We start from the raw sequence: 54,240 nt of genomic DNA, 5'->3' as shown, positions 1-54,240 counted from the left end.
CGCCGCGCCGTTGAAGGCGATCGTCGCCGCCGTCAGCAGCCACGCCGTCTGGCGGAGCAGGGGGAACGGGATCCGGATCCAGGTGAGGAGCAGGTCCAGGGCGAGCAGGACACAGATGCCCGCGTCGATGCCGATCGGGAAGACGTAACTGAAGTTCCCGAAGCCCTTCTTGAGGGCAAGTTCACGGACCGCCGCGTACGAACCGGCGAAGCCGATACCCGCGATGACCACCGCACCGGCGACGACCACGCCGATGAGAATCCGGTGCGTCCGTGTGAGCTGAATGGGCGCGGCCACCCGTACTCCCCTCCCCATCGTGCGTGTTGTTGCGCGCAACAGAGTGGCACATGTGTGCGGCGTACGGGCGGCCGGTAGGTTTCGGCAGCCCTGGTTGTGACCTTCGTCAGCTCTTCTGCGCGGCCGACTTGGACGCAGAGGCCGACGGTGACGCGGACTTGGACGCGGACTTGGACGGGGAGGGGCTCGCGCCCGTATCCGTACCGGATCCCGTATCCGTCCCCGTGCCGGATCCCTCGCCGTTCGCCGAGGACACCGACGCCACCGCCTCCTTGGCCGCCTTCTGCGCGAGCTTCGTCAGCGTCGCCGCGCTCGGGGTCTTCTCGCCGGCGAGGCCCGCGCCGTTGTAGTCGACTGTGATGACGACGTTCTCGACGCGCGTGACGACCGTCTGCTGCTTGAAGGAGCCCTCCTTCTTCTTCAGGTCGTACGTCACCGTCGTCGCCGCGTCGCCCGTCCCGGACACCGGCTGCGACTTCGCGTTCTTCGCGCCGTCCACCGCCTGGGCGTCCTGGACCTGACTGTCGTAGTACGACTGCGCCTGCTTGTCCCCCGCACCGAGCGAGGCGTCCGAGTCGAAACGGAGCAGGGACACGCTCAGCCAGCGGAACTGGGAGCCCTTCACGCCGTTGTTGTCGAGGCTGCTCCACGAGCAACTGGCACGCGCGGACGCATCGTCCGAGGTGACCTCCTTGCCCGACTTCGGCGCCTTCGGCACCAGTTCGCCCAAGGTCTTCTTCGAGAACACCGCACACGGCTTCGGGAGCGACTTGTACGCCGCCGCCTGCACCGTCGGTGAGGGGCTCGCGGAGGCCGACGCGGCGGTGTCCGCGCTCTTGCCGCCGGTGTCGTCGGAGCCGGAGTCCGAGGAGCAGCCGGCGGCGATCAGCATCACGGGGACGGCGGCCGCGCAGACAAGGACGCGGCCGAGGCGCTTGGCCCGCCCATCGCGCTGGTCCCGCTCGTCACGCTGGTCTACCTGTGCTGGTCGCTGCATGGTTCCTTCACTCATGACGCTTGTGGTTCCTGCCGTCGGATCTGGTCCGAGGGGCCACGGTACGCGGTGAGGGAGTTGCGCGGCCTCGCTTCCGTCGCTTTGTGCGCGGGCGTGAGAGGGCTGTGAAGGGCCGCTAGCCGGCCAGTGTCTCCGCCAGCTGAGCGGCCAGTTTCCGGGCCTTGTCCTGCATTTCCTTGCTGTCCGGGGTCACACCGATCGTCGTCGGCTGCTCCTCGTACGCGATCGTCACGATCACGTTCGACGTGCGGAACGCCACAGTCACCGTGCGCTGCTGGACCGTCGAACCGGAACTGCTCAACACGTCGTCCAGGAACGCCTCGTCGCCGAGATCGTCGAGGAGACGGGGCTGGAGGTCAGTCGGGGCGACGGAGATCGTGGAGGTGGGGGAGGAGGAGCCCGAGGGGGAGGGGACGGCGGACGCGGAGGCGGCGTCGGTGGGGGTGGCGGCGGGGCTCCCGGTGCTCGTGCCGCCGGTGGCGCCGGTTTCGACGTCGGACGCGGCGCTGGAGCTCGCCGCGGGGAGGTCGGCCTCCTCCTCCTTCGTCGCGAACAGCTGCTGCGCCTGGGTGTCGTCGCTGACGGAGGTGTCGTACGAGACGACCCGCTCGAAGTCGACGAGCAGGTGGTCGGTGGCGTCCGTGGACTCGACCTTCCAACGGCAGCCGACCTTGCGGTCCGTGTCGAAGGTGAGCGTGGCCTCGCCCGCGTACGCGCTCTGCCGCTGCTCCTCGTCCGTGAGCTGCTTGATGCCGGGCAGGAGCGAGTCGAGGGTGCCCTGGCTGACCGCGCCGCAGGGTTCCGGGAGGACGCGGTACTTGCCGGGCTGGGCCGCGGCGGATGCCGTGCCGGCGTCGCCCGGGTTCGCGTCGTCCGTCGTACCGCCGTCTCCCGAGCTGCCGGTGCAGCCGGCCAGCAGGGCCGCGAGGAGTGCGGCGACGCCGGATACGTACGCCTTCCGCTGCACGGTCAGGCTCCTCTCAACGGTGGCTCGGTGCCGGGTTCTTCAGTGTCCCCGCTGGTTAATCGCTTGCCGCACGGGGGCCTGCCCTGGAGACAATGTGTATCGCACGCATGGCCGTGGACGCCGGTCCGTTGTCCCTTACGTAGACCTTGGCGCCGGTTTTGCGATTCAAGACTTCTGTTGTGGTTCCGGGGGAATGAGGACGATATGTCGTACGTGGAAATGCCGGGCGCGAAGGTTCCGATCCGCATGTGGACCGACCCGGCGACGGTCGACGAGGGCGCGCTCCAGCAGCTGCGGAACGTGGCGACCCTGCCGTGGATCAAGGGGCTGGCCGTGATGCCCGACGTGCACTACGGGAAGGGTGCGACGGTCGGGTCGGTCATCGCGATGCGGGGGGCGGTGTGTCCTGCGGCGGTGGGGGTGGACATCGGGTGCGGGATGTCTGCCGTGAAGACCTCGCTGACCGCCAATGACCTTCCCGGGGATCTGTCGCGGCTCCGGTCGAAGATCGAGCAGGCCATTCCGGTGGGGCGGGGGATGCATGACAGCCCCGTCGATCCGGGGCGGCTGCACGGCTTCGCGACCGGTGGGTGGGACGACTTCTGGGGTCGGTTCGACGGGGTGGCCGAAGCGGTCAAGTTCCGTCACGAGCGGGCGGAAAAGCAGATGGGTTCACTTGGAAGCGGCAACCACATGATCGAACTTTGTCTTGATCAGTCAAATTCGGTCTGGCTCATGCTGCACTCCGGGTCCCGGAACATCGGCAAGGAGCTGGCCGAGTACCACATCGGCGTCGCTCAGAAGCTCCCGCACAATCAGGGCCTAGTCGACCGAGACCTCGCCGTCTTCGTCGCTGACACCCCGCAGATGGCGGCGTACAGGCACGACCTGTACTGGGCGCAGGAGTACGCCAAGTACAACCGCGCGATCATGATGGGGCTCCTGAAGGATGTGATCCAGAGGGAGTTCAAGAAGGCGAAGCCGACCTTCGAGACGGAGGTCAGCTGTCACCACAACTACGTGGCCGAGGAACGGTACGAGGGTGTGGACCTGCTGGTCACCCGCAAGGGAGCGATCCGGGCGGGTTCCGGCGAGTACGGGATCATCCCGGGCTCGATGGGCACCAGCTCGTACATCGTGAAAGGGCTCGGCAACGAGAAGGCCTTCAACTCGGCCTCACATGGGGCGGGTCGGCGCATGAGCCGGAATGCGGCGAAGCGTCACTTCACGGTGCGGGACCTGGAGGAGCAGACACGTGGAGTGGAGTGCCGTAAGGACTCTGGCGTGCTCGATGAAATTCCGGGCGCTTACAAGAACATCGACCAGGTGATGGAGCAGCAGCGGGACCTGGTCGAGGTCGTGGCGAAGCTGAAGCAGTTCATCTGCGTGAAGGGCTAGATACGGCGTGGGGCGCGGCGAATGTCCGCCGTGCCCCACGCGAACCGGTCAGTCGGGCAGCGGTACTACGCCGTGCTGCAGTTTCCAACGGCGGACTTGGCAAGCGCTCTGGGAGTAGCCCAGCTCGGCGGCGGCGTGCGAGAGCTTCGGTGCTGCGAGCAGGATTCTGTCCTGCTCTGGCGTCCATTGAATGCGCGGAGGCTTTACTTTCAGCTCCGCTGGCCGGACCCATGTCACGAGTGATTCCGCGGCGTTCAGTTTCCGGTCAAGTGACAGGCAACCGGGGTAGTACAGGCGGGCGCCGAGTGCCTGCGCTGCTTCCTTCGTGTAGAGGATGTTGTGGATGCCGTCTCGGCTGTTGCGCTTGAGGGTGCGTTCGGCTCCTGTGATCTCCCTTGCGTAGAAGCACAGGTAGGCGCCGATGGCCGTGCTGGCCGTGGTCAGGGAGATGAAGGGGAAGCCCTGACTTGTGTGTCCCACCGAGCCGTCGGCGTCGATGACGCCTCGGAGATAGTCGCGGCGGGAGAACTCGACGCGTGGTGGAGTGATCGTCTTCGACTTGCGGCCGTACGGCAGACCGACTTCGTTGAGTTTGGTCCTTGCTTCGAGCGAGCACAGGCTCCAGACCGCTGATCGATGGGTCTCGGCGAAGTTCGTGGACCGGGTGCGCTCGGTGATGCTGCCGTAGTACGGCGTCAGTTTCTGGAACTTGTAGAGAAGACCGATGTCTCGCGCGTTGATCTCCACGGACAACTTGCCCTTCTGCCCTACGCCTCGCTGTAGGTGCCCATCCGCCTGCAAGAAGCCGAACATGTACGCGTACTCCGGGACCGTGAGGTCCATGAACTGGTGGGCGATAGGCTCGCATTCAGCCATGAGGAAGCGCATTCCTTCCTTGCTGGTCAGGCCCTCGACCGGGCGGTATCCCGGTCGAGGGCCGTCGTGTTGACGTGGTGGCGCGAGCCTAGGTGCGGAGTTCGAGCGACGTGCGGGTGATCGACTTGGTTCACTCCTGTGAGTTACCGCAGCCGTTTCTCCAGCAATACGACCGCGTACGGGCTGCCCAACCCGCCCTCCTTTGCCCGCTGTTCGCCTACGACCGTGTAGCCCGCCGACTCGTAGTACGCGCGCAGGCGGGGGTTGGAGGCGAGGCAGTCGAGGCGGGCGTACGGGCGGCCTGTTGCTGTGATGCGGGATTCCGCCTCTGCCAGCATGCGGCGGCCCGTTCCCGGCGGAGCCGTGTGCGGGGTGGCCATCAGGCGGTGGATGTAGCCCGCGTCGGGTGGGCCGGGGCCCCAGGCCGCCGGGTCGGTCCACCAGAGTTCCCAGGCGCCGGCCGGGCTCTGGTCCGCGTACGCGAGCCAGACCTCGCCCTCTTCCATGCGGGTGCGGAAGTGGGTCTCGTCCTTTTCGCCGGGCTGCCATTGGCGGATGCCGCGGGCCAGTTGCCACAGGGCCGCCGTGTCGCGGAGGCGGACCAGGAGCTTCGCGTCGGCCGGGGTGGCCTTGCGATAGGTCAAGGTCGGGTGGGTGGTGGGGGGCGGTTCGAGGAGGGTCTTGCGGAGGGTGTCCGAGAGGGCCTGCGCGTCCATGCCCAGGGCCTGGGTGACGTACGCCTCGAACGAGCCGTGGCGGGACTTCATCGAGGCGAGGAACAGGCGCATCACCGACGCAGGGGCCCGGCCGAAGCCCGGCCAGGCCGGGCTTCGGCCGTCGTTGCGTGCCTTCCAGTCGGCCAGCAGAGCCGGTGTCGCCAGTTCCGTGAGGCTGAAGTCCTCCGTGATCACTGTCTCCGGGACGCCCAGGAGAGCCAGGACCAGGGCCGCCAGCTGGCCCGTGCGGTCTTTGCCCGAGGCGCAGTGGAAGACCAAGGGGGCGTCCGCTTCCGCTATCAGTTCCAGCGCCCTGCGGATCTCCTTCGTGCCGTCCTCCGCGACCTCCATGTAGCGCTCCACCAGGTAGGGGCCGGGGTCCACGTCGGGGGTCTGCACCGCCTGGTTGTAGGAGCGGTGCTCGATGCTGAGGTTGTGGTACGTGAAGGAGGGGTGCGACGGGATACGGCCTTGGGCCTCGATCTCCCAGGGGTGGCGGAGGTCGATGACCGTGCGGATGCCCAGGGACAGGAAGCGGTCCCAGTCCGGTGTGCCGGGGCTCAGCTTGCCGAGGGAGTCGGCGCGGTAGAGACGGCCGGGGCGGATGCGGAGTCCGTGCGGGATCCGGTAGCCGCCCAGATCACGGAAGTTGTGCAGCCGGGAGAACGGTATGTGTCTGTTCACGCACTGGGACTCTATGTCTCGGTCGCGCCGGGTACTTCTCATTTGGGTGTAGCTCTTCCTGAGTGAGATCGCTGGTCAGCCCAGGAGGGGCGCGGACGACTTCGGCACGTCCGGTGATGAGTCCCGCAGACCGCTGAGCGCCAGGACCGTCATCACCACCGCAGCCCCCGCCGCCACGCCGAAACCGGCGTGCGCACCGCCCGTGTCCACCACCCGCCCCGCGACCGCCGCGGCGCCTGCTATTCCTGCCGCGCTTGCGGAGTTGCCCCAGGTGAACGCCTGGGTGAGGACGGCGCGCGGGACCGACGACTCGGTGAGGACGGAGGCGAGGATCAGGAGGACCGGCACGGCGAGTCCGGTCAGGGCGAGGGTGGCGCCGACCGCGAGGGGCGCGTCGAGGAAGGTCAGCGGGAGGCTCGCGAGGGTGAGGCAGGCGGCGGCTGCGGCCTGGCGGCGCCGGGGTGAGCCACCGTGGCGCCATGCTCCGTAGGCCCAACCTCCCACCAGATTGGTGCAGTTGGAGACGAAATAGAGCAGAGCTGCCGCGTCCGGCGTGCCGCGTCCGACGGCATACGCGGCGACGGACACCTGCATCGCGCCGAAGAACACCCCGAGCATCGCTGTCGCGGATGCCGTCGCCGGGCCCCAACCACTGGACGGCTTCAGGCGCAGCCACGGGTCGGCACATTGGGTGCGGCGCTTTTGAAGTGAGCGCGCCGGTCAGGCCAGGAGTTCGTAGTCGTGCTGGCCGGGTCGGGGGTAGAGGCGTTCGCGTTCTCTGCGGGTGTGGAAGGTCCAGTACTGCGGGAAGTCGCCGTTGCTGATGAGGGCCCGGAGGGTCAGAACGGCTTCGGCTCCGGGGACGCTCCACCGACTGCCGGTGATATCAAGACGGTCGGCCACCAGATGACGTGCTGCTCCTTCGACGATGCCGCTGGCGATCGGCCATCCGGCATCGAGGGCCTTGTCGTACCGCCGGTGCTGGGTGGTACTGGTCGACGGCGCCGCCCACCAGCTCGAGCTGATTCACCCAGTACCACCCAGCACCGGCGGTGCTGCGGATCACGGGCTTCTGCCTGGTCGAACGCGGCGGCAATGACGTGGTCGGCGTCGTGTTGAACCGAAACGGTGAGCCATTGCGCGCGGGCCTTGGGCCCTTTGCGTGGCGTGCGGCGGGTGGTGCGGCCTTGGTGCGGGGCGATGATGTCGTGCGGCCGCCGCGGAGCCGGATCCGCGTCGTGGACGACGGCCAGCGTGGCCATTCCACTGCGGCACCAGCCGCACTCCGACCGGCGATCCCTCCGGGGACCGGTACTCCTCACCCCCCGCCCCGCCGGCATCCGCATCCGCCCCGGCAACCGTGACCGTCCCGTCACCGGACAGGACCTCGGTCATCGTCTCCCGTGTGACCTCCAGCCGGGACAGCACCTCCTCCCGCTCAGCAAGACGCTTGGTCAACTCCTCGATGCGGTCCCGCAGTTCGGCGATCTCCTCCCGCGCGGCAGCCTCCCGCCGATCAGGCTCCTCCAACCACGACACCATCGCCGCCTCCAAGACCACGTCCCTGGACACGAGGATCCGCCGTCCGGCCACGAACGGCAACGGCGCACGGCATCACCAGCTCACTGCAGAAGAGCCGCACCCTTCTCATTTCGGCGCGTGCGTCACCGCGTAGATCATGACGAAGGCGACGATGTGGATGCCGAAGAGGAAGTAGGCGAGCCACCACCACATCTTGCGTTCGTTCTTCTTCTCCTCGTCCAGGCGCCGACGTTCGTCGTCGGTGGGGGGCATCAGAGGTCCCTGTGGACCTTCGTGTTCGACGCCTGGGCGCGGGGGCGGACGATCAGGAGGTCGATGTTGACGTGGCTGGGGCGGGTGACCGTCCAGGCGATGGTGTCGGCCACGTCGTCGGCCGTCAGGGGTTCCGCGACGCCCTCGTAGACCTTCTCGGCCTTCTCCTTGTCGCCGGCGAAGCGGGTGAGGGCGAACTCGTCCGTCCTGACCATGCCGGGGGCGATCTCGATGACGCGGATCGGGCGGCCGACGATCTCCAGGCGGAGCGTCTCGGCGAGGACGTGGGCGCCGTGCTTGGCGGCGACATAGCCCGCACCGCCCTCGTACGTGCCGTGGCCGGCGGTCGAGGAGACGACGACGATCGTGCCGTCGCCGCTCGCGTCCAGCTTGGGGAGCAGGGCCTGGGTCAGGTTGAGGGTGCCGATGACGTTCGTCTCGTACATCGTGCGCCAGTCGGCCGGGTCGCCGGTGGCGACCGGGTCGGCGCCGAGGGCACCGCCGGCGTTGTTGACCAGCACGCCGATCGACGCGAAGGCCGTCGCGAACTCGTCCACGGCGGGGCGGTCGGTGACGTCGAGGGCGTACGCCGTCGCCTGGTGGCCGGCCGCGTTGAGCTCCTGGGCCAGCGCCTCGATGCGGTCCTTGCGGCGGGCGGTCAGGACGACGCGGTAGCCGGCCTCGGCGAGCCGGCGTGCCGTGGCGGCGCCGATTCCGCTGCTCGCACCGGTGACGACGGCGATGCGGGACGCGGCGGACGGGGCTGCGGTGGCCATGGGCTGCTCCTCGGACGGTGCGGGACGGACCTTTCCGGCCAGCTTAGGTGTGTGGGGCAACCGGGTGGTTCGGCGTCTCGTTCTCCGGTCTGCCCGTGCGCGGCCCCGGTGGGACAATGAGGTGGGTGATCCGCGGTTCAGGAGGTGGATCGATGGGACAGGCACGTGAGGTCATGGACCGGCTCACGGACGCGCTCACCGCGCACCCGGATCTGAAGGTCATCGGCGAGCTGTACGCCGACGACGCGGTCGCCTTCACCCCCGACGAGGGGGAGATCCGCGGGCGCGACAACATCGTCGAGTACTGGCGGCAGATGACGGAGGCGGTCCCCGAGGCCACGTTCGAGACGCTGCACGCGTACGAGGTCGGTGACACGGCCATCGACGAGGGGTTCTTCAGCGGGCGCAACACCGGGCCGCTGCAGCTGCCCAACGGGGAGACGCTCCCGCCGACCCAGAAGCAGATCAGGATCCGCGGCGTGGACATCGCCACCGTGGCGGACGGACGGATCGTCGACTACCGGCTCTACTTCGACGAGATGGACTTCCTGGGGCAGCTGGGGCTGCTGCCCGAGGAGCCGTCCTGAGCCGACCCCACCCGCGTCCGCTCAGTCGCCCCGCGGCACGTACATGATCACCGCCATGCCCGCGAGGCAGATCAGGGCGCCCGTGACGTCCCAGCGGTCCGGGCGGTACCCGTCCGCGGCCATCCCCCAGGCCAGGGAGCCGGCGACGAAGACACCGCCGTAGGCGGCGAGGATGCGGCCGAAGTTCGCGTCGGGCTGGAGGGTGGCGACGAAGCCGTACGCGCCGAGGGCCAGGACGCCCGCGCCGATCCACAGCAGGCCGCGGTGCTCGCGCACGCCCTGCCAGACCAGCCAGGCGCCGCCGATCTCGAAGAGCGCGGCGACGACGAAGAGGGCGGCGGAGCGCAGGACGAGCATGCGCGCCAGCTTGCCATGCGTGCGCGGGGCGTCATGTGTCACCTGATGGGCCGCACCTGCGGGGCGCCCCGCGTGGGATACATCCCGTATGACCACGGCTGACTGCTGACTGAGGAGTGGTGGTATGCGGGAGCGGGTTCTGCGGTGTCTTGCGGTGTGCGGGGCTGCGGCTGCGGTGGCGGTGGGTGGGGTGGCTCCGGCTGCCTCGGCCGGCGATGGTCCTGAGGCCGACCTGGCCTTTCACGGGTCGGCGGCCATGGCCTCGGGGGTCGTCGATGTGAGGTTCACGCCGCGCAATCACGGGCCGTCCGCCGTGTCGGACGCGACGGTGCGGCTGCGCTGGTCGGAGCCGTTGGCGTTGCGGCAGGTGCTGCCGGGCGGCTGTGCGCGGTCCGGGCTGCGGGTGGTGCTGTGCCGGGTGGGGGCGCTGGCCGCGGACGGGCTGGGGGAGCGGGTGGAGCTGAGGGTACGGCTGCGGGGGGCGCCGTCGGAGGTGCTGCTGGAGATCGACACGGTGTGGAACGGCGGGGTGGTGGACCTGAACCGGGCCAACGACCGGCAGCGGGTGCTGGTCCTGGACACCGGGGACGAGTACTACTTCTGAGCGGGCGACGGCGCCGCACTCGCTCCGGCGGCTGCGTCGTTCGATCTCTGCGCGGCGCGGAGGAGAGGCGGACCGGGTGGCCGGCGAGGCGATGGCTGGTAGGTCGAGGGACGGCGAGGCGATGGCCGGTGAGGCGCGTGAGCGGTTGTTGGCGGAGCTGTCCACCGTCTCCCGCCGGTACCTGGCGTCGTACGCCCTGTTCAATCACGCGGTCGCCGACCATCTCGGGCTGCACGCCACCGACCTGCAGTGTCTGAACCTGCTCACGCTGGAGGGCGGGCCGGTGACGACCGGCCGCGTCGCCGATCTGACCGGGCTGACGACCGGGTCGGCGACGCGGCTGGTGGACCGACTGGAGCGGGCGGGGTACGTCGTACGGGAGCGGGACGCGGCCGACCGGCGGCGGGTGCTGGTGGCGACCGTGCCGGAACGGATCGCCGAGTTCGGGCGGGTGTGGGAACGGCTGGGGGGCGGCTGGTACGCCCTTTTCGACGATCTCGACGACGCCCAACTCGGGCTGGTGGTCGACCACATGCGGCGTACGACGGAGTTCAGCGCGGCTCAGGTGGCGCGGCTGCGGGCGGGCGAGGTGTGAACGCCTGCGCGGGGGCGGGACCAGCGGCGGACGATCGGCTTCTCCACCCACTCGTACAGGGCCCAGGCGAGCAGGACCGCCACCGCGCATTCGGCGGCGAGCACGGCGATCGCGGCCGGTACGGAGTCCAGGTCAGGGCCGAGTAGCTTGCGGCCCTCGGCCAGTACGACGAAGAGCAGCAGGTAGAAGGCGAAGGAGACCTCGCCGAGCCAGGTCATCGCGCGGTTGCGGAAGAGGGTGAACCGGCCCTCGGCGTCCGCGACGGCGCCGGCCGCGATCAGCAGGACGCAGGGCACCACGCACACCGCGCGCTGGGCCAACAGGTAGGGCACCTCCGGGAGTTCGGCGACCGCGTAGCTCGCCACGAGGAGCAGGCCCGACCACACCATGCCGATGTCCCGCCAGCGGCCCAGCAGCACCGCGCGGGCGACGAGGATGCCGAGCAGGAAGTCGAGCAGGCGGGCGGGCGGGAAGACGTACGCGAACCAGAGGTGCAGTCCGGAGACGGAGGGCTCGTTGGACATGCGGACGTCGCCCGCGGGGATGACGGCGGTGGTCACGAAGGGCGTGGCGGCGATGGCGGCGACGACGGCCGCTGTCCAGTACTTGAGGCGGACTGGTCTGGGAGGAGTACGGGTTCGACCTCGCGCCCGAGGCCCTTCGCCCCGGGCCGGCGCTGCCCGAACTGCGGGTGACCTGCAGCGACATCGCGCGCAGGCGCAGCCGGGTGGCCGCCATGACCATGGACGTCGACCTGGTGCGCGACGGCGCCGTTCGCGCCCGGGCCCGCTCGCGCTTCACCGTCCAGGCGCCGGCCGTGTACGACCGGCTCCGCGGCGAGCGGATGGACCCCGCCCGCGCGATGGCCGCGGCGGTACCGCCACCGGCGCCCGCCCCGGCCAAGACGGTCGGACGGGACCGCACCGAGGACGTCGTCCTGTCCCCGACGGACTGCGCGGACCGCTGGCAGCTGCGGGTCGACACCCGCCATCCCAAGTGCTTCGACCACGCCGTCGACCACGTCCCCGGGCATGCTGCTCATCGAGGCCGCCCGCCAGGCCGCCCAGGCGGTACGGCATCCCGCGCCCGTCCTGCCCGTCACCATGGAGACGGCCTTCCGCCGTTACGTCGAGTTCGACACCCCGTGCTGGACAGAGGCCCGGCCCCTGAACGCGGACGGGGACACGGACACCGACACGGTCCGAGTAGTAGCCCGCCAGGACGACGAGGTCCGGTTCACGGCCGATGTTCGGACGCGGGCCCGCTGCGACGGACAGGCCTAGGAAGCCGCCGCGTCCCCGGCGTCGTACTGCTCCCGTGCCTCCCAGACCTCCTCGATGTGCGTCTCCGCCCAGTCCTTCACCGCCAGCAGCAGCAGGCTCAGGCTGCGGCCCAGTTCGGTGAGTTCGTAGTCGACGCGGACCGGGACGGACGGGGTGACCGTACGGGTGAGGATGCCGTCGCGTTCCAGTGAACGCAGGGTCTGCGTGAGCATCTTGGGGCTGACGCCGGCGAGCTTGCGGGCGAGGTCGCTGTAGCGGTGGGGGCCGGCTGCGAGGGCGGAGACGACGAGGCTGACCCACTTGTCGCTGAGCCGGTCCAGGAGCTGGTTGGTGGGGCAGCTCTTGAGGAACGCGTCGTACTCGGCGCGGGCCTCTTCGCGCCGCTGGGCCGCCGTCGTGGTCGCCATGGCTCACCTCCGGGGTATGTACGCACTTCTGGGTAACTACTTCCCGATGGATAGTAACTCTTCCTAGGGTTGCTGACAGCTGAGGAGATACCGAAGCAATCAGTGATTTATGGGGAGTCAACGGTCATGCGAGCAGTGGTGGTGACGACGTTCGGCGGGCCCGAGGTCGTGCGGGTCGTGCAGACGGAGATGCCCGAGCCGGCGGCGAGGCAGGTAAGGATCAAGGTCGCGGGGGCCGCGCTGAACCCGGTGGACGCCGGGGTGCGGGCGGGGGTCTTCGGCGGCGCGGGTGAGCGGATCGGACTCGGCTGGGACGTGGCCGGGACGGTGGACGCGACGGGCGCGGCCACCTCGTGGAGCGTCGGCGACGAGGTGGTCGCGCTCCACTACGGCCCGGTCAAGCCGTTGGGCACGCACGCCGAGTACGTCGTCGTCGACACGGACGCGGTGGCGCGGGCGCCGAGGTCGGTCGACGCGGTGGCGGCGGCGACCCTGCCGCTGAACGCGCTGACCGCGGTACAGGCCCTGGATCTACTGGAGTTGACGCCGGGGCAGTCGCTGCTGGTGACCGGGGCCGCGGGCGCGGTCGGCGGGTTCGCCGTCCAACTCGCCGCGTACCGCGGGGTGTCCGTCACCGCGCTGGCCCGCGAGGAGGACGCGGAGCTCGTACGGTCCCTGGGGGCCTCGTCCTTCACGACCGGTGCGGTCGAGCCGGGCAGCGTCGACGCCGTGCTGGACGCGGCGCTGCTCGGGGAGCGGGCCCTGGAGTGGGTGCGGGACGGGGGCGCCTTCGTGGGCCTCATCCCGCACACGGCCCCGGCTCCCGTGCGGGGGGTGCGGGTCGGCGAGGTGCAGGTGAGCCCCGACGGGGCCCGGCTGGCTGAGCTGGCCGAACTGGTGGACCAGGGGGTGCTGACCCTCCGGGTGGCCGAGACGTACTCCCTCGATGAGGCTCCGAAGGCGCACGCCCGGCTCGCGGAGGGCGGGGTGCGGGGGCGTCTGGTGCTCGTTCCCTGAGCGCCGGGCGGCGGGGTCAGGACAGCGCGCCCAGCGTCATGGCCGCGACCACCGGGGCGGCGTACACCAGAGGGAACGGGATGTGCGAGTACCACCGCGCCCGTACGACGGTGACGATCGCCCCGGTGAAGTACAGCACCAGGCCGATCCCGGCCGCCATCCCGATGACCGGCACGAACAGCCCGACCAGCAGGCCGACGGCCCCGGCGACCTTCGCCGCCCCGAGCCAGGGCCACCAGGCCTGCGGCACCCGGTAGTCGGTCAGGGCCTTGGTGATCCACTCGGTGCGGGTGAGCACGACGACTCCGGAGTAGGCCACCATGGCGGCGGCCAGCAGGGTGACGACGGTGTGGGCGACGGACATGGCGTGCTCCTCGTTGGTGGGCTTCGTCCCGGTGGGTTCGCGCTGCGCTTCGGCGCGTTCACCGGGATGACGGGGAGCGGGGCGGGAGTGTGACAGGACGGCGGGGTTTTCTTCGCCCGCGCGCTGGAGGGGTTCGGAGGTGGGGGTACGGGGGGCCGGTCAGTGCGCGCCCCGCGCGTACGCCGTCGGGGGGACTCCCACCGTCGCCGTGAAGTCCCGGACCAGGTGAGCCTGGTCCGCGTACCCGAGGTCGGCGGCCAGGGCTGCCCAGTCAACCGCCTCTTCCGTCTCCGCCCGCTCCAGGGCCTCGTGGATGCGGTAGCGGAGGATGACCCACTTCGGGCCGACGCCGACGTACGCGGCGAACAGGCGCTGCAGCAGTCGTACGGACATGCCCTCGGAGCGCGCGAAGTCGGCGACGCGACGGATCGTGCGGTCGGCGCCGATGCGGTCGACCAGGGTTGTCGCGAGGTCGGCCTGGGGGTCGGGCCGGGGGTCCAGGCCGAGGAGGAAGGTGTCGAGGGCGGCGATGCGGGCCTTCTCGTCGTCCGGGGAGAGGACTGCCATCGGCTCCGTGCCCGTGCCCGTGGCCGTGCCCGGGAAGGCCTCGGGGAAGGGGATCCGGTGGCCCGTCCACTCCGTCACCGGGCGGTCCGGTGCGAAGGGGCGGAAGCCGCCGGGTCTGAACTTGACGCCGCACACCCGGCCCCGGCCCTCCAGCTTCTGCGCGAAGAGGCCGAGCTGGATGCCCGCCACTTCGACGAAGGGATCCTGGCCCTCGAACCGCTGGAAGACGATGTGGACCGCAGGATGCGGGACCACATGGGAGACGTACGGCTCGGAGAGGTGCCAGTCGATCAGCCAGTACTGCTCGACATACCGGCGCAGCGGCTCGGCGGGCTCGACGCGGCGGAAGTCCACGCGCGTGAAGAGCTCGCCGGCGTCCACGATGCCTCGGGTGTCACGGCGTACGGGGGCCATGAACCGATCGTAGGACGGGGCACTGACAGTCGCCGGGTACCCGGAAGCGCGGCACCGGGTTGCCCGGAATACGGGACCGGGGGCGACCGTTCAAGGCTATAGTTGAACGGTCAACAACAATGGAGGTTGAGCGACCATGCAGTTCGGGATCTTCAGCGTCGGCGACGTCACGCCGGACCCGACCACGGGCCGTACGCCGACCGAGCACGAGCGCATCAAGGCCATGGTCGCCATCGCGCTGAAGGCCGAAGAGGTCGGCCTCGACGTCTTCGCGACCGGCGAGCACCACAACCCGCCCTTCGTGCCGTCGTCCCCGACGACCATGCTCGGCCACATCGCGGCGCAGACGGAGAAGCTGATCCTCTCCACCTCCACCACCCTCATCACCACCAACGACCCGGTGAAGATCGCCGAGGACTTCGCGATGCTCCAGCACCTGGCGGACGGCCGGGTGGACCTGATGATGGGGCGCGGGAACACCGGACCCGTCTATCCCTGGTTCGGGCAGGACATCCGCGAGGGCATCAACCTCGCCATCGAGAACTACGCGCTCCTGCACCGGCTGTGGCGCGAGGACGTCGTGAACTGGGAGGGGAAGTTCCGTACCCCTCTTCAGGGGTTCACCTCCACGCCCCGGCCGCTGGACGGCGTACCGCCCTTCGTCTGGCACGGCTCGATCCGCTCGCCCGAGATCGCCGAGCAGGCCGCCTACTACGGCGACGGGTTCTTCCACAACAACATCTTCTGGCCGGCCGACCACACCAAGCGGATGGTCGAGCTCTACCGCAGCCGGTACGCCCACTACGGCCACGGCACCCCCGAGCAGGCGATCGTCGGCCTGGGCGGCCATGTCTTCATGCGGCGCAACTCCCAGGACGCGGTGCGGGAATTCCGGCCGTACTTCGACGTCGCCCCGGTCTACGGGCACGGGCCGTCGCTGGAGGACTTCACGGACCAGACCCCGCTGACCGTCGGCTCCCCGCAGCAGGTCATCGAGAAGACGCTGAGCTTCCGCGAGTACGCCGGCGACTACCAGCGTCAGCTGTTCCTGGTCGACCACGCCGGGCTGCCGCTGAAGACCGTCCTCGAGCAGCTCGACCTGCTCGGCGAGGAGGTCGTGCCGGTGCTGCGCAAGGAGTTCGCCGCGAGGCGTCCGGCCGGGGTGCCTGAGGCGCCCACCCACCAGTCGCTGCTCGCGACCGCATCGAAGGGAGTGAACGTCGCATGAAGCTCGTCGTCGTCTCGGCCGGGCTGAGCGTCCCGTCCTCCACCCGGCTGCTGGGGGACCGGCTGGCCGCCGCTGCCGGCCGGCAGACCCCGGCCGACGTGCAGGTCGTCGAGCTGCGCGACCTCGCCGTGGAGATCGCGCACAACTTCACCAACGGTTTCCCGGGGAAGGAGCTGTCCGCCGCGATCGACGCGGTGACGGGGGCGGACGGGCTGATCGTCGTCACTCCGGTGTTCTCCGCCTCGTACAGCGGGCTGTTCAAGTCGTTCTTCGACGTGCTGAGCGTGAGCGACAAGGACGCGCTGGCGAGGAAGCCGGTGCTGATCGCCGCGACCGGCGGCACCGCCCGGCACTCCCTCGTCCTGGAGCACGCGCTGCGCCCGCTCTTCGCCTACCTGCGGGCCGTCGTCGTCCCGACCGGGGTGTACGCCGCCTCGGAGGACTGGGGTGCCGCGGGGCTGGACGGGCGGATCGAGCGGGCCGCGGGGGAGCTGGTGGCCCTGATGACGGGGCTGTCGGCGGCGCGGCGGCCCGAGAAGAAGGCCGCCGACTTCGTGGTCGTGCCGTTCGCCGAGCAGCTGGCCGCGATCTCCAGCCCGCCCGGCGTGTGACGAAGCCGTTCGACCAGGCCCCGGCAGGGGCCGTGTGACGGTGAGATCCCAGTAAGAAGGGTGACTGTACGACCGCTCACTCGGCCCAACCGCCGGAGGCCTTGGCACACTGAGGGCGTGCCCCGAACTGTGCTGCTCGCCGAAGACGACCGCGCCATCCGTCATGCGCTGGAGCGCGCCCTGACCCTGGAGGGGTACCGGGTCACCGCGGTCGCCGACGGCGTCGAGGCGTTGGCGCAGGCCCACAAGAGCCCGCCGGATGTGCTGCTGCTCGATGTGATGATGCCCGGGATCGACGGGCTGCAGGTCTGCCGGGTGCTGCGTGCCGAGGGGGACCGGACGCCGATCCTGATGCTGACGGCGCTCGTGGAGCCCCAGGACCGGATCGCCGGGCTGGACGCGGGCGCCGACGACTACGTGGTGAAGCCCTTCGACGTCGAGGAGGTCTTCGCCCGGCTGCGGGCGCTGCTGCGCCGGACCAGCCCGGTCGGCGCGCTGAGCGGCGTGCCGAAGCCGCAGCCGCAGGTGCCCGCGGTGTCCGAGGGACGGATCGAGGCGGCCGGGCTGCGGATGGACGTACAGGCGCGGCGGGCCTGGCGCGGGGAGCGGGAGCTGGAGCTGACCCGCACCGAGTTCGAGCTGCTGGAGCTGCTGGTCCGCAACGCGGGGATCGTTCTTGACCACTCCAGAATCTACGACCGGATCTGGGGCTACGACTTCGGGCCGGGCTCGAAGAACCTCGCCGTGTACGTCGGCTACCTGCGCCGCAAGCTCGACGAGCCGGGGGCGCCGCTGCTGATCCACACGGTCCGCGGTGTGGGTTACGTGCTGCGGGAGGACTGAGCGGTGGGCCGCCTCGGGCGGCTGCTGGTGAGACGGCGGCCCCGGCTCCTGTCCCTGCGGACCACCTTCGCGGTGTCCTTCGCCGCCGTGACCGCCGCCGTCACCGTCCTGGTCGGCGTGCTGTCCTACAACGCCGCCGCCCGGCTGGTCCGGGTGGACCAGGAGTCCGTGTTCGACCAGGTCGTGCAGGACCTGCGGGACGAGGTGCGCACGCACCGGATGACACCCGACGACTTCTCCTCCTCCGCGCCGGGCCACGACCTCGTACGGCCCGCACGCACCGACGTGCAGGTGCTCGGCCCGGACGGCGGCGTCGTCGACCCCGGTCGGCCGGGGCTGCCGGTCGTCGCCCGGGACCGGCGGATCGCGGTCGACTCGCTGGCCGGGACGATGGTCGAGCACAAGGACGTCGACGTCGGCCACGACGTCTACCGGATCGCGACCGTCTCGCTCGGCGGCGGGCGCGGAGCGGTGCAGGTCGCGCAGGAGTTCAGCGACACCGAGGACCTGCTGCGAGCCCTGCAGCAGCGGACGCTGATCCTGATGGTCGCGGTCGTGATCGCGGCCGGACTGTTCGGCTGGTGGCTGGCCCGGCGCATCACCCGGCGGCTGGTGATCCTCACCTCCGCCGCCGAGGACGTCGCCCGCACCCGCCGGCTCGGCATCCAGGTGCCCGTCGCCGGCTACGACGAGGTCGGCCGCCTCGGCCGCGCCTTCGACGGCATGCTCGGACGGCTCGCCCAGTCCGAGGAGGACCAGCGGCGGCTGGTCCAGGACGCGGGGCACGAGCTGCGTACGCCGCTGACCTCTCTGCGTACGAACATCTCGTTGCTGCGCCGGATCGACGAGCTGCCCCCCGAGACCCGGGACGAGCTGGTGGCGGACCTGAGCCAGGAGGCCCGTGAGCTGACCGACCTCGTCAACGAGCTGGTCGACCTCGCGGCCGGGCAGTCCGACACCGAGCCGCCGCAGCGCGTCGACCTCGCCGACATCGCCGAGGACGTCGCCGGGGTCGCGGGTCGCCGTACCGGGCGGGAGATCGTCGTCCGCGCGAGCGGGGACACGACGACCGACGGCCGCCCGGGGATGCTGCAGCGTGCGCTCTCCAACCTCGTCGAGAACGCCGCCAAGTTCGACCGTGACGGCACCGCGCCCATCGAGATCACGGTCAGCGGTCCGGCCCTCCCGCACCGGCTTCGCCCGAACGGGGCCGCCCCCACCGGCACGGTCCGCGTCGAGGTCCTCGACCGGGGTCCCGGCATCGCCGACGCCGACCTGATCCGCGTCTTCGACCGCTTCTACCGCGCCGCCGACGCCCGCTCCCTGCCTGGCTCGGGCCTCGGCCTGTCCATCGTGCGCGAGGTGGCCCTCGCACACGGGGGAGCGCCGTTCGCCGTACGGCGGGAGGGCGGCGGGACGGTGATCGGGTTCACGGTGGGCGGTGGCTGAGGCGGGTAGGGTGCGCGGTGGTGAGACGGCGCCGCGTGCCGCGAAGGACTCGGGACCGGTCGCTCAGGCGCGTTGGCCGCGGCCCTTGAACAGGGCCGTTCCGGCTCCCAGGGAGACGACCGCCATGCCGATGCTGGTCGCGATGCCTTTCGCGCTGTCGTCGATGAGCGGGGCGGCCAGGGCGACGGTGAGGTTGAAGAGGAACAGGAACCACAGGACGGGGCGGGAGGAGAGCATCGCCTTCATGGGAGGTGCCTTTCGGGGAGGGGTGGATCTCCCCGACGGGGAGCCGTTGACCTTGTGAGATCAACGATCCCGTCCGCGGGCTGCCGTCACGAGAGAGTGCTCTCCCCAATCGGTGGTGTAGCCCGCTCCACCTACGCCCTTCCTCCGGGGTCCGGTGGAATGCCGCTCATGCCTTCCGCGCACGCCTTCCGCGCACGCATGCCGCTCACGCCTTCCGCTGGGCGTCGATCTCGGCGATCAGGGCCTCGACGCGGGTCTTGATCTCGTCGCGGATGGGGCGTACGGCCTCCACGCCCTTGCCGGCCGGATCCTCCAGGGCCCAGTCGAGGTACTTCTTGCCGGGGAAGATGGGGCAGGCGTCGCCGCAGCCCATGGTGATGACGTAGTCGGACGCCTGGACGGCCTCGGTGGTGAGGATCTTCGGCTTGGCGTCGGCGATGTCGATGCCGACTTCCTTCATGGCCTCGACGGCGGACGGGTTGACCTGGTCGCCCGGGACGGAACCGGCGGAGCGGACCTCGATCCGGTCGCCCGCGAGGCCGGACAGGAACCCGGCGGCCATCTGCGAGCGCCCGGCGTTGTGGACGCAGACGAACAGCACGGAGGCGAGCGGGCTGGAGGAGGGCATCGGTTCTTCCTTGGCGATGTGGATCAAGGGGGCGGGGATGTGGGTCCCGGTTCAGCCCTGGCTGGTATCAGTTCGAAGTGATGTGACAGTATCAGCCCATGATGACGTCAGTCGACACTGATCTGATGCGGGTACTGGCGGACCCGCTCCGGCTCCGGATCGTCACCCTGCTCGCCACGGAGACGCTCTGCAGCACCCACCTGATCGAGGAGACGGGGGCCAGGCAGACCAACCTCTCCAACCATCTCAAGGTGCTGCGCGAGTCCGGCGTCGTGGAGACGGAGCCGTGCGGCCGGTTCACCTACTACCGGCTCAAGCCCGATGTCATCGCCTCGCTCGCCGGTCAGTTCGCCGACCTCGCGGAGACCGCGCGCGCCACCGCCGAGAACAACACCAAGCGGTCCTGTCCCTGAATCCCGCGCCTACGGCATCCCCGCCGCTACGGCGTCCCCGCCCTACGGCGACTGCACCGAGGAGACCTGTTGACCGCCACCGAGCCCACCGAGCGCGCCGGAGCAGTGGACTCGGAGTCCGCCACGGCCCCCGTCGGCGCAGGCCTCGCACGCACAGCCCTCGCGGGCCCCGAGCCGCAGCCCGCCGCCCCCGGTGCCACCCCGCCCCACACCCCTCCGCTGATCTCCAGGGCCGCCGCCGAACTGGTCGGCACGGCGGGGCTCGTCGCGGTGGTGGTCGGCTCGGGCATCCAGGCCACCGAGCTGACCCAGGATGTCGGCCTGCAACTGCTGGCCAACTCCCTTGCCACCGTCTTCGGTCTCGGCGTCCTGATCACTCTGCTCGGCCCGGTCTCCGGTGCCCACTTCAACCCCGTGGTCACCCTGGCCGAGTGGTGGACGGCCCGTCGCGGTGGCCCTGGCGTCACCCTGCGCGAGGTCGCCGTCTACGTCCCGGCACAGGCCGTGGGTGCGATCGCGGGGGCCGTCCTGGCCGACGCGATGTTCGGCGAGCCGCTGGTGAAGTGGTCCACCCACGACCGGTCGGCGGGGCACCTGCTGCTCGGTGAGGTCGTCGCGACGGCCGGTCTCATCCTGCTGATCTTCGGCCTGGCTCGCACCGACCGCCTCCGCTTCGCCCCCGTCGCGGTCGCGTCGTACATCGGCGCCGCGTACTGGTTCACCTCGTCCACGTCCTTCGCCAACCCGGCGGTGACGGTCGGCCGCGCCTTCAGCGACACCTTCGCGGGCATCGCACCGGGCTCCGTCCCGGCGTTCATCGGCATGCAGCTCGTCGGCGCGGTGGTCGGGCTGGCCCTGGTCGCGGTCGTCTTCATGCGCGGACGGCACATGACAAAGGCGGGGTCCGAAAACCCCGCCCGAAACCAGTGAGACCCGAACTCAGGGCCACACAAGGCAGTACGGCTGATGCCCGGCCTCGTGCAGGCGATGGCTGAAATCCTGCCACTCGTGCAGCAGTTGGTACACGTTGAACGCGTCCCGGGGACCGCCCCGGTCCGGCACCGTCGACCAGATGAACGCCGCCGCGCCCACGGCCTCCTCGCCTATGCCGCGAAGCGGGTCGACGACCGTCATCGGGAGCTTCACGACCGCGTAGTCGGGGTGCAGGACGACGAGTTCCAGCGGTGGGACCTTGTGGAGGGGGACGCCCTCGATGCCGGTGAGGACCATCGCCGCCATGGTCTCCGGCTTGATCTTCGTGAACATGCCGTTCATGCCGAGCTCGTCGCCGCCGAGTTCCTCGGGGCGCATCGAGATCGGGACGCGGGCTGCGGTCGCGCCGTCAGGCGCGCCGAAGTACTTGTACGTCACCCCCACCCGACCACCATTCCTGCTCCCCGCCCTCAGCCGGTCGACCCTTCGGTCGGCCCGCTCCGCCTCATCACCAGGTACACCCGGTACAACGTGTCCCGGCCGGGCTTCGTTCGATTCCTCCGCGTCGCGTCGGTGCTTTCCCCGCCGGGCACGTCGAGGACCGAGGTCGTCAGTCCCCTCGCCCAGTCCTCCACCGCGATGCATATCTCCACCCGACTGCTTTTCTAGGACGCGTGGCCCCCGCCGCGCAACCCGATCATCGTGTCAGTGACCTCCCCCACGGCCGCCCGCCGAAACGTGCGTTGAAACACCTGTCCGCAGGATCTTTGCAGCCCCTGAACAGGGCGCACGACAACATCGTCCCTGTGAGCTGTGTGTATCAGGTGCCAGTCTCGCAGATGACGGGGGGCCCGGACTGGTTGCCGGGTCAGTAGCCGCCTCGGCGGCGCGTCCGAGGTCGCCCGGCGGCGCGTCCGCGGCCGCCTCAGCTGCACGTCCACAGTGGCCCGCTGTCCTCGGCGCCCCCTGGCCTACCCTGAGGAGGTCACTGGCAAAACCGGAGTCCGAGCAGTCGGAGAAGGTCGGAGAAGTCGCAGGACATGAGCGAATTGCCCTATTCATACGATGCGCCTGTCTCGCAGGCCCTGTTCGACCGTGCGGCCGCCGTCACACCCGGCGGCGTGAACTCCCCGGTGCGCGCCTTCCGTGCCGTGGGCGGAACGCCCCGGTTCATGGTGTCCGGCACTGGCCCGTACCTCAAGGACGCCGACGGGCGCGAGTACGTCGACCTGGTCTGTTCCTGGGGGCCCATGATCCTCGGGCACTCCCACCCCGAGGTCATCGCCGCCGTGCAGGACGCCGTCTCTCGCGGCACCTCCTTCGGTACGCCCGGTGAGGGGGAGGTCGCGCTCGCCGAGGAGATGGTCGCCCGGATCGAGCCGCTGGAGCAGGTGCGGCTGGTGTCCAGCGGGACCGAGGCCACCATGTCGGCCATCCGGCTCGCCCGCGGGTTCACCCGGCGCACCAAGGTGGTCAAGTTCGCCGGGTGTTACCACGGTCACGTCGACTCGCTGCTCGCCGCCGCCGGATCCGGGGTCGCCACCTTCGCCCTCCCCGACACCCCCGGTGTCACCGGCGCCCAGGCCGGCGACACCATCGTCCTGCCCTACAACGACCTCGACGCCGTGCACGCCGCCTTCCAGGCCCACCCCGGCGAGATCGCCTGCGTGATCACCGAGGCCTCCCCGGGCAACATGGGCGTCGTACCGCCGCTGCCCGGCTTCAACCAGGGGCTGAAGGACGCGTGCGCGACGAATGGCGCGCTCTACATCTCCGACGAGGTCATGACCGGCTTCCGGACCAGCAAGGCAGGCTGGTACGGCATCGACGGCGTCCGGCCCGACCTGATGACCTTCGGCAAGGTGATGGGCGGCGGGTTCCCGGCCGCCGCCTTCGGCGGTCGTGCCGATGTCATGGGGCACCTCGCGCCCGCCGGGCCCGTCTACCAGGCCGGCACCCTCTCCGGTAACCCCGTCGCCACCGCCGCCGGTCTCGCCCAGCTGCGGCTGCTCGACGACGCGGCCTACGCCAAGATCAACGACGTGTCGGCGCGGATCCAGGCGCTGGTCTCCGGGGCCCTCACCAAGGAAGGCGTCGCGCACACCGTGCAGAACGCCTCCAACATGTTCTCCGTCTTCTTCACGGACCGCCCGGTCCGCGACTACGAGGACGCGAAGGCGCAGGAGTCGTACCGCTTCAGCGCCTTCTTCCACTCCCTGCTGGCGAACGGCGTCTACCTGCCGCCGTCGTCCTTCGAGTCCTGGTTCGTGTCCACGGCCCATGACGAGCGGGCCGTCCAGCGGATCGCCGACGCCCTTCCGGCGGCGGCCCGAGCGGCTGCGGAGGCCACGGAAGCATGAGCCCGAACAACGAGATCACCGTCGTCCACCTCATGCGGCACGGTGAGGTCGCCAACCCGGACGGCGTCCTCTACGGCCGTCTCGGCGGCTACCACCTCTCCGAACTGGGCCGGCAGATGGCCGACCGGGTCGCCGAGCACCTGGCCACCCGTGACGTGACGCACGTCGTCGCCTCTCCGCTGGAGCGGGCGCAGGAGACGGCGATGCCCATCGCCAAGGCGCACGGCCTGGACATCGCCACCGACGAGCGGCTCATCGAGGCCGAGAACGTCTTCCAGGGCAAGACCTTCGGGGTCGGGGACGGGGCGCTGCGGCGGCCCGAGAACTGGAAGCACCTGGTCAACCCGTTCAAGCCGTCCTGGGGTGAGCCGTACGTCGACCAGGTCATCCGCATGATGGGCGCGCTGAGCGTGGCGAAGGACCAGGCGCGCGGCCACGAGGCCGTGCTCGTCAGCCACCAGCTGCCGATCTGGATCGTGCGGTCGTACGTCGAGAAGCGGCGACTGTGGCACGACCCGCGCAAGCGGCAGTGCACCCTCGCGTCCCTGACGACCTTCACCTACCAGGGCGACAAGATCGTCTCCGTCGGCTACACCGAGCCGGCCCGCGATCTCGTCCCCGCTCATCTCCTCGCCGGCGCCCGGCCGGTGAAGGGGAAGAGTAAGGCCTTCGGGGCGTAGACCCCGAGGCCTTCGGGGCCAGGGCCCCTACACGCCCCTCCCTTTCGACGGTCCTCTGTTACGGAATCCGGAAGTACCGGAGGAACCTCCCCGTTCGTCGCCACCTCTGACTGGGTGACCACCAGAGAACGTGACGAACGGGGATGCAATGCGCACTCTCACCCGTAGGGGAGCACTCGGACTCGGCGCGGGCGCCGCGACCGCCGTAGGACTGGCGGGGTGCGGCACGCTCACGTCGTCGGACGGGCCGAGCCCTGCCGGAGGTTCCGGGTCCGGGAAGAACCGTTCCGGCAGCCCGAAGCCGACCGCCCGCCCCCTCGGCGACGGCTCCACCTCCTTCACGGGCAAGCAGCCGCACCAGCCCGCCAGGCCCGAGCCGTTGGAGCCGGGGCAGACCCCGCCGCAGTTCGTGATCTTCTCCTGGGACGGGGCCGCCGAGGTCGGCAACGGCCTCTTCCCGCGCTTCCTGGACCTCGCCAAGGAGCACGGCGCGAGCATGACCTTCTTCCTCTCCGGGCTGTACCTGCTGCCCGAGTCGAAGAAGCGCCTCTACGACCCGCCGAACAACCCGCGCGGCGCCTCCGACATCGGCTACCTCACCGACGAGCACGTCAGGGCGACGTTGACGAACGTGAGGCGGGCGTGGCTCGAAGGGCACGAGATAGGCACCCACTTCAACGGCCACTTCTGCGGCGGCGCCGGCACCGTCGGCAACTGGACGCCCCAGCAGTGGCGCAGCGAGATCGACCAGGCCAAGTCCTTCGTCAAGGAGTGGCGGACCAACACGGGATGGACGGATCTGCCCGCGCTGCCCTTCGACTACGACAAGGAACTCGTCGGCGGCCGCACGCCCTGTCTCCTCGGCCAGGACAACCTGCTGCCCACCGCCCGCGAACTGGGCTGGCGCTACGACGCCTCCTCGCCCGGCGGCCGTCAGGTATGGCCGCAGAAGCGGGAGGGGATGTGGGACCTGCCGCTGCAGGCGATACCTTTCCCCGGCCACCGTTTCGAGGTGCTCTCGATGGATTACAACCATTTGGCGAACCAGTCCATCAACTCCACCAACGCGCCCTCCTACAACTACCCGGCCTGGCGCGAGCAGTCCGCCGGTGCCTACATCTCGGGATTCAGGCGGGCATACGAGACGAACCGCGCCCCCTTCTTCGTCGGCAACCACTTCGAGCAGTGGAACGGCGGCATCTACATGGACGCCGTCGAGCAGGCCTTCAAGTACATCGCGCGGGAGAAGGAGAAGGGCGAGGACGTGCGCCTGGTCTCCTTCCGGCAGTTCGTCGACTGGATGGACGTACAGAAGCCCGAGGTGCTCGCCAAGCTCCGTACGCTCGATGTCGGGCAGCAGCCGGTCGGCGGTTGGAAGACGTTCCTCCAGGAGGCCCCCGAAACCTCCCCGGCAGCCTCCCCGAACGCCGCCTGAAATGCGGGTTTCCGCCCCCAAGGGGGGTGTGCAAGATCCTCAGAACGGGCATGCGAAACTTTTCACATGAGTGCCGCCAGCCGTAGTCGCACCCGTAGTCGCGCCGTCCTGCTCACCGCCATTGCCGCGGCGGCCGCGCTGACGCTGTCCGCGTGCAGCTCGGGCGGTACGTCGGGCGGAGGTGGCGACACCAACTTCGTCACCGGCAACAACGGCATCGACACCGTCGCCGCGACCGAGCGGGTCCCCGCACCCGAACTCTCCGGCGCCACCATCGACGGCAAGCAGCTCGACGTCGCCGACTACAAGGGCAAGGTCGTCGTCCTCAACGTCTGGGGCTCCTGGTGCGGCCCGTGCCGCGCGGAGGCGAAGTACTTCTCCAAGATCTCCAAGGAGTACGCCGACAAGGGCGTCCAGTTCGTCGGCATCAACACCCGGGACACCAGCACCGGCGTCGCGATCGCCTTCGAGAAGGACTACGGCATCACCTACCCGAGCCTGTACGACCCGACGGGCAAGCTGATGCTCCGCTTCAAGAAGGGCACCCTCAACCCGCAGCTGATCCCCTCCACGCTCGTCATCGACAGGGACGGCAAGGTCGCCGCGCGGGCGCTGCAGGCCCTCGGCGAGGAGGATCTGCTCAGCATGCTCAAGCCCGTCGTAGCGGAGAAGTGACGTGAGCGCGCTCCTGACCCTCGCCGAGGCGACGGGCCGCAACGAGACCGTGTTCAGCGGTGCCCTCCTGGTCGCCCTGCCCATCGCCCTGCTCGGCGGACTCGTCTCCTTCTTCTCGCCGTGCGTCCTGCCCCTCGTCCCCGGCTACCTCTCCTACGTCACCGGAGTCACCGGCACCGACCTGGCCGAGGCCCGCCGCGGGCGGATGGTCGTCGGCGCCTCGCTGTTCGTGCTCGGCTTCACCGCCGTGTTCGTCTCCGGCGGGGCCCTGTTCGGCTACTTCGGCCAGACGCTGCAGGAAGAGAAGGGCATCCTGTCCAAGGTGCTCGGCGTGCTCATGATCCTCATGGGCGTCTTCTTCATGGGCCTGATGCCCTGGCTCACCCAGCGCGAGTTCCGCTTCCACCAGCGGCCGACCGCCGGACTGGTCGGCGCCCCCGTCCTCGGCGCCCTCTTCGGCATCGGCTGGGCGCCCTGCATCGGACCCACCCTCGCCTCCGTGCAGGCGCTGTCCTTCAGCCAGGCGAGCGCCGGCCGCGGGGCCATACTGACGGTCGCGTACTGCGTCGGCCTCGGCCTACCGTTCGTGCTCGCCGCGGTCGCCTTCCGCAAGGCGCTCGGCGCGTTCGGCTGGGTCAAGCGCCACTACGTCTGGGTGATGCGCGTGGGCGGCACCATGATGATCGTGACCGGTCTGCTGCTGCTGACCGGCGCGTGGGACCACATCGTCGCCCAGATGCAGACCTGGTCCAACGGCTTCACTGTGGGGATCTGATCGATGAGCAAGACGACCACCGGCGCGCCCGCCGAGGCGACCCCGGACGAACAGGACCTCGGCGCCGCCGGATCCCAGCTGTCCACCGCGCCGAAGGAAGAGCTGCCCAACCTCCCCTCCCTGGGCGTCATCGGCTGGGCCCGCTGGTTCTGGCGACAGCTCACCTCCATGCGGGTCGCACTCCTGCTGCTCCTGCTGCTGTCGCTCGGCGCGATCCCCGGCTCGCTGATCCCGCAGTCCGGGACCGACGAGACGAAGGTCGCCGACTTCCGCGACGCGCACCCCCTCCTCGGTGACGTCTACGACAAGCTCGGCCTCTTCCACGTCTACAGCTCGGTGTGGTTCTCCGCGATCTACATCCTGCTGTTCGTCTCCCTCATCGGCTGCATCGTCCCGCGCACCTGGCAGTTCGTGGGCCAGCTGCGCGGCCGCCCGCCGGGCGCCCCCCGGCGCATGACCCGGCTGCCCGCCCACACCACCTGGCGCACCGAGGCCGAGCCCGAGCAGGTCCGCGAGGCCGCGCTCGCCCTGCTGAAGAAGCGCCGCTTCCGCGCCCACCTCGCCGGGGACTCCGTCGCCGCCGAGAAGGGCTACGTCCGCGAACTGGGCAACCTCGCCTTCCACATCGCCCTGATCGTGCTGCTCACCGCCTTCGCCTGGGGTCAGCTCTTCAAGATGGAGGGCAACAAGCTGGTCGTGGAGGGCGACGGCTTCTCCAACACCATCACCCAGTACGACGACTTCAAGTCCGGCAACCTCTTCAGCCAGGACGACCTGGACCCCTTCAGCTTCACCCTGGACGACTTCACGGGCACCTACGAGACGAACGGCCCGAACAAGGGCACTCCGCGCACCTACCAGGCGACCGTCGACTACAGCATCGGCGCCTACGGCAAGGACGAGAAGACCACCGTCAAGGTCAACGAGCCGCTGCAGATCGGCGACTCGAAGGTCTACCTCACCGCCCACGGCTACGCGCCCGTCATCACCGTCCGCGACGCCAAGGGCAACGTGGTCTACAACCAGGCCGTGCCCCTCCTGCCGCTCGACTCCAACGTCACCTCCTCCGGTGCGATCAAGGTCATGGACGGCTACCGCAACGCCCAGGGCGTCAAGGAACAGCTCGGCTTCCAGGCGTTCTTCCTGCCGACCTACGTGCCGGGCAACGAGGTGGCCTCGCAGTTCCCGGCGCTGACCAACCCGGTGCTCAACCTGGAGGCCTACCACGGCGACCTCGGTGTCGACGCGGGCATCCCGCAGAGCGTGTACCAGCTCGACAAGAGCCACCTCAAGGGTTTCAAGGACGCCAAGGGCCAGCAGCTGCGGGAGAACCTGAAGCCGGGCGAGACCATGAAGCTCCCGAACGGCGCCGGCACGGTCACCTACGAGGGCACCAAGGAGTGGGCCAACTTCCAGATCACCCGGCAGCCCGGCAGCGGCTGGGCGCTGGGCGGCGCGGTCACCGCGATCTTCGGTCTGGCCGTCTCCCTGTTCATCCAGCGCCGCCGCGTATGGGTGCGGGCCGTCAAGGGCGCCGACGGCGTCACCGTCGTCGAGATGGCCGGCCTCGGCCGCAGCGAGTCCGCCAAGGTGCCCGACGAACTCGGCGACCTCGCCGGGATCCTGTACGACCAGGCACCGGGGGCGCCCGAACCCGAATCCCCCGACGACACCGCCATCCCCGACCCCCAAGTCGTACCTGCCGAAGGGGCTGAGAAATGACTCTCGCCGCCGCAACCGACCTCGCCGCCGCCACCAACGAAAACCTCGCGAACCTCAGCAACACGCTGATCTACTCCGCGATGGCCGTCTACACCCTGGCCTTCTTCACGTACATCGCCGAGTGGACCTTCGGCGGCCGCAGCAAGATCGCCCGGACCGCCGCCGCGCTCACCGCCGAGAAGGAGGCGAAGGCGCCGGCCGTCACGGTGAAGAAGGGCGGCTCGACCGCCGTACTGGAGCGGCCGAAGGTCGTGGTGCGGTCCGCGGCCGGGGCGCGTGACGTGCCCGACGGGCCCGGCGCCCACGGTGGGGACGCGCAGGGCGACCTCTACGGGCGTATCGCGGTGTCCCTCACGGTGCTCGCGTTCCTCATCGAGCTCGGCGGGGTCGTCGCCCGCGCGGCCTCGGTGGAGCGGGCGCCCTGGGGCAACATGTACGAGTTCAACATCACCTTCTCGACGGTCGCGGTCGGCGTGTACCTCACGCTGCTAGCGCTGAAGAAGAACGTGCGCTGGCTCGGACTGTTCCTGATCACGACGGTCCTCCTCGATCTCGGCATCGCCGTCACTGTCTTGTACACCGCCAGCGACCAGTTGGTTCCCGCCCTCCACTCGTACTGGCTGTACATCCACGTCTCGACCGCGATCCTGTGCGGCGCGGTCTTCTACGTGGGCGCCGTCAGCACGATCCTCTACCTGTTCAAGGACTCGTACGAGAACAAGCTCCAGAGCGGCGGCAAGCCCGGCCAGTTCGCCACCTCGTTCCTCGAGCGGCTGCCCGCCTCGGCCTCCCTCGACAAGTTCTCCTACCGCGTCAACGCGGCCGTCTTCCCCCTGTGGACGTTCACGATCATCGCGGGCGCGATCTGGGCGGGCGACGCCTGGGGCCGCTACTGGGGCTGGGACCCCAAGGAGACCTGGGCGTTCATCACCTGGGTCGCCTACGCCTGCTACCTGCACGCCCGCGCCACGGCCGGCTGGAAGGGCCGCAAGGCCGCCTACCTGGCGCTGATCGCCTTCGGCTGCTGGCTGTTCAACTACTACGGCGTCAACATCTTCGTGAGCGGCAAGCACTCCTACGCGGGCGTGTGAGTCGGTAACTCGCTTACGGTGAAGGCCGGTTGCCTGTGACCTGGGTCACGGGAACCGGCCTTCGTCATGCGGACAGGTAGAGGGCGTGGATACGAATCTACGGAAACGGATTCGCGCGGGGGACCACGACGCCTTCGGCGACCTCTTCGACGCGTACGCACGCTCCGTGTACAACCATGCCTACCGGCTCACGGGGGACTGGACGGTCGCCGACGACGTCGTCTCGCTGACCTTCCTCGACGCCTGGCGGCTGCGGACGAAGGTCGACGAGGAAGGCGGCTCCCTGCGCCCCTGGCTGCTCGGCATCGCCACCAACGTCACGCGCAACACCCGCCGCGCCGCCCGAAGGCACGCCGCCGCCGTCGCCCGACTGCCCCGTGACGAGGCGGTGCGCGATTTCGCCGACGAGGTCGCCGGGCGCCTCGACGACGCCGCGCAACTGGCCGTCGTACGCACCGCGCTGGCGAAGCTGCGGCGGTCCGAGCGGGAGGTGCTGGCGCTGTGCGTGTGGTCCGGGCTGGACTACCGGGCCGCCGCCGAGTCGCTGGGGGTGCCGGTGGGGACCGTACGGTCGCGGCTTTCGCGGGCGCGGACAAAACTCGCGAAACATGTGGAACTCCCCGAAGCGCGCGGACAGATGAGAGGTGACCGCGGCACCGCGGTCGGGCCCCTGAGGGAGGGAAACCGATGAACCAGCTTCCAGAACTTCCAGAACTTCCAGAACTTCCGGAGCTTCCGGAGCTTCCGGAGCTTCCGGAGCGAGACCTTCCGCCGGGGCGTCACCGACTCCTCAAGGAGCGCCTGATGACCGAGATCCGGCAGGAACACGAGACCCGGCCAGAACGCCGGCCGTCCACCACCCGCGGGCCCTGGCTTCGTCCCGCCCTGGTCGCGGGAGCAGTGGCCGTGGTCAGCGCCATCGCCTTCACGCTCTCCCTGCCGTCCGGCGGCCAGGAGCGTTCCGATCCCGCCGCCTCGCAGAAGGTCGAGGCACTGTGGGAGGACATCGCGCTCGCCGCCGAGCACGCAGACGTGCCGGCCGACATCCGCGACGACCAGTTCGTGTACGTCAGGAGCAAGGTCGGTTGGACCACGCAGGACGGCGACGGGCCCGCGAAGCTCGAACCGATCCACCAGCGCGAGGTGTGGCTGTCGGTCGACGGCACCGAGGAGGGCATGCTGTACGACGCCGACGCCGGGCACCACGACGAACCGCTGGAGAAGGAGACCCCCGGCATCCCCTCCAACACCAGCTACCGCCACCTCCAGACCCTGCCGACCGACCCCGACAAGATGTTCGAGTGGCTGAACAGCGTCAGCGAGGGCAGCAGCAGCAAGGACGAGGCCAACTTCGTCCTCGTCGGTGACCTCACCCGCGAGTCCCTGATGCCGCCCGCGCAGGCCGCCGCGCTCTATCGGGCGGCCGCCAAGATCTCCGGTGTCTTCGTGATCGACGACGCGGTGGACGCGGCCGGCCGACATGGGGTCGCGGTGGCCAGGGTGGACGACGGGGAACGGGTCGAGCTGATCTTCGACAAGAAGACGAAGGAGTACCTGGGGGAGCGCGAAGTCGCGGCGGAGGACCTTGGGTGGGGCTTCGACAAGGGCGACGTGACGGGCCGTACCGCGGTCCTTGAGCGTGCGGTCGTGGACAAGAAGGGCGAGCGTCCCTGACGCGTGCGCGACCTCCGATCCGCTTCCACCTGGAGCGGCACGGGGACGACGGGTCCGCCCTGCGCTTCAGCCACGAGTTCCGGGGGGACCGGGAGCCGGAGGCGCGCTGGCGGGCCCGGTTCGAGCGATTGATCGGTGAGTTCGAAAAACGGAGCTAGGACGGCGGCAGACACTCCTTCGCCGGTGGCTTCCCCTCCGGCCAGGCGATCTTCACGAAGCGGTTGGTGCCCTGGGGGGTCACCTCCACCACCGGTACGGCCTTGTCGTACGGGTTGCCGTGCACGTCCAGACAGATCCAGCCGCTCGCCCCGCTCACCTTCAGCGAGCCCTTCACCTGCGGCCACTGCAGGCCGACGTCGGCGAGCGGCGGGACCACCTCGCCGTCGGGGGTGGCCTCGCGGATGCCCTTGACGGCCAGCTGCATGGCGTCGTACGCGGTGATCAGCTGGCCGTCCGACAGCGTGATCGGGCCGAGCGGGCCGACCGGTGCGCGCTTGCTGCTCGCCAGCAGCCCGTTGAGGGCCTGCGCGTCCTTCGCCGAGCCGCCGGTCTTCACCGGGTCCTTGGTCCAGGCGTCGGGGTGGGCGAGGGCGGTGTAGCGCACGGAGAGGTTGTGGGTGAGGGCGCTGCGGTCGAGATCCTTGTCGCCGGTGAGGTAGGAGCCCTCGTCGCCGGTCAGCAGGGTGAACTTTCGGTCCTGGCAGCCGCGTCCGCCCAGCGCGTTGATGAACTGCCGCAGCTGGGTGTGCCGTCCGGCGAACAGGATGGTGTCGGTGTCCGGCGCGGTGTCGCAGACGAGGTGGGTGATCTGCCGGAAGGTGTTGGCGGTGGTGCCCTCCTGGCTGCGGTCGTCGGGCGGGGTGAAGGGCTGCGGCTCGTACGGCGAGCCGTCGATGAGGTCGGCGAACGACTTCTGCAGCGTCGTCGTGTACGGGTCGCCGGGCTTGTCGTAGACCAGCAGGGCGTTGCCCGCCGTCACCTTGGCGAAGGACGCGAGGGCGCGGGCCTCGTCGGTGTTGGTGGGGGAGACCCGGGCCAGCCCCGGGAAGGGGTCGGTGCCGTCCTGGCCGTTGGCGAGGTCGTCGGCGGTGATGGAGGTGCCGATCACCGGAATCCCGCGCCGGGTGAGTTCGGCGACGGCCTTCTTGTTGTTCTCGGTGCTCAGTCCGACCCCGGTCACCGCCCGCAGCCGGTCGGATCCCTTGGTCATCTCCTCCAGCTGGTTGACCGTGTGCTCCCAGTGGGCGCCGGTCGCCCCGGGGTTGGCCAGCACCAGTCGGATCGCCGGGGTCTGCCCGGCCGACTTGTGGTTGGCCTGGTACTGCGCCAGATACGCGCCCTGCAACTCGTGCAGGACGTCGCCGAGGTTGTCGGCGTCGGTCGCGGTGAAGGGCTCGAGGAGGGCGACGGTGACATAGCTGTCCGCCTTGAGGGACCGGTTCTCGCGGTCGATCGCCCTGACCGTGTCCCGTAGCCGGGCCCGGCCGAAGTAGTAGCCCGTCGTCGACACGCCCACGCACTCGTCGCTGCCCTCGGGCCGTACGACCCCGGCGGCGCAGGACCGGTCGTCGTGCGCGAGCGCCCGTACACCGAAGACCAGGCCGGCCACCACGGCGGCGGCGACCAGCAGGGCGAGATAGCGGCGCAGGGGTATCTCCCAGACACTCTCACGCAACCGAGCGCCGAAGCCCCTGCCCGAACCGCTGCCTCTGCCGGAACCGCTCCCCGCCATCACGTCCCCCCGTCCGGTTCGTCCTCGTCGTCGTCCGGGACGCGCAGCGCCCGCCCGGCGAGCGCGTCCTCGGGCCAGTCCCGCGAGGCCCGCCACAGCAGCGCGTTGCCCGCCGGGCGCAGGTTGGACAGCTGCTCCAGCTCGAACCGCAGCCGGTCGCACACCTTCGGGTCGGGCAGCGCGAGCGGGTCGGTGAGCTGCCACACGGCGTGCAGCAGCCGCCGTATGCGCAGGTGCAGTACCGCGTCGGCGCCCTCCGGCACGACCTGTTCGGCGTCGGTTCGCCCGAGCGCGATCGCCGCCCGCCGGTCGGCGCGCCCGGCCCCGGCGAAGTCGTGGCCCTCGGCGTCGTGCGCGTGGAAGTAGGGCGCCGACGCGATGAACCGCAGGGACCGCAGCCAGACGCGGATGTCCAGGGCGGGGAAGGTGTCGCGGAGGTACGCCACCGCCGACTCCGCGCCGCCGAGGGCGAGTTCGTGGTGCAGCCGGTAGCGGGCGCGGGCCGGATCGTCGTCGTCGGCCGCGTGCGCGTAATAGCGGATGAGCGTCTCGTGCGCCCGCCGCCACTGCCCGTGGTCCGCGTCCCGGTGGTGCAGCCGCAGCAACAGCAGGGTCCGTACGAAGGAGTCCCCGACGAACCGGCCCGGCACCTCAGGCAGCCCTTCCGCCACGAGCCGGGTCTGCAGCGCACGCACGTCGGCCGGTCCGAAGTCGTCCGGGAGGAGCGCCTCGGCGAGCGCGCAGGCCGAGTCGTGGTCGTGGGCGGCGGCCAGCACGGTCAGCTCGTCCAGGCGGTCGGCGGGCACCAGCCCGTCGAGGAGTTCGAGGTAGGTGGGCCGCCCGTCGCGGTCGTCGTCCAGCCGTACGTCCGAGGTCAGCAGCTCCCCGAGGGAGGCGGCGCCCGGCAGGTTCTGCGCGGCGGAGTCGGCCAGCCGGACGATCCCCAGCGGGTTGCCGCCGGTCAACCGATGTGTGGCGTACGGCAGTTGGGGCGGCACCGGCATGTCCGCACAGGCGGCGCCCACCAGGTGCAGGGTGTCGTCGGGGCTGAGCGGCGACAGCGCCACCAGCAGCGCACGGGACGACGGGGCCGCCGGGTCCGGCACCCAGTCGCTGCGCCGCGCGACCTCGGCCAGGGTCCGCCGGACGGCGTTGCGCAGGACCGGGCGGTCGGTGCCGCGCAGGCCGCCGACGAACACGACCTGGTCGGCGATGCCGTCGGCGCGGTCGCGCAGTATGGCGTCCACCAGCCCGGGGCCGGGAGCCCGGTGCGCGTTGTCGATGAGCACGACGGGCCGCCCCAGCCGCTGCATCCGCGGCAGCATCCCCGCGTACGCGTCGGTCAGGTCGGCGAGCAGCGCCCGTACGAGATGGCGCTCGGCGTGCTCCCGGGAGGTGCCGCCGGCCCGGAAGTGCCCGGACAGCAGGATCAGGCCGCGCCGGGCGTCGCGGCCCGCGTTCGGGTAGTCGCGCCACCAGGCGGAGGCCCGCTGCTGGCGCCGGTTGACGAAACTGTCGGAGAACGACTCCAGGGTCGCCTCGATCGCCGACGCCACGAGCGGCCCGGTGCCGCTCACCGCCGCGACGACGTTGGCGGTGACCCGGCCGGCCATCCGCCCCGCGAACCCGGCGATCCACGAGCCGCCCTCGTTCAGCAGCAGAATCCGCTCCACCTCGCGCCGGATCCGCTCGGAGTCCGCGTCGCCCCAGCCGCCCGCCGCGACCGCGACCAGCCCCGACATCAGTCGCGGGAACGTGATCCGCCCGGCACCGGTCACCGGCTCGGCCAGCTGCTCGGCGACCACCAGCAGCGCCTGCGACACCGGCGACCAGGCCTCCAGGGGCCGCCCGCCGGTCGGCCGCGCGAACTGGACGTCCTCGCAGTCGATCAACGCGACCGGCGTATGCCCCTTGTAGGCGTCCCGCAACTCACCGAGCACCGCGCTCTTGCCGAGCCCCCGCCCGCCGGTGAGCAGCACGAAGGGCAGCTCCTTCGGATGCTCCACGGGGGTGGCCCGGCGCTGATGCGGACGCAGGCCCACGAGCCGCGGAGCAAGACCGGCCGGATCGGTGTCGAACAGCGCCCCGCGCCCGTGCAACGCTCTGCCCACCGCATCTCTCCCCCCAGAGACTCCAACCTCAGAGTAAGGAGAGGGAGTTGGTGCGGGCCAGACCCCGCGATGTCCGTTGGGTTACGAAACTCTCGGCCCACCCCGATGACTCACGCGACGGTGATCGAGTCCAGCTTCGCCCGCAGGTACGTGTGCGAGTCGACCGGCTCGTAGGCCACCCGCCCCACTGGCGCCGGCAGCGACTCGACCAGCGTGCCCGGCGTGCACTCGCCGAAGTAGACGAGGGACATCAGCTCCTCGGCGGGTGCGTCGGCCGGCGGGGGCAGCACACGGTGGCGGCCCGAGCGCCAGCGGTCGCCGGTCCAACGCGCCAGCAGGTCACCGACGTTGATGGTGAACGCCTCCGGATCGAAGGGCGCGTCCTCCCAGCCACCCGCGTCCGTGTAGACCTGCAGTCCGCCCTTGCCGGCCTGCCGGTCGAGGATCGTCACCGTCCCGAAGTCGGTGTGCGGGCCGATCCGGAACTGCCCCGGCTGCGGCTCCCCGACGACCTCCGTGCCCGGATACCAGTTGATGTTGAAGCCGTACGTCGGATGGTCCATGTGCTTCGAGAAGAAGTCGGCGTCGAGCCCGAGCGCCTCGCCGAGCAGGGAGAGCAGCTCCTTCTCCAGGTCGGCCATCCGCGCCAGGTACTCCTCGCAGAGTTCCCGCAGCTTTGGCACCTCGGCGGGCCAGACGTTCGGCGCCGCCCACTCCGCGTCGACCACGGGGTCCTCGAAGTGCTCGTGCGTCGCGAACGTCAGCGACTCCTTCAGGTCCGGCGGAGTCTCAGTACCCTCCGAATACCCGTTGGCCTCCGCGCCCGGCCCGAGCCAGCCGCGGCCGCCGACCTTCGCCGTGTACGGCTGCTTGACGTCGACGGGCATCCGGAAGAACGCCCGCGCCGCCTCCCGGATCCCCGACCGCAGGGCCGGGTCCACACCGTGCCCGGTGACCAGCAGGAATCCGGCTGTTTGAAGGGCCTCGTCGACGGTGCGGGCGATCTCGGCGCGGGTGTCGGGGGTGCCTTCGACCCAGGGCTTCAGGTCGATCGTGGGAATGCGGGGCTTACTCACCAATGTCCTCGTTCCACAGTGCCGGGTTGTTCTTGATGAAGTCGCGCATCATCTCGACGCACTCGGGATCGTCCAGGAGCACGATCTCCACGCCGTGCTCCGCCAGCCAGTCGTGCCCGCCGTGGAACGTGGCCGCCTCGCCGACGACGACCCGCGAGATGCCGAACTGGCGGACCAGGCCGGAGCAGTACCAGCACGGGGAGAGGGTGGTCACCATCGTCGTACCGCGATACGACCGCTGCCGTCCCGCGTTCCGGAAGGCGGCCGTCTCCGCGTGCATCGAGGGGTCGTCGTCCTGGACGCGGAGGTTGTGGCCGCGTCCGAGGAGGGTGCCGTCGGCGCCGTACAGAGCCGCGCCGATCGGGATGCCGCCCTCGGCGAGCCCGGTGCGGGCCTCGTCGACTGCGGTGGCCAGCCAGGTGCGGGCCGTCGCCTGATCCATAGGGTCCATGACTGCACTCTCCTGTGGCGGAAACACGAGGGCAACGTGCGGAAAGTACTCTCCGGGCATCCCGCAGCCGGACGAACTGTCAGCACCCTGGAGGTTCCCGTGCCCGCACTCACCCTCCGCGAAGTCCTGGAGCTGGACCCGGTGCGGGCCGCCGAACCCCGGCTCCTGGCGGGCGAGGGTTCGCTGGACCGTCCCGTCCGCTGGGTGCACTCCAGCGAGGTGTACGAGGGTGCGAACTTCCTGGACGGCGGGGAACTGCTGCTGACCAACGGCTTCGGACTGACGGACGCCGACGAGGAGGTCCGGCGCCGGTACGTGCGCGAGCTGGCGGCACGGGGTGCGGCCGGGCTGGCGGTGGAGGTGGGGCGGTCGCTGCCGTCGATGCCGGCCGAGGTGACCGACGAGGCCCGTCGGCTGGGTCTGCCGCTGCTGGCACTGCATCGCGTCGTGCCCTTCGTACGGATCACGGAGGCCGCGAACCGCGCGATCGTTGCCCGTGGCCTGTCGGGGCGGTCGGTGGTACGGCCGTGGGGCGACGACCATACGGCGGCCCTGCTGGCGGACCTGGCGGACCGGGCGGCGCTGAACCAGCCGGAGGTGGAGGCGCGGGCGGCACTGGCGGGATTCCATCCGGGCCCCGGGGCCCGCCTTCTCGGCGTGTCCCTGCATGGCACGCGGGACGTGAACACGGTGGACCGTGCGGTACGGCTGCTGGGCGGGGCGGGGGTACTGCGGGCGGCGTTCCCGGGGGACGTACTGGCGCTGCTGTCCCTCCCCGGCTCCCGTGCCGGCGACCCCGTACGGGCCGTCCAGGACGCCTTCCGTACGGCAGCCGAGCCCGGCCTGACCGTCGCGGTCGGGCACGCCGTCGCCGCCGGCGGAGGCTGGCTGCGCTGGAGCGACACGCTGCGTGCGGCCCGTACGACGCTGGAGCTGGCGCTGACCGTGCCGGCCGCCGAACCGGGTATGGCGGGCGGCCCCCTGGTGACGTCGTCGCGCGCGCTGGCGTTGGAGCGGGAGCTGACCCGAGGCGGCGTGGACGCCAACCGAGAGCGGCTCGCCGGGCTGGTCCAGCACGCTTTGGGCCCGCTGCTGGCCTGGGAGGCGGCCCACCCCAGCGACCTCGTCCGCACCCTGGAGGTCCACCTCCGCCACGGCTGCTCACCCACCCGCACGGCCGCGCTGCTCCACATCGGCCGCCAGTCCCTCTACCAGCGCCTGGAGCGCATCGAGTCCCTCCTCGGCCTGGAGATCGGCGACCCGGACCTGCTGGGCGAGCTCCTGACGGCGGCCTGCGCGCACCGGGTGGTGCGGGGGATGAGCCCGGCGGTGGCGGGCGGACTGCGGACGGTGGCCTGGATCCCGGCCAGCGCAGTGTGACCTCGCTCGTCCCGTTGTACGGCGCCATGCACAGGACGGTCTTCGGGGTTCCGTACTGCACGGGCCAGTTCGGCGAGGTTGGCTCGAACCGTGTCAAAATTCCCCGCGAAATGTCCAGACGTCCGGGCGGGTAACCTGTGCCGATCACCGCCGTGTCAGCGGCAGTTGGGCCCCCTTGGAGGAACGTTCATGGTTGCTGCTCCGGTTCTGGAGGAGCTGCGGGAGGTCTGTCAGCCGCAGGCCAAGCTGGCGAGCCGCAACGGCGAGCACTGGGCGGGGCGGCTGTACATGCGGCGCGTCTCGCTGCGGTTCACCCGGCACCTCGTGCGCACGCCGGTCACCCCCGACCAGCTGACCTGGACGATGGTGGTGTGCGGGATGGCCTCCGGGGCCGCGCTGATGATCCCGGGGCTGACGGGGGCGGTACTGGCGGTCATCCTCATGCAGTTGTTCCTGCTCTTCGACTGCGTGGACGGTGAGGTCGCCCGCTGGAAGGGCCAGAACAGCGCGTCCGGCATCTACGTCGACCGGCTCGGCGCCTATCTGGCCGACGCGGCCCTGCTGGCGGGCGCGGGCTACCGGGCCGCCGAGTCGGGTGTCGGCGGCTGGCTGTCGATCGGCATCGCCACCGCCCTGGGCGTGGTGCTGCTGAAGGCCTCGACCGACCTCGTGGACGTGGCACGCGCTCGGCGCGGGCTGGGCGTCGTCGACGACGAGTCGACCCGCCCGCGCTCGCAGGGCGTGGCGACGGTACGCCGCCTCGCCGCCGCCTTCAAGATCCACCGCGTGACGAACGGCATCGAGGCGTCGCTGGTGCTGCTGGTCGCGGCCGTGGCCGACGAGATGACCGGCGGCCTGGAGCCGACCCGCTGGGCGTTGGGCGCGCTCGCCGTGATCACGTGGGTGATGGTCCCGGCCCACCTGCTGTCGATCCTGTCGTCGTCGCGGCTGCGGTGAGACAGCAGCCGTACTGCTGTGTCGCTACCTGAGCTGCCCGGCGGTGTAGTAGCCGTCCGTGATCAGCATGCGGTAGTTGGTCTTGTCGACGCTCTGTGGCTGCAGCAGGTGGACGGGCACGTCCTTGACGCCGTTGTTGTAATCAGTTCTGTTGTCCACCCTCGGCAGCCTGCCGGTGAGTATGTCGTCGACCATCTCTGTGGCGGCCTCGGCGAGCGCGCGGATGTCCTTGTAGACGGTCTGCGACTGTTCACCCGCGATGATCAACTTCACCGACTCCAGCTCGGCGTCCTGACCGGTGACGATCGGGAGGGGCTTGCTGCCGGAGCCGTAGCCGTCCGACTTCAGCGCGGACAGGACGCCCCGGGAGATGCCGTCGTACGGCGACAGGACCGCGTCGACTTTCCGGCCGCTGTACCACTTGGTGAGGAGGCCGCTCATACGCTTCTGCGCGGTGGCCCCGTCCCAGCGCAGGGTGGTGATCTTGTTCATCTCGGTCTCACCGGACCGGACGACCAACTGCTTGCTCTCCAGGTACTCCTCCAGGAGCGCCATCGCACCGTTGTAGAAGTATTTGGTGTTGTTGTCGTCGGGGGAGCCGGCGAACATCTCGATGTTGAACGGGCCCTTGCCCTTCTCCAGGCCGAGCTTCTCGATGATGTAGCGGGCCTCTTGCCGGCCGACCATCTCGTTGTCGAAGGAGACGTAGTAGTCGACGTTCTTGGTGCCGAGGATGAGCCGGTCGTAGGAGATCACCGGAATCTTCGCGTCGGCGGCCTGTTGAAGCACGCCGTTCAGCGACTTGGCGTCGATGGCCGCGATGATCAGCGCCTCGACGCCCTGCTTGACCAGGGTCTCGATCTGTGAGTACTGGGCTTTCGGGTCGTCGTCGCCGTAGACCAGCTTGGTCTTGTACCCCATGCCCTTCAGCTTCTCGACGACGCTCTTGCCGTCGGTGAGCCAGCGCTCGGAGGCCCGGGTCGGCATGGCGATCCCGACGGTACCGCCGCCCTCGGAGCTGCTCGCGGAGCCGGCCTCGCTGCTCTGGCCGCAGGCGGACAAGGTGAGGGCGAGGGAGGCGGCTCCGCCGAGGAAGGCAAGAGCGGCTCTTCGGTTGACCATGGTGATTGTTCCTTGTTGTTCTCGTCGTGAGGGGATGACGGCATAACAGGCGTCGATGGGGGAGCGGTGCAGCGGGTCGGGCAGTCGGCCGGCAGGTCGAGAGTGAGTCGGACGCGCCGTGCCCACTCCCGGGCGGTCAACAGGGGGCCGGCGCCGCAGATGGGTGCCGTACGGGTAGATCCCCGGGTGCCCTGGACGGGCGGAACTTCAGACAGAGCGGTGCGCCGGGGCGGATCAGCCCCGCGCCCTCGTGGATCCGCACGCAGCCACCGAGGTCGTCGGGGGTCTTGGCGTACAAGGGTTGAGGTCAGTTCGGTCCGGCACGTTGCTCGAGTCGGTGCTCGGGCGCGTCGGTGTCCCGCCGCGGCCCGGCATCCGGCGCTCGCGGACTCCCGTCATCCCTTTGCCGGTGTGCTCCTGTACGCACGCCGAGCTGCGCCACGGCGTTCAGGCCACGGGCGTGCTGATTCCGGGGGTGCACAGGGCAATCGCCTTCAAGTGTTCGAAATCTCGTCACATGTTCTAAAGGTTGGCTGAGATTAAGGGGGGGTGCGCGGGGTGTCAACGGGGCGAACTGGAACGGTTACAGAAAGTTCCTAGATCGCTTTCCGGCTCGGACCCGGCTTACCGGCGTTCGAACACCGCGTAGTCGGCGAAGCTGCGGCGATAGCGCAGGTGGCGGGTCTCCTGAGTGTGCCGGCGCTGCCACTCCTCGACCTCGGCCGGGGCCTGGCACGGGCCGGAACTCGCCCCGCAGTCGGCTTCGTCGCCCGAGACGCAGTGCGCCTCGTACTCCGGCTGTGCCGAGGCGTCCTGCACGATCGTGTAGGGCACGTACCGGAAGATCCGGCGCACGGCCGGGGTCCCGCCGTGTTCCCGGCCCTGGTGTTGCCGCAGCACTACGTTCGCGTCGGTCTCCGCGCTGCAGTCGAACGCGGCCCGTGCTTCCTCCCGCCGGGTCGCCAACTCCTCGCACGTCGCGCAACCGGGGACCGGAACGGGTGGCCGATCCGTGTCGGCCTCCAGCAGCGGCGGGGGCACGAACCCTTCCCTGGAACGGTCGTTGGCCGCCCGCACGCCCGCGCTCAGCCGTTCCTCCCGGGTTGCGGCCCGGATCCGCGCCGGGTCCGCCTGCCATTCCCGGCCGCCGCCGACCGGGCGCAGCATCGCGTACGGGCCGACTCCGTCCTGGTACTCGCCCACCTTGCGCGTCTGTGGATCGTAGACGAGCGTTCCCGGTTCCAACCGCTCAGGCATGTGCAACTCCCGGCACCTTTCGTAACTCTGGGTGTACCGAGCGTCGCCCAGGGGAACGGTCGGTATCAATGCCTGGCGCGTGCGAGTGGGTCTTTGACACGGAGGGGGACACGGTGACGCGGCGCAATGCGGAAGGGGCGTCCGGGGTCACGAGCGCCGACCTGTTCGGCGAGGTGCTGCGCCATTTCCGCGAGCTGGCCCTGCTCACGCAGGACGGGCTGGCCAGGGAGATCCCCTGTGACCGCTCGCACGTGGCCCGCGTGGAGGCGGGGACCCGGGTGCCGCAGGACACGTTCGCGAAGAAGTGCGACGAAGTGCTGGGCACGGGTGGGATGTTGGCGCGGCTGTGGGGGAAGGTCGACTGGTATCCGCAGGTGGAGCATCCGGATTGGTTCCGGCGGCGGGCTGAGATGGATGAGGTGGCGGTTGCTCTGCGGGAGTATCAGGAGCGCGTCGTCCCCGGGCTGTTGCAGACGGAGGACTACGCGCGTGCCCTGTTCTCACGGCTCGTGAGCGGTGACGAGTTGGAGGAACGCGTCCGGGCTCGACTGAGTCGACAGCGGCGCTTCCTGGTCGACGGCGGCCCGTTCTACGCAGTCGTTCTGGACGAGAGTTGTCTGCGCAACGTGGTGGGCGGCCCGGCCATCATGCGAGACCAGTGCGCTCACTTGCTCAGCCTGGGGCGGCGCCCCAATATCCATATCCAGGTGGCCTCGGCCGACCGCATCGGACTGGTCCGGCCCAGCGGCTCCATGTCGTTGATCAAAATGCCTGACGGGCACGAGTGGGTCTACTCGGAATCGCTTGACCGTGGCCATTTCAACGGCGATCCAGCCGTCTACGCGCGGCATAGCCAGACCTATGATGTGCTCAGGGCGGACTCTCCGTCAGCCCCCGAGTCCGCCGTTCTGATCGGCGACGCGATGGAGAGGTACGAGCATCATGAACAGCCACGATCTCAGCGCGGCGACCTGGATCAAGAGCAGCCACAGCGACGCCAACGGCGGCAACTGCATCGAAGTAGCCCCCGGTTTCCCCACCGTCGTCCCCGTCCGCGACAGCAAAATCCCTGACGGCCCGGTGCTGATCGTCAGCCGCCTCGCCTGGTCGGCGTTCACCTCCGCTCTGCGCTGACCTTCAGCAACAGCTTCCCCGTGCTGGCCCGCGTGCCCATCAACCGGTGTGCCTCCGCCGCCTCTGCCAGCGCGAACTCCGCCGTCACCGGCAGGGACACCGTGCCGTCGGCCACCGTGGCGAAGGCTCGGTCGGCCACCGTACGCAGCGCCTCCGGGGCCGTCTTCGCGAGCGTCAGGATGGAGAAGCCGCCCACTGTGATGCCGTAGGGATACAGCTCCGGCTGGCCCACGCCCCACGGGTCCGCCCCGCTCGCGTTGCCGAAGGAGACCAGGCGTCCGAAGACCGCGAGGGAGGCCAGGCTGCCGCGGAACGTCTCGCCGCCCACCGGGTCCAGGGCCAGGTCGACGCCCCGGCCGCCGGTCGCCTCCCGTACCGCCTTCTCGAAGTCGCCGACGAAGACCTGGTCGTAGCCGTGCTCGCGGGCGTAGGCCGCCTTCGGCTCGGCCGACACCACGCCGTACACCGCCCCGGCGCCCGCAGCCTTCGCCAACTGCCCGACCACCGTGCCGATGCCGCCCGCCGCGCCCTGCACCAGGACACTCTCGCCGGGTTGCAGCCGGCCCACCGTGTGGACGAGGGCGTACGCCGTCGGCAGCACCGTGGGGAGGGTCGCGGCCGTGCGCAGGTCGACGCCGGGCGGCAGCGGGAAGACCGTCGCCGCCTCCGCCACGGCCACCTCCGCGTAGGCGCCGCCCTCCGTCAGGGCGGTCACCTCCTGACCCACGGCGAGCCCGGCGACTCCCTCGCCGAGCGCCCGCACTCGGCCGGAGAACTCCAGGCCGGGGCGGAAGGGGAGGGCGGGCACCCGGTAGCCGTCCGAACGGGCCTTCAAGTCCGCGAAGTTCACGCCCGCGTACGCCACGTCGACGCTCACCTGGCCGGGGCCCGGTTCGGGTACCTCCGCCTCCACCGGCTTCAGGACCTCGGGACCGCCGTACTCCTGGATCTCGATCGCGCGCATGCCAGACTCCTGGTTCGACTGTTCCCGACTGTTCAATGAAAAGCGAACACTGGCGAGTGTATGGTTTTCATCGAACACTCGGCAAGCCGTCAGTCGTCATCCATGAGGCAGGACAACGTGGCCACCACCAGTCATCGGGCCGCCCCCGAGCACACCCACCCCGACGACGTCCCCCTCCTCACCGCGCTCGCCGCGCTCGCCGATCCCGTACGCATCGCCCTGGTGAGGGAGTTGGCGGGGTCGGCCCAGTGGTCGCGCAGTTGCGGCAGCTTCGACGTGCCCGTCGGCAAGGCGGCCCTCAGCCATCACTTCTCGGTGCTGCGTGCGGCGGGCCTCGTCGAGCAGCGGGACATGGGGCCCAAGCGGGTCAACAGGCTGCGGCGGGAGGAGTTCGAGGCGCGGTTCCCGGGGCTGCTGGAACTCGTCCTGCGCGAGGTCGAGCACGTGGAGCAGGCCCACCTGCCATGACCCGCCGGAGGGGGCGCCGACTAGCGCGCCGCCCGGCGCAGCACCGCGTACAGTCCCGCACTCACCACGAACCCGACCAGGCACGTGATGTCGCCGAAGGACGGCCACTGCTCCGGCACCCATCCCACGTACTTCTCCTGGTTGGAGAAGAGCGGCACCGACACCGCGATGCCGATCAACAGGGCGGCGATACCGGGCCAGTTGGCGAACGTCCGGTCGCCGAGCCGGGCCGCCAGCTGCTCGACCGGCGTCCGGGCCTGCAGCCACCGCTCGACCAGTACGACCCCGAGCCACGGCCCCACCCAGTACGCGATCACCAGCAGGAACGCCTCGTACGCGTGCCCCGCGTCCGCCAGTGACGCCCACGCCGCCGCCGTACCGGCGACACCGCACAGGACGACAATGGCGCTTCGGCCCAGCCACGGCGGGAGCTTGAAGCCGAGGGCGGTCACCGACATGGCCGACGAGTACACGTTCAGGGCGTTCGCGGAGACCGCGCCGAGGATGATGGCGAGCAGGACGAGGTTGCTGAGCCAGCCCGGGAGATGGCCCGTGAAGGCCGCCGTGGGCGTGGCGCCTTCGGGGGCGACGATCGTCGCCGACGCCGCGCCGATCACCGAGACGATCGCGACCGACACGAACAGGCCTACGGCCGGGTACAGGGCGGTCTTGAAGCGGTTCGCCGTGCGCGGGAGGTAGCGGGAGTAGTCCGAGGCGCCCGGGTTCCAGCCGGCCGCGTAGCCCCAGGCCGTACTGAAGGCGAGGAGGAAGCCGCCGATGCCGCCGCCGGCGCCCGCCCCGCCGAGGTCGGCCTCCTTGAAGGTCCAGACACCCGCCAGCAGGAAGATCACCGCCAGTGCCGGGAAGGCGTACTTCTCGAAGGCGTGGACGAAGTTGTGGCCGATGAAGCCGATCACGACCTCGGCGACCACCACCAGCAACAAGGAAGGAAGCGGACGCAGGTCCGTCAGCGTGTTCAGCGCGAAAGCGGCGCTCACACTGTTCACCGCGAACCAGCCGACACCCGCGACCAGTGCGTTCACACCCGCCGGCAGCAGATTGCCCCGGAAACCGAAGGCGAAGCGGCCGACCGCCATCTGCGGTACGCCGAAGCGCGGGCCGTCCAGGGACAGGATCCCGTGGGTCAGCGAGCCGAGCGCCGTGCCCAGCAGCAGCGCCGCCGTCGCCTGCCAGAAGTTCAGGCCGAAGAACAGCACCGAGATCACGCCGATGTACACGGTGGCGAACTCGATGTTCGGGGACGCCCACGTCCACAGCAGTTGGAGCGGGCTGCCGTGCCGTTCGGCGTCGGGGATCGGTTCCGAGCCCGCCGTCTCGACGGCGATGACCTTGTCACCGTATTCGGGGGTGAGCGTGGTGCCGGTGGAGTCGGCGGGAGCTGTCGTCATGCGAGGTAAGTCTCCGGCTCCCACCCGCCGCCGCCCAGGGGCGCATTGTCCGCTTCCGGCGGCTTACCGGCGTACACCTTGTCCGGTGTCAAGGACAATCGGTGGGATCAGGCGGTGGGGTCATCGCCGTCGTCCCTCTTGTCCCGGTCTCTCTCGTCCCCGTCCTTCTTGTCCTCGTCCTTGAGGGACTTGAGGAACTCGGGATTGTCGTCCGGCGCCACCCACTGCTGCCTGCCGCCCCGGCTCCACGGCGAACCGGCGGAGCCGGCGAGGCCCGCGGGGCCGCCCGCGCCGGCCGGGTTTCGCTGCTTGCCCGCGATGAACCACGAGATGGAGCCGGCGAGCGGGAAGACGAGGACGAGGATGGCCCACAGCGGCTTGGGCATGTAACGGACGTCCTCGTCCTTCGTGCTGATGCAGTCGATGAACGCGTACACGCTCAGCGCCAGTGGCACGAGGAACATCAGTACCCGGAGCATGGAGGCCTTCCAGTGGAACGGTCGTCGGGGCCACGAGCACGGGACCCCAGGTACCGGGCCAGGGTAGCCGCTCGGGGATACTTGACCGCATGGCTTACGACGATCTTCGTTCCCTGCTCAGGGCCCTGGAGCGCGAGGGTGACCTCAAGCGCGTCAAGGCCGAGGTGGACCCGTATCTCGAGGTCGGGGAGATCGTCGACCGGGTGCAGAAGTCCCAGGGCCCGGCGCTGCTCTTCGAGAACGTGAAGGGCTCCGCGATGCCCCTCGCGATGAACGTCTTCGGAACGGACCGGCGACTGCTGAAGGCCCTGGGGCTGAAGTCGTACGCCGAGATCTCCGAGAAGATCGGCGGGCTGCTGCGGCCCGAGCTGCCGCACGGCTTCGTCGGCGTGCGCGAGGCCTTCGGGAAGCTCGGCGCGATGACGCACGTACCGCCGAAGAAGGTGAAAGAGGCGCCGGTCCACGAGGTCGTGCTGCACGGCGACGACGTCGACCTCGATGCCCTCCCCGCCCTCTTCACCTGGCCGCAGGACGGCGGCTCCTTCTTCAACCTGGGGCTCACCCACACCAAGGACCCGGAGAGCGGGATCCGCAACCTGGGCCTGTACCGCCTCCAGCGCCACGACAAGCGCACCATCGGCATGCACTGGCAGATCCACAAGGACAGCCGGAACCACTACCAGGTCGCGGCGCGGCGCGGCGAGCGGCTGCCGGTCGCGATCGCCTTCGGGTGTCCGCCCGCCGTGACGTACGCCTCCACCGCCCCCCTCCCCGGTGACATCGACGAGTACCTGTTCGCCGGGTTCATCGCGGGCAAGCGGATCGAGATGGTCGACTGCAAGACGGTGCCGCTGCAGGTGCCCGCGCAGGCGGAGGTCGTGATCGAGGGCTGGCTGGAGCCCGGCGAGATGCTCCCGGAGGGTCCTTTCGGGGACCACACCGGCTTCTACACGCCGCAGGAGCCCTTCCCCGCCCTGAAGATCGACTGCGTGACGATGCGGAAGCGGCCGTTGCTTCAGTCGATCGTCGTAGGCCGCCCTCCGACGGAGGACGGACCGCTGGGCCGTGCGACGGAGCGGTTCTTCCTCCCGCTGCTGAAGATCATCGTGCCGGACATCGTGGACTACCACCTGCCGGAGGCGGGCGGTTTCCACAACTGTGCGATCGTCTCGATCGACAAGAAGTACCCGAAGCACGCGCAGAAGGTGATGCACGCGGTGTGGGGGGCACACATGATGTCCCTGACCAAGCTGATCGTGGTCGTCGACGCCGACTGCGACGTCCACGATTTGCACGAGGTCGCGTGGCGGGCCCTCGGCAACACAGACTACGCCCGTGACCTCTCGGTCGTGGAGGGTCCCGTCGATCACCTCGACCATGCCTCCTACCAGCAGTTCTGGGGCGGCAAGGCGGGCATCGACGCGACCAGGAAGTGGCCCGAGGAGGGCTACACGCGGGACGGCGGCTGGCCCGAGATGGTGCTGTCCGACCCTCAGACGGCGGCGAAGGTCGACCGCCGGTGGAAGGAGTACGGGCTGTGAGTTCAGCTTCTGCGGCGCTCCCGCAGCCGGGACGCACCAAGGCCTTCCTGCGCCTGGTGATGATCGAGCACTCGGTCTTCGCGCTGCCCTTCGCCTACATCGCCGCCCTCACCGCGATGTTCCAGTGGGACGAGAACATCCACTGGGGCCGTCTTCTCCTGGTCACCGTCTGCATGGTCGGCCTGCGGACCTTCGCGATGGCGGTCAACCGGATCATCGACCGGGAGATCGACGCCCGAAACCCCCGGACCGCGCACCGCGAGCTGGTGACCGGCGCCATGTCGGTGAAGCACGCCTGGACGGGCGCGCTGGTCGCGTTGGTGATCTTCCTCGGCTCGGCGGCCCTGCTGAACCCCCTGTGCCTGGCGCTCGCCCCCATCGCGGTGATCCCGATGGTGGTCTACCCCTACGGCAAGCGGTTCACGAACTTCCCCCAGGCGATCCTCGGCCTCGCCCAGGCGATCGGCCCGGTCGGCGGCTGGCTGGCGATCACCGGCGAGTGGTCCTGGGACGCGGTGATCCTCGGTCTCGCCGTCGGCATCTGGATCGGCGGCTTCGACCTGATCTACGCCTGCCAGGACGTCGACACCGACCGCGAGATCGGCGTCATGTCGGTCCCGGCCCGCTTCGGCATCCCGGCGGCGGTGTGGGGCGCGCGGGTCTGCCACGCGGCCACGACGGCGTTGTTCGTCTGGTACGCCGTCGCGACCGACGCGGGGACCTTCTTCTGGTTCGGCCTGATGATCGTCGCGAGCGCGTTCGTCTACGAGCACTCGATCGTGCGGCCCCATGACCTGTCCCGCCTGAACAGGGCGTTCTTCAGCGTCAACGGGTTCATCGGGATTGCCCTGTTCGTGTGCGCGTTGCTGGATCTCTTGGTTCGGGGTCTGACCGTGTAAGTACGGTGCGGCCTACCATTGAGGGTGGCCGTAGAGACCGAACTCGGGCGCGTCACCATCGACACCGCTGCCCTCCCTGTCGACCCGGACTCCTGACGCACCTCACCAAGGTCCCCGCCGGTAGGCTCAGGGTGTGAACGCAGGAGAAACGCAGCGCACGCCTTGGATCGTGGGGGTGTCGGGAGCATCCGGTACGCCGTACGCGGCTGCCGTCCTGCGCGCACTGCTCGCCGCCGGGGAGAGCGTCGACCTGGTGGTGTCCCGGGCCTCGCGGCTGACTCTGCTCGACGAGACCGGGATCTCTTTCCGGGACGCTCACTGGCGGGGTGACCTGCGGGAATGGCTGTCCAGGGGCGCCGACGGGAAGCCGGGGACCTTCGAGGTCGACATCGAGGGCGTACGGCACTGGAGTGCCGGGGACCTCGCGGCGGGGCCGTCCTCGGGGTCGTACCCCTCGAAGGGGATGCTGATCGTGCCGGCCTCCACGGCGTGTGTCGCCGGAGTCGCGCTGGGGCTGTCGAAGGACCTGCTGCAACGCGCCGCGAGCGTCACGCTGAAAGAGCGGCGGACGCTGGTCGTGGCCGTGCGGGAGACCCCGCTGAACGGGCAGACCCTGCGGCACCTGGTCGCACTCGACGACGCGGGCGCCAGCGTCGTACCCGCCTCGCCCGCCTTCTACGCGGGCGCCACGCACATCCAGGACCTGGTGGACTTCGTCGCCGGGAGGGTCCTCGACGCGGCGGGCGTCGGGCACGGGCTGTACCGCCGGTGGCAGGGTGAGATCGGCGGCGGCTCCCGTCCTCCTGCCTGAGCACCACGCACCACCAACCTCAGATTCAGACCTCTTCAGTCTCTTCATCGGAAGGCTTCGATCGCATGGACGCGGTGGACAGGCAGCTCATCCAGGCCCTGAGGGAGAACGGCCGGGCCTCCTACGCGGAGCTGGGACGCCTCGTCGGTCTGTCGGGACCCAGCGTCACCGACCGCATCAACCGGCTGGAGGCGGCCGGCGTCATCACCGGCTACCGGGCCACGGTGGACGCCGCCTCGCTCGGTCTCGGCGTCATCGCACTGATCGGCATCTCGCTCTCGGACGCCGCCGACCACGAGGACGTGGCGCGCCGGCTGAAGGACCTCGGCGAGATCGAGGACTGCTGGTTCATCGCGGGCGACGACTCGTTCATGCTCAAGGTGCGGGCGACGGACGTCGACGGCCTGGAGAAGATCATCCGGCGGCTCAGCGGTACCAAGGGCGTGTCCCGGACCCGTACCACGATCGTGCTGTCCACGAAGTGGGAGAACCGGGTCGGGGAGCTGCCCGAAGAGGCATAGACGTACGGTGGGAAGTCGTCGGAGAAAGGTGTGGGTATGGACGTCGGACTCAAGCGCGAGCTGGAGCAGAAGGTCCGCTCTGGTGAGCGGCTGACCCGCGAGGACGGCATCGCGCTGTACGAGTCGGACGACCTGGCCTGGCTGGGCGGCCTCGCGCACGAGGTGCGGACGCGGAAGAACGGCGACGTCGTGCACTTCAACGTCAACCGCCACCTCAACATGACCAACGTGTGCACCGCGTCCTGCGCCTACTGCTCCTTCCAGCGCAAGCCGGGCGAGAAGGACGCGTACACGATGCGCATCGAGGAGGCGGTCAAGCTCGCCAAGGCGATGGAGGGCGAGAACCTCACCGAGCTGCACATCGTCAACGGGCTGCACCCGAACCTGCCGTGGCGCTACTACCCGCGGTCGCTCAAGGAGCTCAAGGCCGCCCTGCCGAACGTCTCGCTGAAGGCCTTCACCGCCACCGAGATCCACCACTTCGAGACCATCTCGGGGCTGAGCGCGAGCGAGATCCTCGACGAGCTCATCGACGCCGGTCTGGAGTCCCTCACCGGCGGCGGCGCCGAGATCTTCGACTGGGAGGTCCGGCAGCACATCGTGGACCACCGCACCCACTGGGAGGACTGGTCGCGCATCCACCGGCTGGCGCACGAGAAGGGGCTCAAGACCCCGAGCACCATGCTGTACGGCCACATCGAGGAGCCCCGGCACCGCGTCGACCACGTGCTGCGGCTGCGTGAGCTCCAGGACGAGACCGGCGGCTTCCAGGTCTTCATCCCGCTGCGCTACCAGCACGACTTCGTGGACATGAAGGACGGCAAGGTGCGTAACCGCCTCCAGGCGCGTACGCAGATGGCGACCGGCGCGGAGGCCCTCAAGACCTTCGCCGTCTCCCGCCTCCTCTTCGACAACGTCCCGCACGTCAAGGTCTTCTGGGTCATGCACGGCGTCCAGACCGCCCAGCTGGCGCTCCAGCACGGCGCCGACGACATGGACGGCTCGGTCGTCGAGTACAAGATCACGCACGACGCCGACAACTACGGCACCCCGAACAAGCTGACCCGCGAGGACCTGCTGGACCTCATCCGGGACGCCGGTTTCCGGCCGGTGGAGCGCAACACGCGGTACGAGATCATCCGGGAGTACGACGGTCCCGACCCGGCGCGTCGCGAGTCGCCGCAGCCGATGCGGGTGTGAGTTCTTCGGGGTGCGGGGGTACTCGGCGGGTGTGAGCCCCCGCACGACCGCACCAGAGGACGCGTACACCGCCGAACCCTTCGTTCCGGACAGCGGCGGTCTCACCGCCCTGCGCCGCGCCGCCGGCGAGTGCCGGGGCTGTCCGCTGCACCGGGACGCCACGCAGACCGTGTTCGGGGCGGGCGCGGCAGACGCGCGCGTGATGCTCGTGGGAGAACAGCCCGGGGACCAGGAGGACCGGCAGGGCAAGCCCTTCGTCGGTCCGGCCGGGAAACTGCTGGACCGGGCGCTGGCGGAGGCGGGCATCGATCCCGGCGAGGCGTATGTGACCAACGCCGTGAAGCACTTCAAGTTCACGCAGGCCGAGCCCCGCAAGCGCCGTATCCACAAGGCGCCGACCCTGCGGGAGATGACCGCGTGCGGGCCGTGGCTGGCCGCCGAGCTGTCGGTCGTGGAACCCGAGCTGATCGTGGTGCTCGGGGCCACGGCGGGCAAGGCGCTGCTGGGGTCGTCGTTCCGGGTCACGCAGGTGCGCGGGACGGTGCTGGAGGAGGAGATCCACGGGCACGCGGAGCGGCTGGTGCCCACCGTGCACCCCTCGTCGGTGCTGCGGGCGGACGACCGGGAGGCCGCGTATCGCGGGCTGGTCTCCGATCTGCGGGTCGCGGCCCGCGCCCTGGGGTGAACAACCGGCCACAGCCGGTGCACGGTTTTCGGAAACCTTGATTTAACGCCCCGGTGTCTACGCGTGTTGATCAACGGCGACTACAGTCTTGGCCTTCAAGTCGCTTTCCGGTCAACTGGCCGGGCAACACGGGGAGTTGCGGCACATGGGGCTGAACGGTCAGGGGTTCACCATCTTCGACGTGCCGCCACTGGGGGAGGCGGCGCTGACGGAGTTCGAGAAGCTCCCGCTGGACAAGTACACGGGCTCGCGGCAGCGCTATCGCCGCTACTCGCAGTTCCGGCTCACCCATGAGGGCGGCGCGTGGACGCCGCGGGTGCTGCCGCACCGGGAGTTCGCGCAGGCGCGGGAGTACAACGCGCTGGTCGGCGGGCAGCCGCGGTCCTTCGAGCCGCTGGGCGTCGTGCCCGAGCCGCTGATCCGTGCCGCCGCCGAGGCGATCGGCCTCGACGAGGACGCGTCCTGGCAGCTCAACGTGCACCAGGTCCGCATCGTCTCCGCACCCGGTGTGAAGGGCGTCGCCGTGCCCGAGGGGCCGCACCGCGACGGGCACCACTACACCGTCACCGCGGTCAGCCGCCGGCACAACATCAGCGGCGGCGAGACCCAGTTGATGCCGCCGGGGGGCGGGAAGCCGTTCTTCCGTACGGTGCTGCAGCCGGGGCAGGCCATCGCGCTCAACGACCGCGAGATGTTCCACCACGCCACCGACATCGACCACCTCGACGACAGCGGCGGCCTGCGCGACGTCTGGCTGATCGCCGTCAACCCCTGGGACGAGCGCCGGTACGGGGAGGAGTGGGAGGCGAAGGTCCTGGAGGGGCAGCGGGCGTCGGCGTGATGACGACCGAGGCCCCGACCGCCTCCGACGCCCTCTACGACCGGATCGGCATCGGCTACTCCTCCGTACGGCGGCCCGATCCGCGCTGGGCCGCCGCGATCCGCGACGCCGTCGGTGACGCGCACAGCGTCATCAACGTCGGTGCGGGTGCCGGCTCCTACGAACCGCGGGACGTCCCGCTGCTCGCCGTCGAACCCTCCGCCGCGATGCGCGCCCAGCGGCCGACCGGAGCCGCCCCCTGTCTCACCGGACGGGCCGAGGAACTCCCCTTCGACGACGCGCAGTTCGACGTCGCCCTCGCCGTGCTCACCGTGCACCACTGGACCGACCTCGCCGTCGGCATCGCCGAACTGCGGCGCGTGGCCCGGCGGTTCGTCGTCGTGACGTACGACATGGCGGTGCAGCGGGAGTTCTGGCTCACCCGCGAGTACCTGCCCGAGATCGCCGAGGCGGAGGAGAGCAGGGTGCCGCCGCTGCCGTATCTGACCGGGCTGCTCGGCGAGTGCGAGGTCCGCCGGCTGCCCGTGTGGCACGACTTCACCGACGGTTTCATGACCGCCTTCTGGCGGCGGCCCCACGCCTACCTGGACCCGGCGCGCCGCCGCTCCTGCTCGGCGTTCGCGCTGACCGACCCGGCCGCGGTGGAGCGGGGCATCGGGCGGCTGGCCGCCGACCTGGAGTCCGGGGCGTGGGCGCGCGGGCACACGGGGCTGCTGGAGCTGGACCACATCGACGCCGGGTTCCGGCTGATCACGGGATCGGGATCTGGACCGGGACCGGTAACCGGATCTGGACCGGGAACCGGAGGGGAGCGGCCATGACCGGCTGGGACGGGGCACGCCTCACGGACATCGCCGGGCGGTACGGCACTCCCGTGCACGTCCTCGACGTGCGGCGGGCCGAGCGGGCCGCCGACGAACTGCTGGGTGCGCTCGGCGGGTTGGCGAGGCCGGGACGGGCCTACTACTCGGTGAAGACCAACTACCTTCCCCACCTGTGCGAGCGGTTCGCGGCGCGCGGCCTCGGTGCGGACGTGGTCTCCGGCTACGAGCTGCGGGCCGCGCTGCGCGCAGGGTTCGCGCCCGGCGACATCGTCTTCAACGGGCCGGTGAAGAAGGACGACGAACTCGCCCTCGCCGTACGGAACTCCGTGCGCGTCAACATCGACGGCGAGCACGAGATCGCCGCCCTGGAGCGGGCGGCGGCCGAGGCGGGGACCGTGGCGGAGGTGGGGATACGGCTGTTTCCGGGGCTGCCCGTCACCGGATCGGACGACCCCGCGTTCGTCGCACAGGCCGAACGGGCCGCCCGGCGCGGGCGGTTCGGCTGGCCGACGGGAAGCGGGCAGCTGGCACGGGTGCTGGCCGCCGTGGACGCGGCGCAGCACCTGCGGCTGACCGCCGTGCACGCGCACCTCGGCAGCCAGATCAGGTATCCCGAGCTGCTGCTCGCCGCCCTCGATCCGGTGCTGGAGGAGGCCGCTCGGCTGGGCGTGCGGGAGGTGAACATCGGCGGCGGGTTCGGCGTGCCCGGGATCCTGCGGCCGCGCGGCACCGACCGGTCGCCGGGGCCGGGACTCGACCCGGCGTCCTTCCTCACCGCCGTGGACAAGCGGATGGCCGAACTCGGGCTGGGTGACGCCGTGCTGGCGTGCGAGCCGGGGCGGCTGCTGGTGTCCGACGCGATGTGCCTGCTCACCCGGGTGATGTCCCGCAAGGAGC

General features: G+C 70.2%; 59 protein-coding genes and 2 pseudogenes (2 of these 61 only partly in view). 35 read left to right on the top strand and 26 right to left on the bottom strand.

Annotation, left to right across the window (positions count from 1 at the left end; genetic code table 11):
* From ACFYO2_RS31335 to ACFYO2_RS31325, 3 genes are all read right to left on the bottom strand, one after another.
* A protein-coding gene (locus tag ACFYO2_RS31335) for a DUF2637 domain-containing protein (RefSeq protein WP_388355705.1) crosses the window boundary here: on the bottom strand, positions 1 to 297 show its start. It extends 1,068 nt beyond the left edge of the window; 297 of the gene's 1,365 nt are visible here — the first part of the coding sequence; the start codon lies at positions 295 to 297; its stop codon lies beyond the left edge, outside the window.
* A gap of 106 nt (positions 298 to 403) precedes the next feature.
* Positions 404 to 1,294 carry a DUF3558 domain-containing protein gene (locus tag ACFYO2_RS31330; protein ID WP_388355704.1) on the bottom strand — a complete coding sequence of 297 codons (891 nt, stop codon included), beginning with the start codon at positions 1,292 to 1,294 and terminating at the stop codon, positions 404 to 406.
* 133 nt (positions 1,295 to 1,427) lie between these two features.
* On the bottom strand, positions 1,428 to 2,279 hold the full coding sequence (locus tag ACFYO2_RS31325) for a DUF3558 domain-containing protein (protein WP_388355702.1): 852 nt from the start codon (positions 2,277 to 2,279) through the stop codon (positions 1,428 to 1,430).
* Between the two features lie 204 nt (positions 2,280 to 2,483).
* On the opposite strand from ACFYO2_RS31325, the gene ACFYO2_RS31320 reads away from it, so the two are divergent.
* On the top strand, positions 2,484 to 3,677 hold the full coding sequence (locus ACFYO2_RS31320; RefSeq protein ID WP_388355700.1) for an RtcB family protein: 1,194 nt from the start codon (positions 2,484 to 2,486) through the stop codon (positions 3,675 to 3,677).
* A 48-nt stretch (positions 3,678 to 3,725) separates the two neighbouring features.
* Here the strand turns inward: ACFYO2_RS31320 and ACFYO2_RS31315 are convergent, their stop codons facing one another.
* The 6 genes and pseudogenes from ACFYO2_RS31315 to ACFYO2_RS31290 form a co-directional block, all read right to left on the bottom strand.
* A complete protein-coding gene (locus ACFYO2_RS31315) occupies positions 3,726 to 4,553 on the bottom strand; it encodes a hypothetical protein (protein ID WP_388355698.1) in 828 nt (275 codons plus the stop codon).
* A 143-nt stretch (positions 4,554 to 4,696) separates the two neighbouring features.
* Positions 4,697 to 5,953 (bottom strand): GNAT family N-acetyltransferase, encoded by a 1,257-nt coding sequence (locus tag ACFYO2_RS31310; RefSeq protein WP_388355696.1) that lies wholly within the window; start codon positions 5,951 to 5,953, stop codon positions 4,697 to 4,699.
* Between the two features lie 75 nt (positions 5,954 to 6,028).
* Complete coding sequence (locus ACFYO2_RS31305) at positions 6,029 to 6,571, bottom strand: hypothetical protein (protein ID WP_388355694.1); 543 nt, start codon at positions 6,569 to 6,571, stop codon at positions 6,029 to 6,031.
* Positions 6,572 to 6,673: 102 nt separating this feature from the next.
* Positions 6,674 to 7,224, bottom strand: a pseudogene (locus ACFYO2_RS31300) (hypothetical protein); the annotation flags it as partial.
* A gap of 376 nt (positions 7,225 to 7,600) precedes the next feature.
* Positions 7,601 to 7,747, bottom strand: a complete 147-nt coding sequence (locus tag ACFYO2_RS31295) for a hypothetical protein (RefSeq protein WP_388355692.1) — start codon at positions 7,745 to 7,747, stop codon at positions 7,601 to 7,603.
* Positions 7,747 to 8,523 (bottom strand): SDR family NAD(P)-dependent oxidoreductase, encoded by a 777-nt coding sequence (locus tag ACFYO2_RS31290; RefSeq protein WP_388355690.1) that lies wholly within the window; start codon positions 8,521 to 8,523, stop codon positions 7,747 to 7,749. The genes ACFYO2_RS31295 and ACFYO2_RS31290 overlap by 1 nt, the downstream gene beginning before the upstream one ends.
* A gap of 152 nt (positions 8,524 to 8,675) precedes the next feature.
* Between ACFYO2_RS31290 and ACFYO2_RS31285 the strand changes: the two genes are divergently transcribed.
* A complete protein-coding gene (locus ACFYO2_RS31285) occupies positions 8,676 to 9,110 on the top strand; it encodes an ester cyclase (RefSeq protein ID WP_388355689.1) in 435 nt (144 codons plus the stop codon).
* Between the two features lie 21 nt (positions 9,111 to 9,131).
* On the opposite strand, the gene ACFYO2_RS31280 is transcribed toward ACFYO2_RS31285, so the two are convergent.
* Entirely contained in the window at positions 9,132 to 9,467 is a 336-nt protein-coding gene (locus ACFYO2_RS31280) for a YnfA family protein (RefSeq protein WP_388355767.1), read from the bottom strand.
* A gap of 124 nt (positions 9,468 to 9,591) precedes the next feature.
* Here ACFYO2_RS31280 and ACFYO2_RS31275 point away from each other — a divergent pair, with 124 nt between their 5' ends.
* Both ACFYO2_RS31275 and ACFYO2_RS31270 read left to right on the top strand, forming a co-directional pair.
* Positions 9,592 to 10,071 carry a hypothetical protein gene (locus ACFYO2_RS31275; protein WP_388355687.1) on the top strand — a complete coding sequence of 160 codons (480 nt, stop codon included), beginning with the start codon at positions 9,592 to 9,594 and terminating at the stop codon, positions 10,069 to 10,071.
* 121 nt (positions 10,072 to 10,192) lie between these two features.
* Positions 10,193 to 10,666, top strand: coding sequence for a MarR family winged helix-turn-helix transcriptional regulator (locus ACFYO2_RS31270; protein WP_388355765.1), 474 nt, complete (start codon positions 10,193 to 10,195; stop codon positions 10,664 to 10,666).
* Here the strand turns inward: ACFYO2_RS31270 and ACFYO2_RS31265 are convergent.
* Entirely contained in the window at positions 10,633 to 11,226 is a 594-nt protein-coding gene (locus ACFYO2_RS31265) for an acyltransferase family protein (protein WP_388355685.1), read from the bottom strand. The two genes, ACFYO2_RS31270 and ACFYO2_RS31265, sit on opposite strands and share 34 nt — an antisense overlap.
* Before the next feature lie 429 nt (positions 11,227 to 11,655).
* On the opposite strand from ACFYO2_RS31265, the gene ACFYO2_RS31260 reads away from it, so the two are divergent.
* A complete protein-coding gene (locus tag ACFYO2_RS31260; protein WP_388355763.1) occupies positions 11,656 to 11,949 on the top strand; it encodes an AfsA-related hotdog domain-containing protein in 294 nt (97 codons plus the stop codon).
* Here the strand turns inward: ACFYO2_RS31260 and ACFYO2_RS31255 are convergent.
* Positions 11,946 to 12,356: a winged helix-turn-helix transcriptional regulator gene (locus ACFYO2_RS31255; RefSeq protein ID WP_388355683.1), complete on the bottom strand. Its 411-nt coding sequence runs from the start codon at positions 12,354 to 12,356 to the stop codon at positions 11,946 to 11,948. The two genes, ACFYO2_RS31260 and ACFYO2_RS31255, sit on opposite strands and share 4 nt — an antisense overlap.
* Before the next feature lie 126 nt (positions 12,357 to 12,482).
* Here ACFYO2_RS31255 and ACFYO2_RS31250 point away from each other — a divergent pair, with 126 nt between their 5' ends.
* The gene (locus ACFYO2_RS31250; protein ID WP_388355681.1) at positions 12,483 to 13,373 is read left to right on the top strand and encodes an NADP-dependent oxidoreductase; all 891 of its coding nucleotides are present in this window, start codon (positions 12,483 to 12,485) and stop codon (positions 13,371 to 13,373) included.
* A gap of 16 nt (positions 13,374 to 13,389) precedes the next feature.
* On the opposite strand, the gene ACFYO2_RS31245 is transcribed toward ACFYO2_RS31250, so the two are convergent.
* On the bottom strand, positions 13,390 to 13,737 hold the full coding sequence (locus tag ACFYO2_RS31245) for a DoxX family protein (RefSeq protein ID WP_388355679.1): 348 nt from the start codon (positions 13,735 to 13,737) through the stop codon (positions 13,390 to 13,392).
* Between the two features lie 159 nt (positions 13,738 to 13,896).
* Positions 13,897 to 14,718, bottom strand: a complete 822-nt coding sequence (locus ACFYO2_RS31240; RefSeq protein ID WP_388355677.1) for a DUF6597 domain-containing transcriptional factor — start codon at positions 14,716 to 14,718, stop codon at positions 13,897 to 13,899.
* 136 nt (positions 14,719 to 14,854) lie between these two features.
* Between ACFYO2_RS31240 and ACFYO2_RS31235 the strand changes: the two genes are divergently transcribed.
* The 4 genes from ACFYO2_RS31235 to ACFYO2_RS31220 all read left to right on the top strand — a co-directional run bounded on the left by ACFYO2_RS31235 (position 14,855) and on the right by ACFYO2_RS31220 (position 18,849).
* Positions 14,855 to 15,946 (top strand): LLM class flavin-dependent oxidoreductase, encoded by a 1,092-nt coding sequence (locus ACFYO2_RS31235; RefSeq protein WP_388355675.1) that lies wholly within the window; start codon positions 14,855 to 14,857, stop codon positions 15,944 to 15,946.
* Positions 15,943 to 16,557 (top strand): FMN reductase, encoded by a 615-nt coding sequence (locus ACFYO2_RS31230; protein WP_388355673.1) that lies wholly within the window; start codon positions 15,943 to 15,945, stop codon positions 16,555 to 16,557. The genes ACFYO2_RS31235 and ACFYO2_RS31230 overlap by 4 nt, the downstream gene beginning before the upstream one ends.
* Before the next feature lie 129 nt (positions 16,558 to 16,686).
* On the top strand, positions 16,687 to 17,400 hold the full coding sequence (locus tag ACFYO2_RS31225) for a response regulator transcription factor (protein WP_388355761.1): 714 nt from the start codon (positions 16,687 to 16,689) through the stop codon (positions 17,398 to 17,400).
* A 3-nt stretch (positions 17,401 to 17,403) separates the two neighbouring features.
* Complete coding sequence (locus ACFYO2_RS31220) at positions 17,404 to 18,849, top strand: ATP-binding protein (protein WP_388355672.1); 1,446 nt, start codon at positions 17,404 to 17,406, stop codon at positions 18,847 to 18,849.
* A gap of 63 nt (positions 18,850 to 18,912) precedes the next feature.
* Here the strand turns inward: ACFYO2_RS31220 and ACFYO2_RS31215 are convergent, their stop codons facing one another.
* Together ACFYO2_RS31215 and ACFYO2_RS31210 are read right to left on the bottom strand one after the other, a co-directional pair.
* A complete protein-coding gene (locus ACFYO2_RS31215; protein ID WP_388355670.1) occupies positions 18,913 to 19,095 on the bottom strand; it encodes a hypothetical protein in 183 nt (60 codons plus the stop codon).
* A gap of 205 nt (positions 19,096 to 19,300) precedes the next feature.
* Positions 19,301 to 19,723, bottom strand: coding sequence for an arsenate reductase ArsC (locus tag ACFYO2_RS31210; protein WP_388355668.1), 423 nt, complete (start codon positions 19,721 to 19,723; stop codon positions 19,301 to 19,303).
* A gap of 98 nt (positions 19,724 to 19,821) precedes the next feature.
* Here ACFYO2_RS31210 and ACFYO2_RS31205 point away from each other — a divergent pair, with 98 nt between their 5' ends.
* Both ACFYO2_RS31205 and ACFYO2_RS31200 read left to right on the top strand, forming a co-directional pair.
* Complete coding sequence (locus tag ACFYO2_RS31205; protein WP_388355666.1) at positions 19,822 to 20,136, top strand: ArsR/SmtB family transcription factor; 315 nt, start codon at positions 19,822 to 19,824, stop codon at positions 20,134 to 20,136.
* A 69-nt stretch (positions 20,137 to 20,205) separates the two neighbouring features.
* Entirely contained in the window at positions 20,206 to 21,066 is an 861-nt protein-coding gene (locus ACFYO2_RS31200; protein WP_388355665.1) for an aquaporin, read from the top strand.
* Between the two features lie 9 nt (positions 21,067 to 21,075).
* Here ACFYO2_RS31200 and ACFYO2_RS31195 read toward each other — a convergent pair whose 3' ends face one another.
* Complete coding sequence (locus ACFYO2_RS31195; protein ID WP_003974483.1) at positions 21,076 to 21,513, bottom strand: hypothetical protein; 438 nt, start codon at positions 21,511 to 21,513, stop codon at positions 21,076 to 21,078.
* 596 nt (positions 21,514 to 22,109) lie between these two features.
* Between ACFYO2_RS31195 and hemL the strand changes: the two genes are divergently transcribed.
* The 9 genes from hemL (at position 22,110) to ACFYO2_RS31150 (ending at position 31,481) form a co-directional block, all read left to right on the top strand.
* On the top strand, positions 22,110 to 23,429 hold the full coding sequence (gene hemL, locus ACFYO2_RS31190) for a glutamate-1-semialdehyde 2,1-aminomutase (RefSeq protein WP_388355664.1): 1,320 nt from the start codon (positions 22,110 to 22,112) through the stop codon (positions 23,427 to 23,429).
* Positions 23,426 to 24,109, top strand: a complete 684-nt coding sequence (locus ACFYO2_RS31185) for a histidine phosphatase family protein (RefSeq protein ID WP_388355662.1) — start codon at positions 23,426 to 23,428, stop codon at positions 24,107 to 24,109. The genes hemL and ACFYO2_RS31185 overlap by 4 nt, the downstream gene beginning before the upstream one ends.
* A gap of 148 nt (positions 24,110 to 24,257) precedes the next feature.
* Positions 24,258 to 25,544, top strand: a complete 1,287-nt coding sequence (locus ACFYO2_RS31180; protein ID WP_388355661.1) for a hypothetical protein — start codon at positions 24,258 to 24,260, stop codon at positions 25,542 to 25,544.
* Positions 25,545 to 25,610: 66 nt separating this feature from the next.
* Positions 25,611 to 26,219, top strand: coding sequence for a TlpA family protein disulfide reductase (locus ACFYO2_RS31175; protein ID WP_388355659.1), 609 nt, complete (start codon positions 25,611 to 25,613; stop codon positions 26,217 to 26,219).
* A gap of 1 nt (position 26,220) precedes the next feature.
* Complete coding sequence (locus ACFYO2_RS31170) at positions 26,221 to 26,994, top strand: cytochrome c biogenesis CcdA family protein (protein WP_388355657.1); 774 nt, start codon at positions 26,221 to 26,223, stop codon at positions 26,992 to 26,994.
* Positions 26,995 to 26,997: 3 nt separating this feature from the next.
* A complete protein-coding gene (locus tag ACFYO2_RS31165; RefSeq protein WP_388355655.1) occupies positions 26,998 to 28,716 on the top strand; it encodes a cytochrome c biogenesis protein ResB in 1,719 nt (572 codons plus the stop codon).
* Positions 28,713 to 29,807 (top strand): c-type cytochrome biogenesis protein CcsB, encoded by a 1,095-nt coding sequence (ccsB, locus tag ACFYO2_RS31160; RefSeq protein WP_388355653.1) that lies wholly within the window; start codon positions 28,713 to 28,715, stop codon positions 29,805 to 29,807. Before ACFYO2_RS31165 ends, ccsB begins: the two co-directional genes overlap by 4 nt.
* 85 nt (positions 29,808 to 29,892) lie before the next feature.
* Positions 29,893 to 30,498: an RNA polymerase sigma factor gene (locus ACFYO2_RS31155; protein WP_388355652.1), complete on the top strand. Its 606-nt coding sequence runs from the start codon at positions 29,893 to 29,895 to the stop codon at positions 30,496 to 30,498.
* Positions 30,495 to 31,481, top strand: a complete 987-nt coding sequence (locus ACFYO2_RS31150; protein WP_388355650.1) for a CU044_5270 family protein — start codon at positions 30,495 to 30,497, stop codon at positions 31,479 to 31,481. The genes ACFYO2_RS31155 and ACFYO2_RS31150 overlap by 4 nt, the downstream gene beginning before the upstream one ends.
* A gap of 154 nt (positions 31,482 to 31,635) precedes the next feature.
* Here ACFYO2_RS31150 and ACFYO2_RS31145 read toward each other — a convergent pair whose 3' ends face one another.
* From ACFYO2_RS31145 to ACFYO2_RS31130, 4 genes are all read right to left on the bottom strand, one after another.
* Positions 31,636 to 33,213, bottom strand: coding sequence for a hypothetical protein (locus tag ACFYO2_RS31145; protein WP_388355648.1), 1,578 nt, complete (start codon positions 33,211 to 33,213; stop codon positions 31,636 to 31,638).
* Complete coding sequence (locus tag ACFYO2_RS31140; protein ID WP_388355646.1) at positions 33,213 to 35,324, bottom strand: hypothetical protein; 2,112 nt, start codon at positions 35,322 to 35,324, stop codon at positions 33,213 to 33,215. Before ACFYO2_RS31140 ends, ACFYO2_RS31145 begins: the two co-directional genes overlap by 1 nt.
* Positions 35,325 to 35,434: 110 nt before the next feature.
* Entirely contained in the window at positions 35,435 to 36,400 is a 966-nt protein-coding gene (locus ACFYO2_RS31135; RefSeq protein WP_388355645.1) for an isopenicillin N synthase family dioxygenase, read from the bottom strand.
* On the bottom strand, positions 36,393 to 36,851 hold the full coding sequence (locus tag ACFYO2_RS31130; RefSeq protein WP_388355643.1) for a nucleoside deaminase: 459 nt from the start codon (positions 36,849 to 36,851) through the stop codon (positions 36,393 to 36,395). The genes ACFYO2_RS31135 and ACFYO2_RS31130 overlap by 8 nt, the downstream gene beginning before the upstream one ends.
* Before the next feature lie 99 nt (positions 36,852 to 36,950).
* On the opposite strand from ACFYO2_RS31130, the gene ACFYO2_RS31125 reads away from it, so the two are divergent.
* Together ACFYO2_RS31125 and ACFYO2_RS31120 are read left to right on the top strand one after the other, a co-directional pair.
* Positions 36,951 to 38,231: a PucR family transcriptional regulator gene (locus ACFYO2_RS31125; protein WP_388355642.1), complete on the top strand. Its 1,281-nt coding sequence runs from the start codon at positions 36,951 to 36,953 to the stop codon at positions 38,229 to 38,231.
* 189 nt (positions 38,232 to 38,420) lie between these two features.
* Positions 38,421 to 39,188 (top strand): CDP-alcohol phosphatidyltransferase family protein, encoded by a 768-nt coding sequence (locus ACFYO2_RS31120; RefSeq protein ID WP_388355640.1) that lies wholly within the window; start codon positions 38,421 to 38,423, stop codon positions 39,186 to 39,188.
* 24 nt (positions 39,189 to 39,212) lie between these two features.
* On the opposite strand, the gene chvE is transcribed toward ACFYO2_RS31120, so the two are convergent.
* Together chvE and ACFYO2_RS31110 are read right to left on the bottom strand one after the other, a co-directional pair.
* Positions 39,213 to 40,310 carry a multiple monosaccharide ABC transporter substrate-binding protein gene (gene chvE, locus ACFYO2_RS31115; RefSeq protein WP_388355638.1) on the bottom strand — a complete coding sequence of 366 codons (1,098 nt, stop codon included), beginning with the start codon at positions 40,308 to 40,310 and terminating at the stop codon, positions 39,213 to 39,215.
* A gap of 624 nt (positions 40,311 to 40,934) precedes the next feature.
* Positions 40,935 to 41,567 carry a hypothetical protein gene (locus tag ACFYO2_RS31110; RefSeq protein ID WP_388355637.1) on the bottom strand — a complete coding sequence of 211 codons (633 nt, stop codon included), beginning with the start codon at positions 41,565 to 41,567 and terminating at the stop codon, positions 40,935 to 40,937.
* A 113-nt stretch (positions 41,568 to 41,680) separates the two neighbouring features.
* Here ACFYO2_RS31110 and ACFYO2_RS31105 point away from each other — a divergent pair, with 113 nt between their 5' ends.
* On the top strand, positions 41,681 to 42,640 hold the full coding sequence (locus ACFYO2_RS31105) for a Scr1 family TA system antitoxin-like transcriptional regulator (RefSeq protein ID WP_388355636.1): 960 nt from the start codon (positions 41,681 to 41,683) through the stop codon (positions 42,638 to 42,640).
* A pseudogene (locus tag ACFYO2_RS31100) lies at positions 42,594 to 42,701 on the top strand (DUF397 domain-containing protein); the annotation flags it as partial. The gene ACFYO2_RS31105 and the pseudogene ACFYO2_RS31100, both read left to right, overlap by 47 nt.
* Here ACFYO2_RS31100 and ACFYO2_RS31095 read toward each other — a convergent pair.
* Positions 42,682 to 43,665: a zinc-binding alcohol dehydrogenase family protein gene (locus ACFYO2_RS31095; RefSeq protein WP_388355634.1), complete on the bottom strand. Its 984-nt coding sequence runs from the start codon at positions 43,663 to 43,665 to the stop codon at positions 42,682 to 42,684. The pseudogene ACFYO2_RS31100 and the gene ACFYO2_RS31095 overlap by 20 nt on opposite strands.
* A gap of 102 nt (positions 43,666 to 43,767) precedes the next feature.
* On the opposite strand from ACFYO2_RS31095, the gene ACFYO2_RS31090 reads away from it, so the two are divergent.
* The gene (locus ACFYO2_RS31090; RefSeq protein ID WP_388355632.1) at positions 43,768 to 44,133 is read left to right on the top strand and encodes an ArsR/SmtB family transcription factor; all 366 of its coding nucleotides are present in this window, start codon (positions 43,768 to 43,770) and stop codon (positions 44,131 to 44,133) included.
* A 20-nt stretch (positions 44,134 to 44,153) separates the two neighbouring features.
* On the opposite strand, the gene ACFYO2_RS31085 is transcribed toward ACFYO2_RS31090, so the two are convergent.
* Positions 44,154 to 45,542 (bottom strand): purine-cytosine permease family protein, encoded by a 1,389-nt coding sequence (locus tag ACFYO2_RS31085; protein ID WP_388355630.1) that lies wholly within the window; start codon positions 45,540 to 45,542, stop codon positions 44,154 to 44,156.
* 107 nt (positions 45,543 to 45,649) lie between these two features.
* Positions 45,650 to 46,021, bottom strand: coding sequence for a PLD nuclease N-terminal domain-containing protein (locus tag ACFYO2_RS31080; protein WP_388355628.1), 372 nt, complete (start codon positions 46,019 to 46,021; stop codon positions 45,650 to 45,652).
* Between the two features lie 89 nt (positions 46,022 to 46,110).
* Here ACFYO2_RS31080 and ACFYO2_RS31075 point away from each other — a divergent pair, with 89 nt between their 5' ends.
* From ACFYO2_RS31075 to ACFYO2_RS31035, 9 genes are all read left to right on the top strand, one after another.
* Positions 46,111 to 47,562, top strand: a complete 1,452-nt coding sequence (locus tag ACFYO2_RS31075; protein ID WP_388355626.1) for a menaquinone biosynthesis decarboxylase — start codon at positions 46,111 to 46,113, stop codon at positions 47,560 to 47,562.
* Positions 47,559 to 48,461, top strand: a complete 903-nt coding sequence (gene mqnP, locus ACFYO2_RS31070) for a menaquinone biosynthesis prenyltransferase MqnP (RefSeq protein WP_388355625.1) — start codon at positions 47,559 to 47,561, stop codon at positions 48,459 to 48,461. Before ACFYO2_RS31075 ends, mqnP begins: the two co-directional genes overlap by 4 nt.
* 133 nt (positions 48,462 to 48,594) lie before the next feature.
* Entirely contained in the window at positions 48,595 to 49,272 is a 678-nt protein-coding gene (locus tag ACFYO2_RS31065; protein WP_388355623.1) for a UbiX family flavin prenyltransferase, read from the top strand.
* A 65-nt stretch (positions 49,273 to 49,337) separates the two neighbouring features.
* Positions 49,338 to 49,793: an Lrp/AsnC family transcriptional regulator gene (locus ACFYO2_RS31060; protein ID WP_388355622.1), complete on the top strand. Its 456-nt coding sequence runs from the start codon at positions 49,338 to 49,340 to the stop codon at positions 49,791 to 49,793.
* Between the two features lie 36 nt (positions 49,794 to 49,829).
* On the top strand, positions 49,830 to 50,993 hold the full coding sequence (mqnE, locus tag ACFYO2_RS31055) for an aminofutalosine synthase MqnE (protein WP_388355620.1): 1,164 nt from the start codon (positions 49,830 to 49,832) through the stop codon (positions 50,991 to 50,993).
* 31 nt (positions 50,994 to 51,024) lie between these two features.
* The gene (locus ACFYO2_RS31050; protein WP_388355619.1) at positions 51,025 to 51,678 is read left to right on the top strand and encodes a UdgX family uracil-DNA binding protein; all 654 of its coding nucleotides are present in this window, start codon (positions 51,025 to 51,027) and stop codon (positions 51,676 to 51,678) included.
* 145 nt (positions 51,679 to 51,823) lie between these two features.
* Positions 51,824 to 52,519, top strand: a complete 696-nt coding sequence (locus ACFYO2_RS31045; RefSeq protein ID WP_388355617.1) for a 2OG-Fe dioxygenase family protein — start codon at positions 51,824 to 51,826, stop codon at positions 52,517 to 52,519.
* Positions 52,519 to 53,340, top strand: coding sequence for a class I SAM-dependent methyltransferase (locus tag ACFYO2_RS31040; protein WP_388355615.1), 822 nt, complete (start codon positions 52,519 to 52,521; stop codon positions 53,338 to 53,340). Before ACFYO2_RS31045 ends, ACFYO2_RS31040 begins: the two co-directional genes overlap by 1 nt.
* Positions 53,337 to 54,240, top strand: the 5' portion of a protein-coding gene (locus tag ACFYO2_RS31035) for a diaminopimelate decarboxylase family protein (RefSeq protein ID WP_388355613.1). Its footprint extends 368 nt past the window's final position; only the first 904 of its 1,272 coding nucleotides appear in the window; the start codon lies at positions 53,337 to 53,339; the stop codon falls past the right edge of the window. The genes ACFYO2_RS31040 and ACFYO2_RS31035 overlap by 4 nt, the downstream gene beginning before the upstream one ends.

The organism is Streptomyces sp. NPDC006602 (assembly GCF_042870385.1).
Taxonomy (GTDB): Bacteria; Actinomycetota; Actinomycetes; order Streptomycetales; family Streptomycetaceae; genus Streptomyces.
This window is presented reverse-complemented; position numbering and strand designations above follow the sequence as displayed.

Bases quoted from the DNA above. Each gene is read 5' to 3' on its own strand.
- ACFYO2_RS31330 (WP_388355704.1), bottom strand. From the start codon at position 1,294: ATGCAGCGACCAGCACAGGTAGACCAGCGTGACGAGCGGGACCAGCGC.
- ACFYO2_RS31320 (WP_388355700.1), top strand. From the start codon at position 2,484: ATGTCGTACGTGGAAATGCCGGGCGCGAAGGTTCCGATCCGCATGTGG.
- ACFYO2_RS31315 (WP_388355698.1), bottom strand. From the start codon at position 4,553: ATGGCTGAATGCGAGCCTATCGCCCACCAGTTCATGGACCTCACGGTC.
- ACFYO2_RS31305 (WP_388355694.1), bottom strand. From the start codon at position 6,571: ATGCTCGGGGTGTTCTTCGGCGCGATGCAGGTGTCCGTCGCCGCGTAT.
- ACFYO2_RS31295 (WP_388355692.1), bottom strand. From the start codon at position 7,747: ATGCCCCCCACCGACGACGAACGTCGGCGCCTGGACGAGGAGAAGAAG.
- ACFYO2_RS31290 (WP_388355690.1), bottom strand. From the start codon at position 8,523: ATGGCCACCGCAGCCCCGTCCGCCGCGTCCCGCATCGCCGTCGTCACC.
- ACFYO2_RS31285 (WP_388355689.1), top strand. From the start codon at position 8,676: ATGGGACAGGCACGTGAGGTCATGGACCGGCTCACGGACGCGCTCACC.
- ACFYO2_RS31280 (WP_388355767.1), bottom strand. From the start codon at position 9,467: ATGCTCGTCCTGCGCTCCGCCGCCCTCTTCGTCGTCGCCGCGCTCTTC.
- ACFYO2_RS31275 (WP_388355687.1), top strand. From the start codon at position 9,592: ATGCGGGAGCGGGTTCTGCGGTGTCTTGCGGTGTGCGGGGCTGCGGCT.
- ACFYO2_RS31270 (WP_388355765.1), top strand. From the start codon at position 10,193: ATGGCCGGTGAGGCGCGTGAGCGGTTGTTGGCGGAGCTGTCCACCGTC.
- ACFYO2_RS31255 (WP_388355683.1), bottom strand. From the start codon at position 12,356: ATGGCGACCACGACGGCGGCCCAGCGGCGCGAAGAGGCCCGCGCCGAG.
- ACFYO2_RS31250 (WP_388355681.1), top strand. From the start codon at position 12,483: ATGCGAGCAGTGGTGGTGACGACGTTCGGCGGGCCCGAGGTCGTGCGG.
- ACFYO2_RS31245 (WP_388355679.1), bottom strand. From the start codon at position 13,737: ATGTCCGTCGCCCACACCGTCGTCACCCTGCTGGCCGCCGCCATGGTG.
- ACFYO2_RS31240 (WP_388355677.1), bottom strand. From the start codon at position 14,718: ATGGCCCCCGTACGCCGTGACACCCGAGGCATCGTGGACGCCGGCGAG.
- ACFYO2_RS31235 (WP_388355675.1), top strand. From the start codon at position 14,855: ATGCAGTTCGGGATCTTCAGCGTCGGCGACGTCACGCCGGACCCGACC.
- ACFYO2_RS31230 (WP_388355673.1), top strand. From the start codon at position 15,943: ATGAAGCTCGTCGTCGTCTCGGCCGGGCTGAGCGTCCCGTCCTCCACC.
- ACFYO2_RS31215 (WP_388355670.1), bottom strand. From the start codon at position 19,095: ATGAAGGCGATGCTCTCCTCCCGCCCCGTCCTGTGGTTCCTGTTCCTC.
- ACFYO2_RS31210 (WP_388355668.1), bottom strand. From the start codon at position 19,723: ATGCCCTCCTCCAGCCCGCTCGCCTCCGTGCTGTTCGTCTGCGTCCAC.
- ACFYO2_RS31205 (WP_388355666.1), top strand. From the start codon at position 19,822: ATGATGACGTCAGTCGACACTGATCTGATGCGGGTACTGGCGGACCCG.
- hemL (WP_388355664.1), top strand. From the start codon at position 22,110: ATGAGCGAATTGCCCTATTCATACGATGCGCCTGTCTCGCAGGCCCTG.
- ACFYO2_RS31185 (WP_388355662.1), top strand. From the start codon at position 23,426: ATGAGCCCGAACAACGAGATCACCGTCGTCCACCTCATGCGGCACGGT.
- ACFYO2_RS31180 (WP_388355661.1), top strand. From the start codon at position 24,258: ATGCGCACTCTCACCCGTAGGGGAGCACTCGGACTCGGCGCGGGCGCC.
- ACFYO2_RS31175 (WP_388355659.1), top strand. From the start codon at position 25,611: ATGAGTGCCGCCAGCCGTAGTCGCACCCGTAGTCGCGCCGTCCTGCTC.
- ACFYO2_RS31165 (WP_388355655.1), top strand. From the start codon at position 26,998: ATGAGCAAGACGACCACCGGCGCGCCCGCCGAGGCGACCCCGGACGAA.
- ccsB (WP_388355653.1), top strand. From the start codon at position 28,713: ATGACTCTCGCCGCCGCAACCGACCTCGCCGCCGCCACCAACGAAAAC.
- ACFYO2_RS31150 (WP_388355650.1), top strand. From the start codon at position 30,495: ATGAACCAGCTTCCAGAACTTCCAGAACTTCCAGAACTTCCGGAGCTT.
- ACFYO2_RS31145 (WP_388355648.1), bottom strand. From the start codon at position 33,213: ATGGCGGGGAGCGGTTCCGGCAGAGGCAGCGGTTCGGGCAGGGGCTTC.
- ACFYO2_RS31130 (WP_388355643.1), bottom strand. From the start codon at position 36,851: ATGGACCCTATGGATCAGGCGACGGCCCGCACCTGGCTGGCCACCGCA.
- ACFYO2_RS31120 (WP_388355640.1), top strand. From the start codon at position 38,421: ATGGTTGCTGCTCCGGTTCTGGAGGAGCTGCGGGAGGTCTGTCAGCCG.
- chvE (WP_388355638.1), bottom strand. From the start codon at position 40,310: ATGGTCAACCGAAGAGCCGCTCTTGCCTTCCTCGGCGGAGCCGCCTCC.
- ACFYO2_RS31110 (WP_388355637.1), bottom strand. From the start codon at position 41,567: ATGCCTGAGCGGTTGGAACCGGGAACGCTCGTCTACGATCCACAGACG.
- ACFYO2_RS31095 (WP_388355634.1), bottom strand. From the start codon at position 43,665: ATGCGCGCGATCGAGATCCAGGAGTACGGCGGTCCCGAGGTCCTGAAG.
- ACFYO2_RS31090 (WP_388355632.1), top strand. From the start codon at position 43,768: ATGAGGCAGGACAACGTGGCCACCACCAGTCATCGGGCCGCCCCCGAG.
- ACFYO2_RS31085 (WP_388355630.1), bottom strand. From the start codon at position 45,542: ATGACGACAGCTCCCGCCGACTCCACCGGCACCACGCTCACCCCCGAA.
- ACFYO2_RS31080 (WP_388355628.1), bottom strand. From the start codon at position 46,021: ATGCTCCGGGTACTGATGTTCCTCGTGCCACTGGCGCTGAGCGTGTAC.
- ACFYO2_RS31075 (WP_388355626.1), top strand. From the start codon at position 46,111: ATGGCTTACGACGATCTTCGTTCCCTGCTCAGGGCCCTGGAGCGCGAG.
- ACFYO2_RS31060 (WP_388355622.1), top strand. From the start codon at position 49,338: ATGGACGCGGTGGACAGGCAGCTCATCCAGGCCCTGAGGGAGAACGGC.
- mqnE (WP_388355620.1), top strand. From the start codon at position 49,830: ATGGACGTCGGACTCAAGCGCGAGCTGGAGCAGAAGGTCCGCTCTGGT.
- ACFYO2_RS31045 (WP_388355617.1), top strand. From the start codon at position 51,824: ATGGGGCTGAACGGTCAGGGGTTCACCATCTTCGACGTGCCGCCACTG.
- ACFYO2_RS31040 (WP_388355615.1), top strand. From the start codon at position 52,519: ATGACGACCGAGGCCCCGACCGCCTCCGACGCCCTCTACGACCGGATC.